This is a genomic window from Desulfobacter vibrioformis DSM 8776, from assembly GCF_000745975.1.
Taxonomy (GTDB): Bacteria; Desulfobacterota; Desulfobacteria; order Desulfobacterales; family Desulfobacteraceae; genus Desulfobacter; species Desulfobacter vibrioformis.
Window position 1 is genome coordinate 80,351 of sequence record NZ_KN050796.1, and the last position, 57,671, is coordinate 138,021.

Genomic DNA, 57,671 nt, shown 5'->3' on the forward strand with positions numbered 1-57,671 from the left:
AACGGCGATGATATTGTATACACCCCTGGCAATGATTTTACCGGCACAGACACCTTTACCTACACGGTGAGCGACGGAAACGGGGGAACAGACACGGCCACGGTGGTAGTCATTGCCAATTCCCCTCCTGTGGCCGAAGATACCAGAGAATCAACCAATGAGCATACCAGCTTAGGGGGACAGATGAATGCAACTGATCCAGATGGGGATACATTAACGTTTACGGTCATCACCGAGCCCTCCGGCGGTACCTTGGAATACAATAATGACGGAACGTTTTATTACAACCCGAATAACGATTTTACCGGAGTTGATTTTTTTGATTTCGAAGTTTCGGATGGGAACGGGGGATACGATACCGGATCGGTGAAGATCCCAATTGAAGATATTGCCGAGAATTTGATCGGACTCAGTTCTGATGATACGATTTACGGGCTGGGCGAAAATGATACCATTTATGGCGGTGACGGAAACGATACCCTGTACGGAGACGCTTTGGATGATTCAAGCCTCAACGGGAACGATGCACTTTACGGCGAAGATGGGGCGGATTATCTGGTCGGCGGCAATGGTTCCGATTCCCTGGATGGCGGAGACGGCGACGACATCCTGGATGCAGGGGACGGAAACGATACCATATACGGAAGTTTCGGCAATGACAGCATTAATGGCGGTACTGGGGATTCGGATCTGCTCACCTACAACTTGCTGGTTGACAACGGACATAATTTCAACGGTATCGTGTATGAGATGGAGAACGGCTACCTGGAGGGGGATGATTTCTACAACAACGTGCTGTTTACCGCCATCGTGACCGGCATCGAACAGGTGGAAGGCACCGTGTACAACGATACCATCTGGGGAGACAGCAATACAAACGTCATTTGGGGAAGCTACGGGGACGATTATCTCAAAGGAGATGATCCGGAAGGAACCCATGGCGGTACAGATCATCTGACCTACGAATACCTTTCAGTGGAGGAGTCTTTTGACGGTGTGACCGTTGACCTCTGGGAAAATCAGGTGACTGGTATTAACGGAGAAGAGCCCGGTACACCGCTTTTTATTGATGCGGTCTACTACTTTGAGATTGTTACCGGATCCCAGTATGCCGACACCTTTTACGGAACCGGCGACGGCACAACTCTCATCGGAGCAGGCGGTGCAGACACCCTTGAAGGTGGATTGTACGGTGAGGATATTTTCGGGTTCACGGACGCTGAATCCACAGATACGATCAACTATTTTGAGGTGGCTAACAATGAGGGAGGATACCTTATTCGAGACGTGCTTCAGTTTTACGAGGATGAGTTGGGATGGTCTTCCAGTGGCAGCAAGGACATGTTGTACCAGTCAGGGGCTGCTGCAGTGAATCCGACAGAATACAATGTCGTGGTGGTGGGAGGCGACCAGGCCTCCTCAGACTGGTCCAATCTCCTTGACGTTCTCAACGGAGACGGCGAATCCCACAATGGCGTCATTGATGCATCTGCCGGAGACGGCACCAATGACGGAACCTATATTATTTTGAACAACGGCTCCGGCACCAATTACGGTGACAGTGACGCGCGGGTCTACTACTATGACGGGGATATCAATGGGGACGGTGCCGTGAATGAACTCGAACTCACCCTTGTTGCCGAACTCACCGATACCTCACTGTCTGAACTCAACGACATGACCTCGGATAACATTGAGTTGGTGTGATTTTTGATCTGCGGCGCTATCCAAAACGCCGGGGTTCTCCAGGCTGCTGGGATACCATTTGTGCCAGGATTCCCATCTGCCGTTGCTATGATTCCAGCTCAAAAGCTATTATATTGCGCTTTTTGCTTGAAAACGTTACGCCTATCAGATGAATAGCCCCCCCTTGGGTGCGATACTTGTCGGCATAACCTTTTTCCTTGATCTGCTGCAACGCGTGGCCATCAGGGATAAGTTCCACCACCTTGAATTCGAAAATGTAAATATTTGTGCCAAGTTTAACTGTCATGTCAATGCGTCCGTGATTGGTCGCATCTTCCACACGTATATCTATTCCCAGTGCGGCAAAATAGCAGTACACGATGGAGGCGTAATAGCCCTCGTAATTGGCCAGCTGATTCTTTCGGTACCAGTCATGGGGAATGGAGGAAAAAAACGCCTGCAGGGTCTGTTTTAACGCATGAAAGTCATTATCAGCCAACGCTTTATACAGTGCGAACTTGTTATCTTCCTGAGCAACGGTAGTATCGGTGAGAAAGGAGAGAATATAGTCGTTCAGGCTCTGCCGGACCTCCTGGTTGGGGTAGCCAAGCTGAAACTGGCGCATGCCGCCCATGTGCTGTGTTGCTTTTATGGTCAAATAACCGGTTTGAAATAAAAGCGTTTCGATTTCCAGCCGATCCACATCAAAGCTGCCCAGGATTTTTTCGCTGGCCTTCAGGTCATGTAATTTAGGTATATAATATTGTTTTTCCTGCATCAGACGGATCAAAAATGTCGGTGTAGCGGTTTCAAACCAGAAATTTCTAAATTCCCTAGTATCCAGATAGAGCAGAATATCAAAGGGATTGTAAACCTCCCGGCCCAGCCAGTTGTAACCGTTGTACCAGGTCTTAACCCTAACCAGATCCACGTTATCGTCCAGCCAGCAGGAAAACACGGCCTCCAATTCTTCCTGGGTATAACCGCAAATATCAGAAAAACGCTTGTCCAGGGAAATATCCTTGAGATTGTTCAGCCCGCTGAACAGGGAAACCTTGCTGAATTTGGATACCCCTGTGATGAGTACGAACTCAATATAGGGGTCTGCATCCTTGATCACGGAATAGAAGTTTTTGAGTTCCTCACGAATGGCAATGGCAAGCGCTGTGTCTTCAATGCTGTCCAGAATCGGTTTGTCATATTCATCCACCAACACCACCACCCGGCGGCCGCTGTTTTCATAAAGCGTCTGGATCAGTTCGGAAAAGCGCCCCTTACGGCTTGTTTTGTGGTATTCAATGCCAAAAGTCCGGCTGTGGTCATACAAAATTTCATCACAGGTTTCGTGAAGTTCTTCCACACTTCTGGCCACACCGGCCCCAAAACTGATGTGCACCACTGGGTTGCTCTGATTCCAGTTCCAATTATCATACAAAAAAAGGCCTTGAAATAACTGCCTTTGACCCTCAAAGGCAGATTTCAGAGTACTCAGAAACAGGCTTTTGCCGAACCGCCGGGGACGAGACAAAAAATAATACTTGCCCTGTCCGGCCAGCAGACTAATAAAAGGCGTTTTATCTACATATAAATAGCCTTCCTCAATGAGATTGGCAAAGGTCTGAATACCAATGGGAAGTTTTTTGCGTTTCTGCAAGGGGCACCTCAATCGCCATTTCAAAGTATGGGAACAAATTGTATGCCACAAGTATATATAGAACAAAATGGATGTCAATTTATTTTAAAGTATCGGAATTTCCATATCCGGAGCGCTATCCAAACCGCCGGGGTTCTCCAGGCTGCTGGGATATCATCTGTGCCAGGATTCCCATCTGCCGTTTCAGCATCCGGTTCAAATCAAACCTGTCCAGAATTGTCTGCCGGGCTTTCTGCCGGATGGGGGCCATAAAAGAGGGATATTCCAGGCAGGCTGCCACTTTTTGGGCAATTTTCCGGGGTGAGAAAAAATCCACCAGAACGCCGTTTGCCCCATCCTGGACAACCTCCCGGACAGGCGGAGTATCAGATGCTGCAACCAGACATCCGCAGGCCATGGCCTCCAGCATGGACCAGGAAAGCACAAAAGGAACCGTTAGATAAACGTGGACCGTGGAAGCCTGCAGCACATTCAAATAGAGACCATAGGGCAAAGGAGCCAGAAAGTGGACCCTTGCGGGATCCAGGTCCACTTTTTGGGTCATGAATTCCTTGTAACCCTGTCCATTGGCCAGTTCCCGGCCGTAGCAGACCCGGTCTTCCCCCACCAGCACCACATGGGCATCCGGCCGTTTCTCAAGCAGAAAAGGGATGGACTGGATAAAGCCGGGAAAGCCCCGGTATGGCTCGAATCCCCTTGCCGTATAGGTAACCAGCTCTTTGGCGCCGGACAGATCCAGTCCGGGTAATGCCAGCTTTTTTCTATGATCCGGCTTGAAAAAAGCGGTATTGATTCCTTCATGGCAGACGCTCAGTTTTGAATGGAAGATTTCAGGAAACTGGGCTTTCTGCCACTGGGTCGGACAAATGCCGTGGTCGCAGGCTGTCAGGTCAGACAGAATCGAAAGACTTCTGTTTCTGAGAACCATGCGCTCTTTGAGCACTGGCGGCTGCTTTTCCGCAAATCCCACATTGGGGCTCCCGCCATGGTAATACCACTCAAAATATCCGAGAAAAGGTGTTTTGGGAAATACATCTTTTACGTAAGCAGTCGCGCCCCATCCCGATGCGCCGACAATGAGATCGGGAACAAACTGCTGCCGGCTGAGTGCAATCAATACCCCGGCCACTGCTTCGGCCTGCTGCTGGTTTGCCGCACACTGTTTTATTACGGGGATGGTAAGGGGATCCTTTAACGCCAGTGTCTGGTACACAATTTTTTTAACGCCGGGAATTTCCCATTCCGGGCGGGAATCAGCCGTAATAAACCGCACATCGTTTTCCGGATTTCTTCCCAGGTATCCCGCCAGATGACGGAACTGAGCCGGAAAGTTGGGATGGATAAAAACAATTCGCATGTTATTGTTCCTGGTAGTTACTTTTCTTGGAGAGAAAAACTGAGGGTGTTGATGTAAGGGTCCAGGAGATATTCCAGCACGGTACGTTTTCCGATGTGGATATACGTCATCAGAATCATGCCCGGGTAAAGTTTGTAAGTTTGATCGTCAGCCTGAAAAAAGTTTTGTTCCGATTCGATAAGAACGTTGTAAAAGGTTCTACCCGTCTGATCCGTGAAAGTATCCGGACTGATGATCATAACCTCCCCTTTCAGCTTCTGGAATTTTCTGGCATCTTTGCTGGGAAGCTGGAGAAGAACCTTCTGGCCCCGCCTGATGTAGCCGATATCGGCAATATCCAGATGGGCTTCGATGATCAGGCGCCCCTCGGACGGGACGATATCGGCCAGGGTGTCGCCCGGCTTTACCACACCGCCCCGGGTCACCTTGTACAATTTTTTCAGTACGCCATTGATGGGGGATCTGATGACAGTTCTTTCCAGGGTGTCCTGAAATTTTTTGACCCGGACCGAAAATTCTTTGAGATCCTGCTGGGCCTGTTTGAGTTCTTCGGTGTTTTCTTCCCGAATCTGGTGGATGGTTTCATTGAGCTTTTCCTGGGTCTCTTTCAGGGCATGCCAGGCTTCTTTCAAGGAAGACCGGTCATTGAGAATGCTGCCTTCGATCTCTTTCTTCCGGCGCATCACTTCGATATGTTTGATCCGGGTGGTGAGATTGTCCTTGAGCAGGTCTTCACTGAGAGCCTCCTCTTCTTCCAGAAGGGGAAGCCGGTCCAGCTTGTTTTTCAACTGGGACTGAATGGTCCTGATGTGCTGTTCCCGCTGACGAATCACCGTTTTCAGCTTGTTGACGGTGCTTTGGATACTGTTTTTGTGGGCGTTGAAAAGGGCGTTGGCCTCGGTTACCAGTTGGGGCAGCTGCTGTCGGATTTCGTCGGGGAACGGAATCTGATCATCATTTTGAATCTGGGCCTTGAGGCGAAAGATGTCCACAGTCAGCGAATCAATACGCATGGCCATCTCTTCAAGGCTGGCATCGCTGCGGATCTGTTCCAATATCATCAACGCCTGTCCCGCCGATACCCCATCGCCTTCCCGGACCTTGATTTCCCGGATAATGCCGCCTTCCAGATGCTGCACCTGCTTGATTTTCCCGCTGGGCACCACTTCTCCGTCAGCCATGGAAACAATGTCAAGTTTGAACCAAAAGGCCCAGTAAAAAAACGATAGGCACATAAGGATCAACAGCAAAAGGAAAAGATGGGTGCTTCGCCTGATGCGCGTCTCCTGATTCATCACACCCCTGGTTTTGCTGCCGGCATGGCACAGCTCAGTTCGGGAACAGGTTTGCGGTTCAAGTTAAGCAGCAGGGAAGCGCCTTTGAGAATATTGGGATCGTTGGAGAATACAATAATGGTTTTTCCCGATTTTGCCAGGGCGTTCATGGCAGCGTACACAGCCTGAATCCCTTTCTGGTCCATGGTATCTGTTGGTTCGTCCAGGATCGCCAGACTGCCTTTGGAAGCCATGGCCCGGGCCAGGGATATCCGTTGCCGGATACCCGGGGGAAAAATTTTTTCATTATCAGTGACAGGGGTTTCCAGTCCTTTGGGGGTCTTGTCCAGGAAGGGCCTGAGATCAGTTCTTTTCAGGATATCGTTGAGCTGGTCATCGGGCAGGTCCGGATTGAGCAGCAAAATGTTTTCCCGTAAGGTTCCCTGGATGAAGACCGGTTCCTGGGGCATGTACATGATTTGTTTTCGCCACCAGGACGGTGCGATCTGAAGGAGATTGACGCCATCGGCAAGAATGCTGCCCCGCCTGGGTTCCAAAAGGCCGGCAAGAAGTTTGGCAAGGGTGGTTTTGCCGCTTGAGTTCTCTCCGTGAACAGCCAGAACTTTTCCCGGTTCCAGATGGAGGTTCAGAGATTCGAATACCGGATTAATGCTCCGGGGATAAGTAAAGCCCAGGTCCTTGAATTGAAGTCGGCCCGTAAATGAATCCAGGGCTGTTCCTCTGGTGGGTTCCAGGGGTATTTGCTTCAATATTTCCAGGGCTTTCAAGGCCTGTCGGGCCTTGCCCAGTGCGTGGTTGATCTGGATAATCCGGGTTGAATTCTGAAATGCCCGTCCGGAAAGGATATTAACACCGATTAACGCGCTGACTGTCAACTCGCCCCGAACCACCAGTACAGCGCCCACGGCATAAACCAGAACACTGGTCAGGGTGTTCCAGATAACGCTCAGGGTCTGTGCCAGTTCCTTGTAATTGGCCAGCCTGTTCCGCAGCCGGCTGATCCGGGGAAGTTGATCGTTCCATTTTTTGTGCAAAAAAGGGGCTGCGGAAAACGCCCGTACAGTTTCCATCCCGTTTACCGCTGACAGGTTCAACTCCCGGTGGTCTACCAGGGCGCCCATGAGCTGATCCGAGGTTTTCAGGGCGTTGATGTTGGTGAGCCAGCCTATAAAAAGTGCCAGGACGATGCCCAGCAGCGAAATGCCGGCCAGCAAAGGACTCATCAAATAAATTACGGACACGAAAATCAGAGAAAAGGGGACATCTAGAACGGCATTGAGGGTCTGGGCGTCATAGGTCTGCTGGATGGTCTGGACCTGGGCCAGTATTTCCTGAATTCTGGGTTTAGCAAGTTGGGACAACGGCTCCGCTTTGGCCCGGCTGATGATAGTCAGTACATCCTGGGACAGGTCATCGTTGGGACCCTGGTTGACGACGGTGGCCATTTGGGTCCGGATTACCCGGAAACAGAACTGAAGCAGTACGGCAATCAGTACGCCCATGGTCAGGGTGATCAGGGTGCCGTGGAAACCGTAAGTAACATAGCGGCTGAGAATCTGGATCACATACAGGGGCATGGCCAGGGTCAACAGGCTTGAAAAGAAGGTGGCAGCCAGGATCTCTGCGGCCAGCACCGGATTTGCAGACAAGCGTCTAAAGATTTCTTTCATGGCCGGAAAAGGGAGCCTGGTGTTTTTTTACCGGGCAAAAATGTCCAGTTCGATTTTTCCCATGGCGAGCATGAGATTGTAAGCTGCTATTTTGGTGTCTTCCCTGGCGGCGACAGCATTACCCTGGGCATTGAGATAGTTGACTTCACCGTTTAGAACATCTAAAAGAGAACGGTTTCCCATCTTCCGTTCCTTTTTTGCCAACTCTAAAAAAGTTTTCAGGATAGCGGCCTGCTGCTCAAGGAGTTCGCTGCGCCGGGTCTGGGTGGTCAGCTGTTCCCAGCTGTTCCGCACTTGTTCTGTGACCAGTTGTCTGGCATGGGCCAGGTGAGTGGATGCGGCGGCGTTGTTCTGAAGGGCCGCCTGGATTGCGGCCTGGTCGCTGCCACCGTTGAACAGGTTGCAGGAAAGTTCAACTCCGGCACCGTAATCCTCACGGTACCCCGAAAGCCCGTCGTCATCTTTGGCGTTTCTGGCTTCTGCAAAGAGATTGATGGTGGGAAAGTTGGCGGATTTTGAAATGAGAATCTTCTTTCGGGAGGAATCTACCTCAAAGGTGGTTATTTTTAATTCAGGGTTGGTTATCAGCGCTTCGGCCACTGCGTTTTCCAGGGCCTTGGGCATGAACGCATCGGGAAAAGGAACGGCTTGAAAGACGACGATGTCATCCAGTGAGGGGTAGTAGGCAAAAACCGAGTGGAACCGGTTCCTGGCGATTTCCAGATCACCTTTTGCCGCCACCTGCCGGGCCATGGCACCGGCAAGCTGGGATTTGGCCTGGAGCACATCGGATGTCAAGCCGGCCCCTTTTTCAACCAGGGCTTTTTCAATGCCGGTCAATTCCTTGATCCTGATTTCGGATTTTTCAGCTATGTACAGCCGGTCCCTGGCCTTGACGATGTTGATATAGGCAATAATACCGTCCCGAAGCGTCTGCTGGCGGATGGCGTCCAATTTCGCCTTTGCCTGGGCCAGAAGAACCCGTTCCCTGGCAATGATGTTGGTGGTTCTGCCGAAATCGGTGACCAGCTGGGTACCCCTGAGCGTGATAGCGTACCGCTCTTCTTCTGTGTCTATGCTGGTCTCTTTTTGGATCTTTTCCAGACCCGCATCCCCGTGAAGATCCAGGCGTGGATAATAAAGACCTTGGCTTTGGCGCACTAAGGCCCGGGCGCTTTTAAGCCGGTGTGAAAAGCTTTCAATCTCCTTGTGGGTATCCAGAAGTGATGTGAGCAGTCCATGGATATCCGTGGTAAAAACCGGGAGTGTCTCACCAGAGTCGGTGGTTTTTCCGGACGTGGTGGTTGAAAAGCAGATCATTAAAAATATCGCCAGAAAGGTATTTATTATTTTTATCGCCATGTTTCCTCTGTATGACATTTTAGGAATCTATGTTAATTTCTCATTGCAATAAATTGTAGAGAACGACTATGATAATCACTAATTGATTTGATTTGTCAAGATAAAATGCCTGTATGATACGAATCATAAAAAAAATTCAACAAGTCCAATGGAAGGTTGCCTTGGCTGGTCTGGTGCTTACTTTGACCTTTTGTTGTTTATACGTAATAAAACCTGCTTATTTCCAGCTTCTTGAGAATAAACTTTATGATGTGTTTATCTCCCAGACCCATAAAAACCTGAGCGACAGCCGTGTGACCATAGTTGACATTGACGAATACAGCATCCAGCGGTTTGGTCAGTGGCCCTGGCCCCGGTACCGGGTGGCACTGCTGCTCAAAAAGATCCAGGCGGCCGGGGCCCTGGTCATTGGATGTGATATCTTGTTCGGCGAACCTGACGCAACATCCCCCAGTGTCCTGCAAAAAAATTTGAAACAGGATCTTCAATTAAATATGGGATTTACCGGTCTGCCCCCGAAATTGATGGATAATGATCAACTGTTTGCCGACGTACTGGGGACAGGGCCTTTTGTCCTGGGATACTTTTTTTATTTCCAGAAAGGAGACATGCGGCAGCGGGATTCTTCAACGCTTCCTGCACTCAAGGTCTCCCTGGTCAGCGGCCCGGGCACCGGAGGACCCTGGGATTATCTGGTTTCAGCTCAAAAGGTGATCCCACCGCTTCCCATTTTACTCGACAAGGCCTTCGGTGCCGGATACATGAATGCCGAAACAGATAGTGACGGCGTTCTGCGAAGCGTTCCGCTGATGATTGATTTTAAAGGGCGTATCTATCCCCACCTGTCCCTGGCCACCCTGCTGGCGGCGCTGAAGGGACAGATCCCGAATCCCATCGTTAAAATGACCTCCAGCGGCATTGAATCCATGAAGATCGGGGACACTATTGTCCCCCTGTCTAGAAACGGTGCCATGCTGATCAATTACAAGGGCCCCGGCTTTACTTACCCCTTTGTTCCGGCCGCCCGGATACTGGAAGACGAGTTTAACCCAGGGACGCTGCAGGGAAAAGTCGTATTTGTCGGCTCTTCCGCCGCAGGCCTCATGGATATACGGGTCTCTCCCCTGGATGATAACTTTCCCGGTGTGGAGGTCAACGCAACGATCGTGGACAATATCCTTAATCAGGATTTTATCCATCGGCCGGACTGGGCTCCCGGGCTGGAATTAATTCTGATCCTTGCCTGGGGACTGATTTCCACCCTCTGTATTGGCTGGGCAGATGCCCGGCTCACCCTGCCGGTGGCGCTGGTCCTTGGTGGCGTGGTTTGGTACGGCGGCATCTGGTCTCTCAAAGAACAGCAGACCTGGGTGTCTCCTTTTTTTCCCATGCTCGTGCTGATGGCCAACTTCAGTGTACTCAACTTTTTTAAATTCTGGTTTTCGGAAAAGAAAAAGAAATTCTACCGTACGGCATTCAGCAAATATGTATCTAAAGCTGTGGTGGATCAAATCATTGAGTCTCCGGAGAAGATGAGCCTGGAAGGAGAGGAAAAAGAGATGAGTATCATGTTTGCCGATATCAGAAATTTCAGCACCATGTCCGAAAGCCTGACGTCTACCCAGGTCACCATGCTCCTTAACGACTATTTTACACCGATGACAAAAAGCATCATAAAACACCAGGGGACCCTGGATAAGTTCATCGGTGATGCAGTCATGTGTTTCTGGAATGCACCCCTGGACGTGAAAAACCACCAGGAAAAGGCAGTAAGGGCCGGGTTTGAAATGCTGAATTCTCTGGAAGCGCTGAACAAAAAATTCAAAGAAAAATTCGGGATACAGATTGATATCGGTATTGGCATTCATTCGGGCCGCTGCCGGGTGGGAAACATGGGAACGGCTGACTTGTTTGACTACACCCTTATCGGCGACAACGTCAACCTCGCCTCCCGGTTAGAGGGACTAACCAAGTATTACGGCGTCCGCCTCATCGTCAGCCAGTCCATGACCGGTCATCTGCCTGCCACCTGGCTGTTCCAGGAACTGGATCAGGTCCGGGTCAAGGGAAAAATCAAACCCGTCGGCATCTGCACGGTGTTTCTTCCGGGAAAAAAGAACGAGGCGCATCTCAAAACTGAGATTGATGCATACGAAAAAGCCCTTTCCCTTTACAAAAACCAGCGGTTTTTAGATGCAGAAGAGCTATTTAACGCCTTGGTCTTACAGTATCCCCATCGCAAGATCCACGCCATCTACCGGGACCGGTGCACGATCTTCCTGAAAAATCCCCCGGAAGACGGATGGGACGGCGTTTTTACTCACACGACTAAATAATTGACGGAGAAGCGGCCTTATGAATAACCCGTTGTTTACATTGTCTAACTGATAGGCGGATTCACATTGAATTCGCTCATTTTATATAACAGGGTTTTATAGGATACTTTTAAAATTTTTGCGGCTTTGGATCGGTTCCACCCCACTTTTTCAAGCACAAAAGTGATCACTTCCTTTTCCACTTTATCCGAGGCCAGTTTCTTTATTTTTTTCAAAGAAATATCCTCAAACAGTTTCTCAGAACTTGTGGACAGGTCTATAAATTCTGAAATGATTCTCATCCGCTGGTTTCCAGGTTCATTATCAAAGGGAAAAGCAGGCGAATGCATGGCAGAACCGGCTAATTGCGCCTGGAATAGATCTTCTGAAGATGATGTTTCAGAGGGGGATGCGTTGTCAGGCAACTCTTCAAAAATTTTATCCCAGGAATTGAGCACCATCTGTTTTTTTATGCAGTTTTGCAACTGGCGCACATTCCCGGGCCAGTGATAACTGCAAAGGCGGGCCATGGTCTGGCTGTCAGGCCTTTGTGCCTGGGTTTGAGGGTATTTTGACAAGTATTTTTTAAAGTAATATTCAACCAGGGCCGGGATATCCTCGGGACGTTTGCGAAGGGGCGGAATATCTATTTTAATAATATTAAGCCGGTAAAAAAGATCTTCTCTAAAGGTTTTGTTTTTTATGTTTTTTTCAAGGCACTGGTTGGTTGCCGCAATTATCCATACATCTGTTTTAAAATCCTGGTCAGATCCCAGGGGAGAGAACTCCCCGCTTTGGAGCACATGGAGCATTTTGGACTGAAGGGCAAGGGGCATATCCCCGATTTCGTCAAGGAAAAGAACGCCCTTGTCTGCAGTTAAAAATTTTCCGTAGCGTTTTTTGTGCGCCCCGGTAAAAGCGCCTTTTTCATAGCCGTAAAGTTCTGATTCCAGAAGGGTTTCAGGCAGGGCAGCACAATTTATTTTTACAAAATTATTTTCAGACCGATCCGATTCAGCATACAGACTATGGGCAACCACTTCTTTTCCAACACCGGTTTCTCCTGTAATCAGGATGTTAAGACAGGTTTTGGCCACATGGTTGATCAGTTCCTTGATCTTCAGCATAGGGATGGAGACGCCTATCAGCGGGGTGGGTGAAATCATATCTTATAACGCTCTCTTTTTTCTAATCTTCTGTACGGCCAATAAGTTCGGCAACTTTGCGTTCAATTTTAAACAGGTCAACAGGTTTAAAAATAACGATATCAGCCCGGGCTTCAGAAGCAAGTGCCCCGGGGTGATCCCCATACCCGGTCATGGCAATGGTTTTAATATCAGGGAATTCATTTTTCACAATGGAAATCAGGCCCACACCAGTGATGTTAGGCATAACAAGGTCTGTGATCAGGCAAAGGAAATAATTGGGTTTATCCCTCAGAATTTTTAAAGCAGCAAATCCGTCCACCGCTGTCTTAACCTCATACCCAAAGGAGTTGAAAAATTCATAAAAAGTAGACAGAATATCTTCGTTATCGTCCACGATCAGAAGTCGAGCTGGATTTGCCATATCAGCCTCTTTGTCAATGAAAATAAATAATGCTTTACGTCCATATCTCAATTTTCCTGGTATATGCAAGGGAAAAAAATATGGGTGTGAAAAATAATATCCAGTTCATTAAACAAAACAGGAAACAGAAAAATGGACGGTTTTAACTGTCTTGCCTAAAAACAAAATTCATATTATAAATTTGTGTCTGCATGTTTGCCTGATAAAATGTCAGGTATCAGATTTCAGGTATCAGGCAGAACATTTCTGCTGTTTTGCATGCAATTGTTAGACTGAATTTATATAGCAACAAGGAAATTCAATGAAAAAATCAATTATCAGGGGATCCGGCTTCTTTGTTCCCCCCCATATTGTCACCAATCAGGACCTGACCGAATTTATGGACACTTCCGATGAATGGATCCGCCAGCGCACCGGCATCCACCAGCGTCACTGGGTCACCGAAGACGATGTCTGCGGTGCATCGGATCTGGGCACCCAGGCAGCCCGAATGGCACTGGACAAAGCGGGTTGGCACCCCAATGATCTGGATTTTATCATTTTTGCCACCCTAAGTCCGGATATCATGTTCCCGGGAGGCGGGTGTCTTCTGGCGCGAAATCTTGAGCTTGATGCCACACCAGCCCTGGACATTCGCCAGCAATGCACTGGATTTTTGTACGGATTTGCCACAGCAGATTCCTATATCAAATCCGGACTTGCTTCAAAGGTTCTTCTGGTGGGTGCGGAAGTGCATTCCACAGGCCTTGACAAAACCACACGGGGCAGGGATGTGACGGTTATTTTCGGTGATGGGGCAGCCGCCCTGTGCATTGAAGCCGTTGACACGGATGAAAATGTGGGTCTGATTGCCTCGGCATTGCATGCAGACGGACATTTTGCAGAGGCCTTAAAAACAGAACTGCCTGCTTCCAACCTTTTCAAACGCCTGCCCGATGGTGTTCCCATTGATGACCCCCGATATTTTCCGGTCATGGACGGTCCTGCCATATTTAAAAAAGCAGTACGCATGCTGCCCAAGGTGACCATGGAAGTGCTGGAAAAAGCAGGAATGGAATTGTCTGATATTGATCTTGTGGTGCCCCACCAGGCCAATAAACGTATTAACCAGGCCTTTGGCCAGTTTCTCAAGCTGCCCGAAGATAAAATTTTCCATAATATTGAAAAATACGGCAATACCACTGCTGCCAGCATTCCTTTGGCACTTCATGAAGCCATTGAAACAGGCCGCATTGGCAAATCCGAAGATGTTGTGCTCTTTGTCGGCCTTGGTGCCGGTCTGACCTGGGGTGCCTCCCTTTATAAATTCCCCTGATTTTTTATTCTGTTCCGGGGATGTTTTGTTTCCCTGGAACAGGATGTATTTTCAGGCCTTTTAAAATAAAATATCAGCTTTTTTGAAACAATAGATCCAGGTAAAAATTATCCGTTTTTGATGCACATGCAAACGTATATGACGGATCAAGATTTCTTGCGGCCATTTCCTTTCGGATATCCCCGGCCATGAGCTTGCCTAACTCCACACCAAACTGGTCAAAGGGGTTTACGCCGAGAATGAATCCTTCCAGAACAGTTCTGGCCTCGTAAAAAGAGAGCAGCATACCCACACTTTCGGGTTCCAAATTATCAATGGTAATTATTGTTGAGGGCCGGTTGCCGTCAAAATTTCTGGCCGGGTCATCGCAGCTGCGGCCAAGGGCAAGTGCGCCGGCCTGGGCCAAAAGATTGGCCCACAGTTCCTGGTGGTTGGTCACCCCTTTGGACATTGCCTGAAGCCCGGTATATCCCGGCGTTTTTACGCCGATGAAATCAATGGGAAAGGCCTTTCCCTGGTGGGCCAGCTGAAAAAATGAGTGCTGGGCATTGGTGCCGGGTTCCCCGAAGATAATGGTGCCGGCCGGCTGGGTCAACGGCTGCCCTTTGGGGGAAACCGATTTGCCAAGGCTTTCCATATAAAGCTGCTGGACATGGGGGCTCAGGCGTGCCAACCTTGATGCATAGGGAATAATGGCCTGGGCCGGATATCCCATATACAGGGAGTTCCAGATGGAAATAAGGGCCGCGGTTAAGGCGATGTTTTTTTCTGCAGGGGTTTCCAGAACATGGTCATCCATTATCCTGCAGCCGTCCAGAAAGCGTTTGAAAACATCATACCCCAGAGCTATACTTAATGGCAGCCCCCCCACAGCCGAGGATACCGAATACCTGCCACCGATGAAATCAAACATGTGAAAGGAAGCGAGCACTGGTGTATCGGAATCGTCTCCGGGACTTCCCTTTGCCGTGATGGTGACCATGTGATCTTCAGGGGCAATCCCCTGGTCTTTTAGCCATGTGCTGACCTGGTTGAGATTGGCCATGGTTTCGGTGGTGGTATAGGATTTTGAAATCACGATCCAGAGGGTGGTCTCTTTATCAATGGATTCAATGATCCGGGCAAAATTGTCAATATCCACGTTGGGCAGAAATAAAAGATCCATTTTTTTGTCAGCCCCGGCCAGGGCCTGGTAGACAAATTCACACCCAAGATATGATCCGCCAATACCAATAACAACAGCCTGGGTAAAGGGTTTTCCGCACGCCGAGCAGATTTTGCCTTCATGGACTGATGCGCTAAATTGTTCTATTTTCTCATTGACTTGTTGCATCTGCGCTTTAACGTCCATCTCCTTGAATAACAGAGGTGACGGGCCTGTGCCCCGGGCCGCAGTATGCAGTGCTGCACGGTTTTCGGTGGGGTTTACGATTTTGCCTTGGGTCATTTTACTAAATTTTTTAAGTGCATTGGACAACGTTTGAGATTCACGCAGCAAAGATAAAGCCTTTTCATCAAGCCGCTGACGTGAAAAATCCATAAAAAAGCCGTCAATGCCAAGACTGAAATCGGAAAACCGTCCGGGCCGGCCTAAAAGCTGCCGCAGATGGTGATCTGGCGCGCCAAGATGTTGGGCCGTTTTTGTTAGTTTTTTATGAAGTTTTTTTATGGAAGGGTCATCCGGATAAAGTAAACCAGCCGAGCTCATATTTATTTCTCCTTGCAATTGAGGTGTCCATGATTTTGGGGACGATGTGATGGATTTACTTGCTTGGTTTGTATTTATAGAATAAAATTTGAACCATGAATATAAAAAAAATTGAGATCCTGTTAAAAAAAGGGGTAAACATCCCAAATCCATCCACCGTGTTTATCGGTGATGACGTTGATATTGAGCGCATATCCCCGGATGGGGTAACGCTTTTTTCCGGCACCAAACTGTTGGGAGCACAAACCCTGATCATGCCGAACACCGTTCTTGGTTACGAAACGCCGGTGACAATTGAAAACTGTCTTATGGGTCCAGGTACAAAGCTGAACGGCGGATATTTTCAGGATACCGTGTTCATGGGGGGCAATGTTTTTGGTTCGGGCGGGCATGTGCGAAAGGGCTGCATTCTTGAAGAACAGGCCAATGCCGCCCACACCGTGGGACTTAAGCAGACCATTCTTTTTCCCTTTGTCACCCTTGGCAGTCTGATCAATTTCTGCGATTGTTTTATGGCTGGCGGCACCAGCCGCAAGGATCATTCCGAGGTGGGATCGTCCTTTATTCATTTTAATTACACGCCGAACCAGGACAAGGCAACGGCCTCCATGATGGGTAATGTCCACCAGGGTGTGATGCTCAACCAGCGGCCTGTGTTCCTTGGGGGCCAGGGTGGACTTGTGGGGCCGGTCAGGATCGCCTTTGGATGTGTCAGTGCCGCAGGATCCATTATCCGGAACAGCGAACTGCGGTGCAACCGTTTGGTCATGGGTGGGACAATGAGAAGCGCTTCCATTCAATGGCGTCCCGGGATCTACACCCGGCCTGACAGGATTTTAAGTGAAAATGTTTTTTATATTTCAGGGCTGTACGCCTTAAAAGCCTGGTATCGTTTCATTCGTACGCTTTTTACCTGGGACTGGATGTCCCGGGCACTGGTTTCAGGGTTGCAGGAAAATATTGAGATCTGTATTCAGGAGCGGATAAAACGGCTGAACGCATTTGGAAATAAACTTGAAGCGTCAAAGATGATGTTGCTCCAGAGGGGAAAAGGGCAGGGCAGTCAGGCTGTTGACGTCCATGATACGGTTCTGGAAAAACTGTCCCAGGCATCACAGATATTTGATCAGGCGGATAATGATCTCAAAACCCCTGGGCCGGACGGGGAAAAATTTATACAACATATTGACATTCAAAGTATTCACAACAAAAAAGAGTACGTGGGTATTATTCAGGGCCTTGACGAGTCGATTTCGATCATGGGGTCAACATGGCTTAAAGATATTGAAGACCGGATTGTTGGTGCGTTTGGGTTGGACGTATGATTTAAAAAGAGTATTCTTTTAATAAAGAATCAAAAAAGCAGGATAATCATTTTCAATGGGACAGTTATTTGGAACAGACGGTATACGGGGCAGGGCAAACACCTATCCCATGACATGTGACCTGGCCATGAAAACAGGCCAGGCCCTGGGCATTTTAACCCAAAAGTCTTCAAACCAATGCGTGGTCATAGGCAGGGATACCAGGATTTCAGGCCAGATGCTTGAATCGGCGCTTGCTGCGGGGATTGCCTGTGCCGGTGTTGATGTATTGACAGCCGGTGTTATTCCCACCCCCGGGGTGGCGTATCTGAGCCGCGCCATTGAATCCTGCGGGGCCGGCATTATGATTTCCGCCTCCCATAATCCCTATTATGATAATGGCATAAAAATCTTTCAAAAAGGCGGCATGAAACTGTCCGATGACCAGGAAGCTGATCTTGAGAAAATTATCCTTGGGCCACCCATTGACCTGCCTGAAAAAATTGGAACCATTGCATCTGCAAATGACGCCCAGACCAGATACGCACAGTTTCTGCTTAAGAAATTTAATTTTCAAAAAAAGGGAAGAAAACTTAAACTGGTGATTGATACGGCCAATGGCGCGGCCAGTTTTTGTGCGCCCGCAATATTCACGCCTGACATGTTTGATGTCAGTTTTATCCATAACCAGCCAAGCGGAACAAATATAAACAAAGATTGCGGTTCCCAGCATACAAAAGATTTAAGCGATCATGTCAAACAAGTTGACGCAGACGCAGGCCTTGCCTTTGACGGTGATGCCGACCGTTTGATTGCCGTGGATGAAACCGGTCAGCAGATAACAGGAGATACCTTGCTGGCTATTTTGTCCAAATTTGCCAAACAGACTGGAAAGCTTGGCAATAACATTGTTGTCAGTACGGTCATGAGCAATGTGGGATTTGGCAATGCCATGGCGCAATTGGGGATTAAGCACGAAATAACCGGGGTAGGGGACAGAAAAGTTCTGGCGCGTATGAAAGAAACCGGTGCAGTTATCGGCGGAGAAGATTCAGGCCATATGATTTTTCTGGATGAACATACCACAGGCGACGGTGTATTATCGGCACTAAAGCTTATAGAGGTATTGCTGGAAACCCATATGCCCTTATCCCAACTTGCCAAAGTCATGACCGTTTATCCCCAGGTCCTGATCAATGTTGACGTGGACGCATCCAGGCCTGATTTTACAAAAATGCCCATGGTTGCAAATGCAATTAAAGAAGTTGAATCGCAGCTTGGCCGTCAGGGCAGGGTGCTTGTGCGGTATTCCGGTACCCAACCGCTGCTCAGGGTGATGGTTGAAGGGTCCGAAGAGAGTCTGACCCGGCAATGCTGTGAGAAGATCTGCCAGGCCATAAGAAAAAGCTTATAAAAAATTAAACCCCCCCGGAACAAAACCGGAACAAAATTTTGTTCCGGGGGGTTTTTGTTAAAAAAAAACGCCCGATTAATCCCTTGCTACGCCAAGCAGGCTGAGCAGATGAACAAACAAACCCATAAAATCAAGGTAAAGGCTTAAGGCACCAAGAATCGCGCCTTTGCGGACCATGGCACCCGTTGCATTCGCGGGCAGGGTAACTGCCATGGATTTCAGTTTCTGGGTATCATAGGCGGTAAGACCTGTGAACAGGATAACCGCAACCATGGAAATAATGGTCTGCATGGCTGAGCTGTGCAGGAATACATTGACAATCATGGCAATAATTATACCGATCAGGCCCATCATCAGAAACTGGCCCATACCGGTAAGGTCTTTTTTCGTTATCATGCCGTAAACGCTTGCGGCACCGAATGTCGCAGCGCAAATAAAAAAGGTGGAGGCAATGGATGCCCGGGTATAAACCATAAATATTGGGGCAATGCATATGCCGTAAAGGACAGTCAGGCCCACATAAAGCCCTGTGGCCGTGCTGGCCTGCATCCTTTGAATCCGTGCACTGATAAATCCGCACATGACAATAAGACCGATGAACAATACCCATGGCATGATGGGGTTGCCGTATACGGCCTGCATCACGGCAGGGCTTTCAGATACAGCATATGAGGTCAAACCGGTGGCGGCAAGACCGATGGCCATCCAGTTGTATGTGCTTCTGATAAATGTATTGACCCGGGTCATGACCCCGGATTGTTGATAGGAAAGATTTGTATTCATTGCGTCTCCTTTTTTTTCAGGTTAGTCCGGTTGCGTGATCTGATATTTTACAATAATATAACACGGGCAGGGCATATTTCAATACAGTCACCCTGGAATTTTGTACCGGCCCTGCATGTGCTGGTCCGTGAATGGACCCTGTTTTTAGTAGACGGTCAGGTGATTTAAATGCCTTCCCGGTGGGGGCAATCGTCCATGGTTTGAATGAAGGCCTGGAATTTTTTAAAGGTGGATGTGTCCATGGCATGTTCCATGCGGCATGCTGTTTCGTCAGCCTTTTGTTCTTCCACGCCGATAAAGCGGATCAGAAAATCCCTTAACATAATATGGCGTTTTTCTATCTCTTTGGCTATTTTTTCACCTTTGGGGGTTAAGGTTACATAGCCGTAGGGCTCATAATTGATCAGTTCCTGGGCAGCCAGTTTTTTGAGCATCCCGGTGACGGAACCGCGCTTGATGTCGAGCCGTTCGGCGATATCCTTTGACCTGGCAACCGTATTGGTGGTCTGAAGTTCAAGTATGGTTTCAAGATAGTCTTCCAGGCTTTCGGACAGGTCAATTAATTTTGTCATTCATTTTCCTCCGGTTGAAATTTAGCATATCTTATAATGGAGCGTCTTGATAAGTTTATCAATATATTTTTTGAAAGTTTTAAAAAATATTAGGCATTGTATTACATTTTGCAAGTTAAGTCTAAAGTGTTGTCAGACCGTAAAATCTGGTTATAGTATTAGAACATGTTGTTGCAACCTTTACCAGTAAACAATAACTTTTAATGATAGAGGTAACCCTATGAGCGATGATCCCAGACCCATTACGCCTGAGATTGTAACAGAAGAGGAAGAAGAAAATAAAAACAAAGGCGGGCTGGTTGCTCAGACCACCCGGCCTAAAATTTTGTATCTTGTTCCCATTACCGGACGTCCCCACCTGCCGGCACAGGTTCAGCCTTTGTTTGTCAGCAAAAAGCGCTGGGAAGAGACACTGGCCAAATCAGCCAAGGAAAACCAGGGTCTTTTAGGCCTTTCTTATTTCAGTGAAGTCAAGGGGAAATACGTATATAAAGAAGATTTTCCCAAGATCGGATGTGTTGTGCGCATGCTCAATATCCAGGAAGTGCAGGATAATCTGCAGTTCATTGCCCAGGGCCTGGAACGGTTTAAAATTAAAAAGTTTTTGTCTGACAAGCCGCCCTTTGTGGCGGAAGTGGAATATTTTCCCGAATCCAAGGACGATGAGGATAAGGTCAAGGCCTATGCCATTTCCATTATTTCAAGCATCAAGCAGCTTTTGTCCCTGAATCCTTTGTATTCCGAAGAACTCAAACAGTACCTGAACCGTTTTTCACCGGACCAGCCTTCGCCCCTGACTGATTTTGCGGCAGGCATTACCACGGCTTCCGGGGATGATCTGCAGGATATCCTTGAAACCGAATCCATTCTGGACCGGATGAAAAAGGTGATGATGCTTCTGCAAAAGGAGATTGAGATCGCCAAGCTGCAGACAAAAATCCAGAAGGACATCAACATCCAGGTGGATGACAATAAACGTAAGTTTTTTCTCAAAGAGCAGCTTAAAGCCATCCAGAAAGAGCTTGGCATTCAAAAGGACGACAAAACGTCTGATGTGGATAAGTTCAAGGAACGGTTTGCAGACCTTCACCCGCCCGAGCATGTGGTCAAACGCTTTGACGAGGAAATTGAAAAGCTGTCCGTACTTGAAACCGGGTCTTCGGAATACGGGGTGACCCGTAACTATCTGGACTGGGTCACCTCTTTTCCCTGGGGTGTGTATTCCAAAGACAAGATTGATATAGCGCGGGCCGAAAAGGTCCTTGACCGGGATCATGCCGGGCTCTCCGATGTCAAGGAGCGGATCATCGAATTCTTTGCCGCAGGCGTGTATAAAAAGGATATTTCAGGGTCCATCATTTTGTTTGTGGGACCGCCCGGTGTGGGAAAAACCTCCATTGGCAAGTCCATTGCCGAAGCTTTGGGCCGAAAGTTTTATCGGTTTTCCCTAGGGGGAATGCGTGACGAGGCCGAGATCAAGGGGCACCGGCGCACCTATGTGGGGGCTTTGCCCGGCAAACTGGTCCAGGCGTTGAAAGACACGGCCGTGGCCAACCCTGTGATCATGCTTGATGAGGTTGACAAGATAGGCGCATCCTACCAGGGGGATCCTGCTTCGGCATTGCTGGAAGTGCTGGATCCCGAGCAGAATTCAGAGTTTTTGGATCATTACCTGGATCTTCGCATTGATCTGTCCAAGGTGCTGTTCATCTGCACGGCCAATACCCTGGACACCATCCCGGGTCCTTTGCTGGACCGTATGGACCGTATTAATTTAAGCGGGTATATCACCTCCGAAAAGATGGAGATCGCAAGAAAGCATCTGTGGCCCAGGCTTTTGAAACGAAATAAGCTCAATGCCGCCACCATTACCATCACCGATCCCACCATCCGGCATCTCATTGAAGGCTATGCCCGGGAAGCCGGGGTCCGTAACCTTGAAAAGCTTTTGAACAAGATCATCCGCAAAAGCATTGTCAGGATTTTAAAGGAGAAAAAAGAGAAGATACAGATCAACATCAAGTCCCTGGAAGAACTGCTGGGGCCGCCTATGTTCACCCCTGAAAAGCAGATGACAGGGACGGGCATTGTGACAGGCCTGGCCTGGACCGCCATGGGCGGTGCCACGTTGTCCATTGAGGCGGTGAAGGTGCATGAAAAAAATTCCGGGTTCCAGCTGACCGGAAAGCTTGGGGATGTGATGCAGGAATCCGCATCCATTGCGCTTTCCCATGTGCGATCCTCATCAAAGAGCTACGGTATCAGTGATGGCTATTTTGACGAGGCTTTTATTCATATCCATGTGCCCGAAGGGGCCACGCCCAAGGACGGACCCAGTGCAGGTATCACCATTGCCACGGCCATTGTGTCCCTGGCGTCTGGCCGGCAGATCAAAAGACTTTTAGCCATGACCGGCGAGATTACACTGACCGGTGATGTTCTGCCCGTGGGCGGTATTAAGGAGAAAATTATTGCGGCCCGGCGGGTGGGCATCAAAGAGATCATCCTGCCCCAGGGGTGTACCAGTGATTTTAAAAATCTGCCCGAATATATCAAGGAGGGCATTGAGTTTCATTTTGTGAAAAAATACAAAGAGGTATATAAGATCGTTTTTGAGTAAACCGTGTTTCCATGGCCCTGACTGAAAAAGAGCGCCGTCCCGGAATACTTCAGCAGATTCGGGGCGGCACTCTTATTTTTTTCTGCGGCCCTTATACCGTTGCCCTGATTTTTTCCCACACAGGGCCCGGGATATGGGCGCCCATGATCTGGCACACCTCGTATCCGCACATGGATCCTAACTGGCCGCTTTTTTCAATGGAAAGGCCGTTGGCAATGCCGTATAAAAAGCCGGCTGCCCACAGATCTCCTGCACCGGTGGTGTCCACCGGCGCATTTCCTTTTACCGGCGCAATGCGGGTGACGGCATTATCATGCCGGATATAGCTGCCCCGGCTTCCCACTTTTAAAATCGCATATTCAACATTGACAGACAGCTTTTCAAGGGCGGCAATTTCATCTGATGATTCCCCGGTATAGGCCCTTGCCTCGTCCTCGTTGGCAATGAGGATATCCACATATTCCTTGACCAGGTCTGCCAGGATATCTTTGGATGCATTGACCACTTCAAAGCTTGCCAGATCCAGGGCCACCAAAGCCCCGGCCGCTTTAGCCGCTTTGACCGCGGCCATCATCAGGTCCCGGTTAAACAGCAAATAGCCTTCCACAAGGGCTATGGCCGTGTCTGAAAACATCTGAGGGGTAACGATGGCAGGATCCAGCAGGCTTGACGCACCAAGATCCGTGAACATGGAACGCTGGGCGTCCGGTGTGACAATGGACAACACCTTGCCTGTGGGGGTGTCAAAGTAGCTGAGCACAGGTTCCACCCGGCAGGCCCGGACTTTGTCTTCAAAAATATCCCCGTATTCGTCTTTTCCCCGGGCCCCGATGAACCTGGCTGCACCGCCAAGGTTGCCCACACCCAGGATGGTGTTGCAGGCGGCCCCACCGGGTACAATCACCGGTGTCCGGGACGAGGCTGATATGATGGCCTGCTGTTCATCTGCCGTCACATAGGTCATTCCGCCTTTTTCTTTGTTCAGGTTTTGTAAGAATTCATCGGTCTCGTTGATAAGAACGTCCACCAAAGCAGAGCCGACTCCGGTGATGGTATTGGAAGGCATAATATATCTCCAGTTTTAAGTGTCCGGACGAAAAGTCACCCATCTGCTGCGCCCTGCATCTGGGGCAAATTTTCGTCCAAACACGGGTTTCCGTTCAGGCACTATGAATAAGTGTTGTTTTAAAAATGGTGATTATCATCAAAAAGTCCGGCTCCATTGTCAAGGTATTTTATAATATTTATGCAAATATAAAGATATCTTGATATATTTTTATAGATCATTGACAATGATGGCGATAAGTGCCATTAATATAAAAGTTTTTAATTTTTTCGCATTGGTTTGATGAATCTGAAATTTTATATAACCCCCATGTCCTAGCGGACACAACGAAGCATGAAACTAAAGACACCAACAATGCGGGCTAAAATGGGCGCCCCAGGCGCTTCGCCCTCTTGTTTCCTGTATCTTGTCTCTAGTTTCTTATAAAAAAAGGAGATATCATGTCAGAAAATAAATCTTTTCTGTTTACATCCGAGTCAGTGACCGAAGGCCATCCTGACAAGGTGGCAGATGCCATCTCAGACAGCATTCTCGATGCCATCATGGCCGAAGACAAAAAATGCCGGGTCGCCTGCGAGACACTGGTGACAACAGGTCTTGCCATGGTGGCCGGCGAAATTACAACCGACTGCTATGTGGATATTCCCGCAGTGGTCAGGGAAACCATTAAGGATATTGGTTACAACTCTTCAAATATGGGCTTTGACTGGCAGACATGTTCTGTAATCACCAGTATTGACCAGCAGAGCGCCGACATTGCCCAGGGCGTGAATGAGGGCGACGGGCTTTACAAGGAACAGGGTGCCGGCGACCAGGGCCTGATGTTCGGTTTTGCCACCAATGAGACCGAAGAGCTGATGCCCATGCCCATCATTTATGCCCATAGACTGACCAAACGGTTGGCCCAGGTCCGGAAGAACGGGGCCCTTGACTTTCTGCGCCCTGACGGAAAATCACAAGTCAGCATCGAATATGTGGACGGCGTACCCAAACGGGTTGACACGGTGGTTGTCTCTACCCAGCACTCACCGGATGTCTCCTATGATGATCTGAAGTCGGCCATAATCAAGGACGTGATTAAAAAAGTGATCCCCGGGGAGATGATGGATGGTGACACCCGGTTTTTCATCAACCCCACCGGCCGTTTTGTTGTGGGCGGACCCATGGGCGACTGTGGTGTGACAGGACGTAAAATCATCGTGGACACGTATGGCGGCCAGGGCAGCCACGGCGGCGGTTGTTTTTCCGGAAAAGATCCTTCCAAGGTTGACCGGTCCGCCTCTTATATGGGCCGTTATGTGGCCAAGAACCTGGTGGCTGCAGGACTTGCCGACAAATGCGAAGTACAGATCGCCTATGCCATCGGCGTGGCCGAACCGGTATCCATGATGGTGGATTTCATGGGAACAGGCAAAATTGCCGAATCAAAAGCCAGTGAAATTATCAAAGAGGTGTTTGACCTGCGGCCGGCAGGCATCATCAAAGAGCTGGACCTGCTGCGTCCCATTTACAGAAAAACATCTGCCTACGGGCATTTTGGACGCAAAGACCCTGATTTTTACTGGGAAAGAACCACTAAAGCCGACCAGATCAGATCCCTTGCAGGGTTATAATTTAAAGTAAAAGGAGTTTTTATGAGTCAGAAGGAAGATAACGAATGTATACATTTGGACCTGTCTTTACCCTATAAGGTCAAGGACATAGGTCTGGCCGAAGACGGGCACAAGGACATGCAGCTGTCTGAAAAAGAGATGCCCGGGCTTATGGCCATCCGGGAAAAATACGGTTCCCAGAAACCGCTCAAGGGCCTGAAAATTACCGGCAGCCTGCATATGACCATTCAAACGGCCATGCTTATTGATACATTGTATGAACTGGGTGCGGACCTGCGCTGGGCCTCATGCAATATTTTTTCCACCCAGGACCATGCTGCCGCTGCGATCGCCGACAAGGGCACGGCTGCTGTATTTGCATGGAAGGGCGAAACCCTTGAAGAATTCTGGTGGTGTACGGAACAGGCCCTTACCTGGCCGGACGGATCCGGTCCGGACCTGATCGTGGACGACGGCGGCGATGCCACTCTGTTTGTTCACCAAGGGGTTAAAGCTGAGGCTGATCCATCTATTTTTGACAATAAAGTCAACAGCCTGGATGAGCGCTGTCTCATGGACCGGCTGCAGGTCAGTTATCATCAGGATAACCAGCGCTGGACAAATATTGCCAAAAAGATTCGCGGCGTCTCCGAGGAGACCACAACCGGTGTTCACCGGTTGTACCACCTTGCCTCTGCCGGTGAGCTGCTGTTCCCGGCCATCAATGTCAATGATTCAGTGACCAAATCCAAATTTGACAACCTTTACGGCTGCCGGGAATCACTGGCCGATGGTATCAAACGGGCCACAGACGTGATGCTTGCAGGCAAAACAGTAGTTGTGGCCGGATACGGGGATGTGGGCAAAGGGTGTGCTGCTTCCATGAAAGGGTACGGCGCCATAGTACTGGTTACCGAGATTGATCCCATCTGCGCACTCCAAGCCGCCATGGAGGGCTACGAGGTGGTCACCATGGACCAGGCCGTAACCCGGGGCGATATTTTTGTTACGGCCACGGGCAACTATCATGTCATTACCGGTGCCCACATTGCACAGATGAAAGATGAATCCATCATCTGCAACATCGGGCACTTTGACAGTGAGATTGAGATGAGTTTTCTGGATAACCATCCCGACGCCCAGAAGATAACGATCAAGCCCCAGGTGGACAAGTGGATACTGCCTTCGGGCCGTTCGGTCATTGTCCTGGCCGAAGGGCGTCTGGTCAACCTTGGCTGTGCCACAGGGCATCCCAGTTTCGTCATGAGCAACAGCTTTTCCAACCAGACCCTGGCCCAGATCAAACTGGCCCAGGAGGACCTGGAGAAAAAAGTATATACCCTGCCCAAGGAACTGGATGAAGAAGTGGCAAGACTGCACCTGAAAAATCTGTCCGTTTCTCTGACAGAACTGACCCAGGAACAGGCTGATTATATTGGTGTGTCTGTCAAAGGTCCGTTCAAACCGGATTATTACCGGTATTAATCCCTGCCCGCAAATCATGTAAAAAAGGCGGCCTTTGCGAAGGGGCCGCCTTTTTGCATTCTAAATTCTGAATACGGACTGTTGAACCTGATGTTCAGAAAAGTGAATTCTTATATTTTATAAAATTATCAATAAGTTATATTTAGAATGTCAATGTAATGACATGTGAATGTCAAAAAATTTGAACTTTTTGCCCGGCATGGGGGCATAAAAAAAGGTAGAAGCTGACGTGTAGAAATGAGAAATAATGAATTTATCAAAAAAATCAATATATTAGGTTTTTAAAAATATTTTAACAAAAGACCTGTTGTGTTTGGCACATCATTTGCTACTTATTATCTTCAAGTAACAAATATAGAACCAATTCATCTTTTTTTCCTTTTCCGAAGAAGGCTGCCGAAACCCGGCAGCCTTCTTTGGTTTTAGAGGACTACGAACGATCACGCCGGCACTCTGAATTTTAAGCCTGGAAGTACTAGGTAAAACGATTTAGGGATTCGGAAAAAATAAATGCCACAGATATAGAATGCCCGGGCTTAGTTAAAAATTTAAAAAGCCCGGGCATTGGATTTTGTTAAATCGTGTTTTACCGAAAAATCATCCGTCTGCGCTTTGCAATATCGGCAACTTTTCGTCCAAACACGTGTTTTGGTGTTTTGCGTTCAATTATTAAATAAAAGGTGATCAGGCATCTAACATGACGCTGGTTGCTTTAATTACAACGGTCACTTCTTTTCCTGCTGCAATGCCCAATTTTTCTACGGAGCTGGTTGTAATGGCAGACGTAATCTCTACACCCGGTGCAATTTCAATGGTGGCCTCAGCCATTACCTGGCCTTTTTTAACTTCCTTGACAGTGCCCTTGATAAGATTTCGTGCGCTTAGTGTCATAATGAATTCCTTCCTCTTTATTAAATGCTTGAGCAATAAATTAATTTTTTGAAAAAGTCAATTGGAAATAATCTGACCTGTGATGATGCAGGTTATCCGTCATCTGCCGCAAGGCAGCCTGCTGGTTTCCACATGCATTCAGCGCCTGATTTTTAATTAGCCTTGGGCCGCACAAAATTGTGCCGCCTTTCTGATGCGCCGGACGGTTTTCTCTTTTCCCAACGCAATGAACATTTCAAAAATGCCGGGACTCACTGTTGTGCCGGTGACCGCCACCCGCAGGGGCTGGGCAATCTTTCCGAACCCAAGCCCTGTCTTTTCCATGAGCTGTTTAAACACCGTTTCCTGGGCACTCTGGCTGAAATCATCAAGACCTTCCAGGGCATCGGCACATGTGTTTAAAAGATTCAGGGTTTCAGGTTTAAGAAATTTTTTGGCAGCCTTTTCCTCAAACTCAATTTCATCCATGTAATAGAACGCGGCCCCCTGGGCCATCTCCACAAGGGTTTTGCTTCTGGGCTGAAGTGTTTCAATTACCCCCTGGGTAAAGGCATCGTTTTGGGCGTTAATGCCAAGGTCAGCCAGTTGGGGCACAAGGTCGTCCCCCAACTCTATGGGATTCTTTTTCTGGATGTGTTTGGCGTTCAGGGCATACAACTTATCCATGTCAAACATGCCCGGGGAACGGCCAAGATGTTCGAGGTCGAATTTTTCGATAAGCTCCCGGCGTTCAAAAAACTCCTGGTCGCCATGGGACCACCCCAGCCTGACCAGATAGTTGATCAGGGCATCGGCCAGAAATCCCATCTTTTTATACTCCCCCACGGACATGGCCCCATGACGTTTGCTCAGCCTGGCCTTATCCGGTCCCAGCACCATGGGGACATGGCCGAACACCGGCAACTGGGCGCCCAAGGCCTGGTAAATCAGAATTTGTTTGGGGGTATTCACCAGGTGGTCATCCCCCCGGATAATGGTGTTGATGCCCATGGTGATGTCATCCACCACCACCGCAAGGTTGTACATGGCCATACCTGAACTTCTCTGGATGATGAAGTCATCAATTTCCGTGTTCTGGAAAGCGGTACTGCCCTTGACAATATCATCCACAATGGTGACGCCGGTGTCCGGGGTTTTCAACCGCACCACGGTGTTATCCCCTTTTTTAAGGCCCCGGTTCCGGCACTTCCCGTTGTACATGGGCTTCAACCCTTTGGCCTTGGCCTCTTCGCGCATGGCATTAACCGCTTCGGGGGTGCAGTCGCAATAGTAGGCATGGCCCTGTTCAACCAGGCGGTCAATGTGTTCATTATAAATATCATGACGCTGGGTCTGGAAATAGGGGCCGTCATCCCAATCAATTCCCAGCCATTCCATAGATTCCAGAATGGCATCCACGGATGCTTTTGTGGACCGGGCTTCATCGGTATCTTCTATACGCAGCACAAATCTGCCCCCGTTTTTTTTTGCCCACAGCCAGTTGAAAAGTGCGGTCCTGACGCCGCCGATATGCAGGTAGCCGGTGGGGGAGGGCGGAAAGCGTGTAATTATTGTATTCATTATGATCTCCAAAGGTTAAACTTTACGAACAACAGGCGGTACAGGGTATTTGGGTCTGTACCGCCTGAATTCGTACAAAAAGGTGTAAAATCGACGCTTTATCTATCATAATTTCGGGGTCCAAAGCAATATGGCAGAAGGACAAAATCTGATTAGGTTGATTAAGCGCATTCTTTCCGGGATTCTTTGGTTGACTTTAAATGGAAAATAGGGTAGTTAAATATGTTCTAAATTTTGGCATGTAATAAACAAAAATCAAATAAAATAATGTAGTTAGGAGATAACCATGGCTGTACCCAAACAGAAAAGTTCCAAAGCAAGAGGAAGAAAAAGACGTACCCATTATAAAACCGGTGCCCCCACTTTAAGCGTATGTTCCGAGTGCCAGGAGCCTAAGCTTCCCCATACGGCCTGTCCTGAATGCGGTACCTACAAAGGCAGGGATGTAAAACCGGGCATGGATGCAGACGATTAGTTTTGCCGGAAAAACGTCAAGGAGTCAGAACATGACCATTGAAACCAAAGTAAGAAAAATTATTGCTGAAAAGATTCCCGGCATTGATATTGAAGATGTGGTTCCCCAGGCGTCTTTGATCGAAGATCTTGGCGCTGATTCTCTGACTGTTGTTGAGCTTATCATGTCCATGGAAGAGGTCTTTGAAATTGAAATTGACGATGACCAGGCCGAGAAGCTGTCAACAGTCCAGGATATTTATGATTTCATATCATCGAAATCATAAATAGATATAAAGGTCCGGGTAGATATGGATAAGAATAAACAGATCATCATCGGCAGCGACCATGCCGCGTTTGAATTAAAGGAAAAGATTAAGGACCTGCTCACCCGCCTTGGCTATGAGGTTGAGGATGCAGGCACCCACAGCACTGCTTCGGTAAATTATGCCGATTTCGGCAAAAAGGTAGCCAAGTCAGTTTCCGACGGTAGATTCAGCCGGGGTATTCTTCTGTGCGGCACCGGCCTTGGCATGTCCATTCAGGCCAACCGGTTTAAAGGCGTACGGGCAGCCCTGTGCTCGGATATCTTTTCCGCCAGGATGAGCCGGCAGCACAATGATGCCAATATCCTGGTCATGGGCGGTCGTGTGATCGGTGATATTCTCGCCTTTGAACTGGTCAGGGAATGGCTTGCCACCCCCTTTGAAGGCGGCCGCCATTTGGACCGTATCCGTTCTATAGATTAAGAAAGGCGCGATTGAATTATGGAAAATATGCAATTTATCAAATCTTGCGATCCTGAGATTGCCTCAGTGATTGACAGTGAATACAGCCGGCAGGAATACGGGCTGAATCTCATTGCTTCGGAAAATACGGTGAGCCGGGCAGTCATGGAAGCCCAGGGCTCCATCATGACCAATAAATATGCTGAAGGATATCCGGCAAAACGGTATTATGGCGGGTGCCAGTACATGGACCAGGCGGAAAATCTGGCCATTGAACGGGCCAAAGAGCTGTTTGGCGTGGAGTTTGCCAATGTTCAGCCCCATTCCGGATCCCAGGCGAATATGGCGGCTTACTTTTCCGTGCTCTCCCCCGGGGATGGGATTTTGGCCATGGATCTTTCCCATGGCGGACATTTAACCCACGGTTCAGGGGTGAGCTTTTCCGGTCGTTTGTTTAATTTTTCCCATTATGGTTTAAATCCTGAAACCGAGACCATTGACTTAAACCAGGTGGAAGACTTGGCCCGGGCCAATAAGCCTAAAATGATTGTGGCAGGGGCTTCGGCCTATCCCAGGATCATTGATTTCAAAGGCTTTTCCGAAATTGCCAAGGCCTGCGGCGCGCTTTTTTTGGTGGATATGGCCCACATTGCAGGGCTTGTGGCGGCAGGTGTACACCCCTCACCCGTGGGATACGCAGACATTATCACCTCCACCACCCATAAGACCCTGCGCGGTCCCCGGGGCGGACTGATTCTTTCCGGCGCTGATTTGGGCAAAAAAATAAATTCCCAGATTTTCCCCGGTATCCAGGGCGGTCCCTTAATGCATGTTGTTACGGCCAAGGCCGTGGCGTTTAAAGAGGCATTGTTGCCCGGATTCACCGAATACCAGAAACAGGTGGTTAAAAATGCCGCTGTACTGGCAGCGGTGCTCATGGACAGGGGCTATAAACTGGTGTCCAATGGCACGGATAACCACATGGTCCTGGTGGATTTTTCCGGACGGGATATCACCGGAAAAGATGCGGAAGAGCGCCTGGGCAGGGCGAATATCACGGTGAATAAAAATACCGTACCCAATGAAAAACGAAGCCCATTTGTTACGTCCGGGGTACGTATCGGCGTGCCGTTGATCACCTCCCGGGGCATGAACGAAGATGCTGTGGGCGCTGTGGCCGGGTTTATCTGCGATGTTCTGGATGACGAGGCCAATGTGCCAACCGTTGCTGTCAAGGTCAAAGAACTGTGCACCCGGTATCCTTTATATGGGGATACGGCCTGCTGATGCCCCCTGTTTTCCCTGATGCAGCAAACGCCCATGACGACGGTCGTCCGTCCTGGGACGCTTATTTTATGGCCATCACAGACCTTGTGGCCTCCAGGGGTACCTGCCTTCGGCGAAAAGTGGGCGCAGTGCTGGTCAAGGATAAACGCATTTTATGCTCGGGCTATAACGGCGCGCCTTCCCAAATTCCCCATTGCATACAAACCGGCTGCCTCCGGGAACAGCTCAAGGTGCCTTCCGGAGAAAAACATGAGCTTTGCCGGGGCGTTCATGCTGAACAGAACGTGATCATCCAGGCCGCCTACCACGGGATCTCTGTGGCCGGTGCCTGGCTGTACTGCACCACCCAGCCCTGTTCCATCTGCGCCAAGATAATCATCAATGCCGGGATTAGAAAAGTGTATTTCAAGGAGGGATACGACGATCCCCTTTCCCTGGAAATGTTTGCCCAAGCCGGGGTGGAACTGATCCGGCTTGACTGACAAAAACATGGAACGGTCTGCCACCGTTCTTCATCCAAGAGACTGATATGAAGTGCCCCTATTGTGGAAATCCGAACACCAGAGTGGTGGATTCACGGCCGGGAAAAATTGAATTCGAGGTTCGGCGCAGGCGGGAGTGCCAGGAGTGCAACCGGCGCTTTACCACCTATGAACGGGTGGAACAGGTTCCTGTCATGATCGTTAAAAAGGACAGCCGCCGGGAGGAGTTTGACAGGGAAAAAGTGCTGAGGGGAATTCAGAAAGCCTGTGAAAAACGGGCCATCAGCGTCAAGCAGATCGAAGATATTGTGGATGACATTGAACGGGACCTGCGGGAAGGCCGGGACCAGGAAGTGCCTGCCAAGGCGGTGGGTGAGAAAATAATCAATGCCCTCAAGGATCTTGATGATGTGGCCTATGTCCGGTTCGCTTCCGTGTACCGGGAGTTCAAGGATGTAACGGATTTTATCCAGGAACTTGAATGCCTGATTCATAAGGAGAACCGGTCCACAGATGCCAAGCCGGGTATAGAAGGCCCTGTCAAGATTGATGACTGATCCGGACTATATGGCAAGGGCACTGGAACTTGCAGCCCGGGGCAAAGGGTATACCTCCCCCAATCCCTGCGTGGGTGCTGTGGTGGTAAAAGACGGCCAGATCATTGGCCAGGGCTTTCATCCTAAAGCCGGCGGTCCCCATGCCGAGGTGGTGGCCATTGATGATGCTGCGGCCCGGTTCCCTGAAAAACTGGCCAATGCCACCATTTACGTCACCCTTGAGCCCTGCAACCATTTCGGTAAAACCCCGCCCTGCACCCATAAAATTCTTAACGCAGGTATTTCCCGGGTTGTTGTGGCGTGTAAAGACCCCAACCCCAATGTTGCGGGGGGCGGGATTGAATTTTTAAGAAAAAAGGGTCTGGAGGTGGTATCAGGGCTTATGGCCCAGGAGGCCTTGACCCTGATCGAGGACTTTGTCTGGAATGTCCAGCACACACACACACCTTTCGTTACTTTAAAATGTGCGGCCACCCTTGACGGGTATATTGCGACCAGAACCGGGGATTCCCAGTGGATTACATCCGGTGCATCCCGGAACTTCGGCCATGAACTTCGCCACCAGAATGATGCCATTCTTATCGGATCCGGTACCCTGCATGCGGATGATCCGTCCTTGACCGCCAGAATTGAGGGGAAACCGTCCCGGGACCCGGCCCGGATAATTCTGGATACCCGTTTGACAATTAAAGAGGACGCCAAAATCGTGATCCAGCAATCAAGCGCCCCCACGATTATTGTCACAGGTCCGGATTGTGATTGCGCCAAAATCCGGCGGCTCAAAGACAGGGGCGCACAGGTTCTTGAATGCCGGGTCTTGGAAAATATGCTTGATTTAAATGACCTGATGATTAAATTAAGAAACCTGTCCATCACAAGCCTTCTGATTGAAGGCGGGGGGCGGATAGCTGCATCGGCCCTGGCCGCAGGGATTGTAAACAAGGTCTGCTATTTCCTTGCCCCCAAGATCATGGGCTCAAATGACGGCATCCCGGTGTTCAACGGCCCGGGGCCTGAAAAGATAAAAGACGTGTTTGAACTGGCCCGGGTGACTACCCGGCACTTCGGTTCCGATATCCTGGTCACAGGCTATATTGAACCCCGGAATATGCCGGTTGGCAATGGGCAATAATAGGGGGAACTAATTTTTGTTTACTGGAATCATAGAAAGTCTGGGCACCATTCGGCGCATTGAAACCCAGGGCGAGGGCAAAATTCTGGTGATTGCCTGCGACCTGGATCTTTCCGGTACAGGCATCGGGGATTCCATTGCCGTGAACGGGGCCTGCCTGACTGCTGTCAGCCTTGGCAAAGGGCAGTTCAAGGCGGATATGGCACCGGAAACCGTATCCCGCACCACCTTCGGGTCACTTGGACCCGGATCACGGGTCAATATTGAGCGGGCCTTGAAATTGTCGGACCGCATAGACGGGCACCTGGTATCCGGACATATAGACGGTACTGGTGTGGTTTTAAAAATTGAGACCCGGAGCAATGCCATCATATATGACATCCAGGTGCCGGAAAATCTTGCCTGTGAGATGATAGAAAAGGGTTCTGTGGCCATTGACGGGATCAGTCTCACCATCAACCAATGCTGGAAAAACGGTTTTTCAGTGAGCATTATTCCCCATACTGCAAAGATTACAACCATCGGATTTAAAAACGTGGGGGATCGCGTCAATATTGAGACGGATATGCTGGGAAAATATGTAAAAAAATTTTTATCAGGGCAAAGGAAAAGCGCGAATAGTGCCAATGACGCCGGTGCTGATGCCGGCGTGGACATCAGTATGTCATTTCTTGCCCGGAACGGATTCTTGTAAAGGATAGACAAAATGCCGCATTTAACCATTGAACAGGCGATTGCAGATATAAAAAACGGAAAAATGGTCATCCTGGTGGATGACGAGGACAGGGAAAACGAAGGGGATCTGACCATGGCGGCCCAGGCCGTAACCCCAGAAACCATCAACTTCATGGCCACCTACGGCCGGGGGCTTATCTGTCTGTCCCTGGATTCAAGCATTGCCGACAAGCTTGACCTGCCCATGATGGTTGAGCATAACACTTCCCAGTATGGTACGGGGTTTACGGTCTCCATAGAGGCCAAACACGGTGTGACCACCGGCATATCCGCCGCAGACCGGGCCACCACTATTTTGACGGCAGTGGCTGATGAAACAGGTCCCCAGGACATTGCAAGACCTGGCCACATTTTTCCTTTACGGGCCCGGGACGGCGGGGTCATGGTGCGCATCGGCCAGACCGAAGGGTCTGTGGATCTTGCACGCCTGGCAGGGCTCAAGCCCGCCGGTGTCATCTGTGAAATCATGGATGATGACGGCACCATGGCGAGGATGCCTTCCCTTGAACAATTTTCCGAAAAGCACGGCATCGGCATCTGCACGGTGGCGGATCTTGTTCAATACCGGTTAAAAACAGAAAGCTTTGTAAAACGGGCTGCGCAAACCGTTATTCCCACCCGGGTGGGCGGTGAATTCAAAATCATTGCCTATGAGAATGATATTGACAATCTTACCCACATTGCTCTGGTTAAGGGGGAAATTGACCCGGAAAAGGCGATTCTGGTGCGGGTGCATTCCGAATGCATGACCGGGGATATCTTCTCTTCTCTGCGCTGTGACTGCCAGGACCAGCTTCACCGGGCCATGAAAATGATGGATGAAGAAGGCTGCGGCGTTCTTCTGTATTTGCGCCAGGAGGGCAGGGGGATCGGTCTGGTGAATAAATTAAAAGCCTATGAATACCAGCGCCAGGGCCTGGATACGGTCCAGGCCAATGAAAAGCTTGGATTTTCCGCTGACATGCGTGATTACGGTGTCGGTGCCCAGATGCTGGTGGATCTGGGTGTACGCAAAATGCGTCTGCTCACCAATAACCCTAAAAAGATGGTGGGTCTTCAAGGCTACGGTCTGAGCGTTGTGGAACAGGTGCCCATTGAAGTGGCGCCCAATACCTATAACCAGGGGTATTTGAAGTGCAAGCAGGCTAAGATGGGTCATCTACTACACATTAAATAATGCTTGGACAAATACTCACCCATCTGCGGCGTTGCTGCAAACATTTGCAATCCTCACATACTTTAAGTATGCTCCGGTTCCAAATGTTCTTGCGCCTTGCATCTGGGCAAGTCTTTGTCCAAACATAGTGTTACTAAATATAAGGAAAATAAATATGCCTCAGATAATTGAAGCCAATCTAAATGCCAAGGGCAAAAAATTTGGTCTTGTTGCCGCCAGGTTCAATGATTTTATTGTGGACAAACTTGTATCAGGTGCCGTGGATGCCTTGATTCGAAGCGGTGCACAGGATAAGGATATTGCCATTGTCAAAGTGCCCGGTGCCTTTGAAATCCCTTTGGCAGCCGCCAAAATGGCTGCTTTGAAAAAATATGACGCCATTATCTGTCTAGGTGCCGTAATCCGCGGGGCCACCACCCATTATGATTATGTATGTGCCGAAGTGTCCAAGGGTATTGCTGCCGTCGGCCTTGAGGCCAAAGTTCCGGTGATGTTTGGCATTCTCACCACTGAAACCATTGAGCAGGCCATTGAACGGGCCGGTACAAAAGCGGGTAACAAAGGCTTTGATGTGGCCTTGGGCGCCATTGAAATGGCAAACCTGTGCGCGGCTATGGAATAGCACATGGGTGACAGGCGCAAATCCCGGGAACTGGCCCTTCAGGCCCTGTTTGCCCTGGATCTCAATAAATCGGATCTGAATAAATCGGATCCGGATAAAACCGGTTCCCCCCAGCAAATGGATGAATTCCTTGAACAGCACGGGGAAGATTTAAGTGAGTCCACCCGTGTTTTTTTTCTGACCCTTGTGGACGGGGTGCAGGAGAACCGTGAAAAGATAGACACGCTTCTGGATCAATGGGCCAAAAACTGGAAGATTTCCCGAATGCCGGCAGTGGACAGGAATATCATGCGCATTGCCGTGTTTGAGATGCTTAATTTGTCGGATATTCCGTCCTCGGTATCCATTAATGAGGCGGTTGAAATCGGCAAAAAATTCGGCACCCGGGATTCCGGGCCGTTCATCAACGGGGTGCTGGACCGGATCAGGGCACTGCATGGGCTATAGACCAGGACGTAAAGAACAAGGAGGATGTTTTGATTATACAAAAACTTGAAGTCGGCCCCATTATGGCCAACTGCTTTATTCTGGGGTGTGAAGATACAAAACAGGCCGCTGTCATTGACCCGGGCGATGATGCAGACCGGATACTCATGGCCCTTGCCAAGGCTGAACTAAAGGTAAAATATCTGATCAACACCCATGGCCATTTTGACCATGTGGGGGCAAACAAGCGGATGAAGGAAGCCACCGGCGCCCAGATCGCCATTCATCCGGATGATGAACCCATGCTTTTAGACCTGTCCCGCCATGCGGCCATGTTCGGTCTTGGCGCAGAAAATTCCCCGCCTGCCGATATTCATCTCAAAGACGGCGACACCATCTCCTTTGGCAATATTACCTTTGAAGTGATTCACACCCCGGGACACTCACCCGGGGGGATTTGCCTTTACACCCCCGGCCACCTGTTTGCCGGAGACACCATTTTTATGGGCTCAATCGGCCGCACCGACCTGCCTGGCGGCGATTATGACACCTTAATTTCTTCCATCAAGACCAAGCTGCTGAATTTGGACGAAAACACCATTGTTTATCCAGGGCATGGGCCTAAGACGTCCATTGCCAATGAAAAGCGGATGAACCCTTTTCTCAGATAATGTCTGAAAATTTTTTTTTACCCCGGATCACAGATATTGTGATCCGGGGTTTAAATTTTGATCTTCCCTTTGAACTGGCTGCTGCCCGGTTTTCCCGGCAAGAGGGCACAGTGGTGCTTTTGTCCGGATCTGATCTGGACTGTGCCCGGTATCATATCCTTGGTGCAGACCCCTGGCTGACGCTGAAAGGAACAGGGGAGACGATCTGTCTTAACGTCAAAGATTCAGCCGGGTGCTTTGTCTGCCATGAAACAGACCAGGATCCGTTTGACCTGGTTGATACCCTGGTAAAAAAGCTTTCTTTTTTGGATAAGGCATTCAAACTGCCTGTGACCGCCGGCCTGTTCGGTTATTTTGCCTATGATTTAAAAGACAGAATCGAAAACCTGCCCCGGACCTGTGTGGGCAATGGTTTGCCCGATATCTGCCTGTATGCCCCGTCCGTTGTTTTGATCCAGGATCGAAAAACCTGTGAAAACTGGCTTTGTCTGCCTGTATTTGACCGGGATAAGGGACAAGAAGATGTTCTGGCCCGGGAAGAATACTTTTTAAAGCGGCTTGAACAATCCTGGCACCCCGGTGCTTTCTGCGCGGATGGCACAGGATTTGTCTCTTCATTTGCCAAACCGGAATATCTGTCAGCCGTATCACAGATTATTGCGCATTTAAGACAGGGTGATATCTACCAGGCCAATCTGTCCCAGCGTTTTGAAACCGGTTTCAACGGCGATGCCTATGCCCTGTTTTTAAAGTTGTTTGAAAAGAATCCCGCGCCATTTTTTGCCTTTATCCAGGCCGGGGACCACCAGGTGGTTTCCACATCTCCCGAACGCTTTCTCAAAGTTGAGGGCAGCACCGTTGAATCCCGGCCCATCAAAGGCACCATTTCCCGGGGAAACACGCCTGAACAGGACAGGGAAAACGCGGGAACCTTATCCCGGAGCACCAAGGATGATGCTGAACTGACCATGATTGTGGATTTGATGCGCAATGATCTGTCCCGGATCACAGAACACGATTCTGTGGACGTCACAGCCCATAAACGCCTGGAACCCTATGACAATGTGTTTCATCTGGTGTCTGTGGTTAGAGGCCGCCTGAAAGCGGATGTTTCCTGCGCTGGAGTGGTCCGGGCCGCTTTTCCCGGGGGATCCATCACCGGCTGTCCCAAGATCCGCGCCATGGAAATCATTGATGCGCTGGAACCTGTAAAGCGTCATGTGTATACCGGTGCCATCGGATATTTAAGTTTCCACGGCACCATGGATCTCTCCATTGCCATTCGCACGGCCGTGGTCCATGACGGGCGGCTGTTTTTTTCCGTGGGCGGCGGCGTGGTCTATGATTCGGACCCTGAGAAAGAGTTTGAAGAGACCCTGGCCAAGGGAAAGACCCTGATGGACACCCTGGCACAAGGGGCGGGCCAACATATTGAAAAATCAATCATTGCCTGGGTAAACGGCTGCTTTGTCCCCCAGGACCTTGCCCGGGTGCCTGCCGGTATCCCAGGTTTTTTATACGGAGCCGGCCTGTTTGAAACCATCCGGGTGGACGCGGGAATTCCCCTTCGACTGCCTGAACATACCAGGCGTCTTGAACAATCCTGGGGCGCTGTGTTTGGTCAATCTTTGCCGGATATCTGCTGGGAATCGGTTGTCGAACAGCTTATTTCCCAAAACGGGTTTGAACAAAAAATCTGCGCGGTCAAGCTTGTGGCGGCAAAGGATGAGCGGCCGGGGCGGCATGTGTTTGTCGCCGCTTTTATCCGCACCTATATGCATCGTCTTGAACTGCTTGGCAAAAAAAGCCTTGATCTGGTTGTCTTTCCCCATGCCAGACACTCATTTCTGGCAGACCATAAATCCATGAATTACCTGTTCTACGACCTGGCCCGGGCCTTTGCCCTTGATCATGGCGCGGATGAATCCCTGATTTTAAATTCAGACAGCACTGTGTCTGAAACAAATACCTGCAATATTATGGCCCTGGATGGTAAAAATATGGTCATACCTGCTTCCAGTCATGTGCTTGACGGGATAACGCTTGGGTGTGTCATACAGATCATGGCAAAAAAAGGCTTCACCATAAACCGGGTTGCTTTGGATGTTGAACGGTTTTGCACTCTGCCGTATGTGTTTGTAACCAATGCGCTCATGGGAATGGTACCGGTCCGGCGCATTGACAACACGATGCTGAATATAGACCCTCTGCTTTGCCGCCAGGTCAATGAAATCCTCTTATCTGCTTGATGAACAGACCGAATGCCTTGTCTGTCTAAAATTTTTGAACCCGACCCGTTGAGCCTGATCCGTTGAACCTGATCCGTTGGTCATCCTGTTTTTTATCTGCAATGAACGGACAGCCTTGAATTTAAGGGTTGAATAGGCTATTTTCCTATTCGTTGGTAAAAAAGAATGGATACAAAAAATGAAATACATCAATTTTAAAATCAATCTTATCATCATTTTTGCATTTCTGTTTTCCTTTGCAGGACCGTCGCATGTCTGGGCAGGTCCCAGGGCTGTGCCGGTGGCACCCTCTTTTGATTTTAAATCTGTTCTTGAAGGAGAGAATTTCACCCATGATTTTATCATAAAAAACCAGGGTGATACGCCCCTGAACATTACCGGGGTCCAGCCCCCCTGAGGCTGTGACAAGAAAGCCTATGACAGGCAGATTCCCCCGGGCGGGGAAGGAAAAATAACCATTGGTGTTAAGACCGCAGGGTATGGCGGGCGTGAGCTGATTAAGAAAATTCTGGTTAAAACCGATGATCCCGAAAATAAAAAATTTTATTTGAGAATTGCCGGCAAAGTTAAAGAGATTGTCAAGATCAGTCCCAGCACCGTAAACCTGAGCGGGGAACCCGGTCAGACCTTAAGTGACGTGGTCACCATTGAACCGGTGCAGGGGGATGAATTAAAGATCCTTGACATGACGCTTAAGTATAATAAGCAGATAAAGGCTGAACTGATCAAGCCCGGTCAGGGGGAAAAAATTTGGCAGGTCAGGATTTCCTGCGATTCCGACAGTCCTGCGGATATTTATGATTTTATTACATTGACAACAGACAACCCCCATAAACCGCATTTGAGAATCAGGGTTTATGCCATTTTTGAAAAGGCAGCGTATCGGGAAAAGAGTGATTCAAATATACATGGAAACAAATGAGCAGCCCAAGGAATCTAACCGAATGGATACAGCACTAATTAAGGCCGTTGTGTTTGACTGCGACGGTGTCATGTTTGATACGGCCCGGGCCAACCGCATATTTTATAATGATGTTTTGGTTGGTTTTAACAAACCACCCCTTGATGATGAGCAGTTTATAAACGTTCATATGATGACGGTAAAAGCTGCTGTTGAATATCTTTTTCCGGAAATGGATGACCACCGGCCTGTATATGAGATGATCAAACGCATCGGCTATGAAAGTGTCGTCCCCTTTATGCTGATGGAACCGGGCCTGATTGAGCTGCTGGATGCCATAAAGCAGGCTGGTATGGTGCGCGGTGTGGCCACAAACCGGACCAATACCATGGAAAATGTGCTTATTGAACATAAGCTGAAAACCGCTTTTGATATTGTTGTCACGGCATCTGATGTGGCCCATCCCAAACCCTTCCCTGATCAGCTTGAAAAAATAATGGGGGCTTATGCGCTGCTGCCCCGGCAAATTGTGTTCATCGGGGATTCCATATACGATAAGAAAGCGGCTGAATCTGCTGGCACCTGGTTCATTGCATTTAAGCATCCCGGGCTGCAAGCCCATGCCCATGCAGTATCTATGGATGAGGTGGGAGAACTGTTAAAGTTAAACAAATATAATTCTTGACAAATCAGCCAATCATCATTAAATCTTACAAGATTTTTAAATAGAATTGAAGTTAGGTGCAGGGTCAAGGCACCTGACAATTATACTGGTAGTTAACTATAGATAAGGAGAATGACGTATATGTCTAAATTAGTTGCACCCCACGGCGGGAAAGGTCTTGTATGTTGCAAGCTTGAAGGCGCAGAACTGGCAGCAGAACTGAAAAAAGCCGAAGGTCTGAAAAAAATCGAAATCTCTTCCCAGGTTAAAGGCGACCTGATCATGCTCGGTATCGGCGGTTTCTCTCCGCTGAACGGCTTCATGACCAAAGCCGACTGGAAAGGCGTTTGCGAAGACTTTCTGCTGGCTGACGGTACTTTCTGGCCGGTTCCCGTTATGCTCGACGCTGCGGCTGCTGATGCTGCAGAGATCAATGTTGGCGATGAAATCACCCTGGAAAGAAACGGTGAAATCTATGCCACCATGAAGATCGAAGAAAAGTTCGAGATGACCGAAGACGAGAAAAAATGGGAATGTGAGAAAGTTTATAAAGGTCATGGCGAAGAGTCTGCTGATGACGTATTCTGGAAAATCGCCATGGAAGATCATCCCGGCGTTCAGATGGTTATGGCCAGAAAAGAGTTCTGCCTGGCTGGCCCTGTAAAAGTTCTTTCCGAAGGCGAATTCCCCGAAAAATTCAAAGGCGTTTACCTGACCCCGAAAGAAACCCGCGCTATCATGGATGAAAAAGGCTGGGCCAACGTTGCTTCCATGCAGCTGAGAAACCCCATGCACAGGTCCCATGAGCATCTGTGCAAGATCGCCCTTGACGTATGTGACGGCGTTCTGATTCACTCCCTGATCGGTAACCTCAAACCCGGCGACATCCCCGCAGAAGTTCGTATCAAATGTATCGATCGTCTGATCCAGGATTACTTCGTACCCGAGCACGTTATTAACGGCGGATATCCCCTGGACATGAGATATGCCGGTCCCCGTGAAGGCCTGCTGCATGCTACCTTCCGTCAGAACTACGGTGTTAACAGAATGATCATCGGCCGTGACCATGCCGGCGTTGGTGACTTCTACACCCTGTTTGAAGCACAGGAAATCTTTGACAGCATCCCCATGCCCGAAGACGCTGGCAAACGCCTGCTGTGCGAACCGCTGAAAATTGACTGGACCTTCTACTGCAAGAAATGCGACGGCATGGCTTCCATGAGAACCTGCCCCCATGGCAAAGACGACCGTGTTATCCTCTCCGGTACTAAACTGCGTCACGCCCTGTCCAACAACCAGCCCGTTGTTGATCACTTTGGCCGTGAAGAAGTTCTGGTTATCCTCAGAGAATACTATGCCAGCCTGACCGAGAAGGTTGAAGTAAAACTGCAGAGCCATGCAGAAGGTACAAAGATGTAAGTTAAGGACTTTCCTTTTCTGACATCCGTTTTGTGATGTAAATTAAAGCGGCTTTTTCCTGATTACAGGAAAAGCCGCTTTTATTTTATTTAGGTAAGGGAAATACGGCAGTTTGGGCCTGTCACCAGAAGATTGTTGGTAACAGTGGACTGGATATGCTCCATTTTACTTCCCAAAAGAATTTCCTTAATTAAACCGTGTCCATAGGCCCCAAGAACGATCAAAGAGTCGTGGGGCACCTCATACAGCATCCGGTCAAATTCGGAAGATTCATAGAAACACCATTCATTGACATACTGATCCACAAGTTCCTCAAGTTCCGAACCCCGGACCATATCCCGGTAAACATCCTCGTTGTTATTTTCAAGTACGGTATAAATTTTCAACGGAAATCCCGAGGCCATGGCGATTTTCAGCCCCAGGACAAGGGCGTTCATGGCATTGGATGACCCGCCGAAAAAAACGGATATACTTTTCCATGCCTTGAACACGGGGCTTGCAATGAGAATGGGAAAGGTGGCCTGTTTAATCATCCGCCGGACCTTGGGCCCCAGATGTCCCAACCCTATTTGGGATGAGCGGTCACTGACCGAACGCTGGGAGCACATATAATCAAATTGGCTGGATATATCCGGCAGGGTGGAGGCGGTAAAGTTTTTGGGTTCATAGAACCTTGGCGGAATCCCGGCCTCATCAAAAAGCGCAATGACATGTTCATGGGCAGTCTCCGGAAAGGCTAAAAATGAGCTGTCCAGGTTCACCTGTACCACATCATTGGAAAAATACATTAAGAACTTATCTGTTTTAGGGATATACACAACAGGATAGGCATTGATGGTTTTACAAAAATGCAGGGACTGCAAAAAGGTTTCCCTGCCAAAGGGGGTATTCCTGAAAATATGAAGCAGTTTATAATTCATTTCAAGTCTCCTTGGGCCCATGAACAGGGGGGCGGGATCATTGTATATTGGTCTGCATGATCAGTTCCCTGCGGTACAGATCAAGTATCCGTGCCTTGGAAATCATCCCGGAAAATCTGTGGTGATCCACCACCGGGATATGATCAATGTTAAAGGTCTCCATGAATTCCAGTACATCATGGAGATCATCGTCAAAGGATGCTGTCACCATATCCGTATCCATGATCTGGTTAAGAAAGATCATGTCATAAAAGGCTGGGTCCAAGGCATATTTCCTGATATTTGAAACACGAACCATCCCCAGGTAGTCGCCGGTCTTATCTGCTATAACCGGGTAATGGTCGCGGTCTGAATTGCGGATTTTATTAATAAAATCCCTGAAAATCATATTTTCCGATACAGTGGTGTAATTGGTGTTTATGATTTCGTTTAAGCTTAAATCCGACAAAATTCTTGCATCTGTTCCGGGCCGCATGAATTCGCCGCGTTCAATAAGGTCTTTGAAATAAAAGGAAGAGGGCTCAATAATATGGCTTAACGTTGACGAAATGGAAGAAACCAGCAGCAAAAGCAAAATAGCCTCGTAGCCGCCGGTAATCTCTGCAATCAGAAAAATACTGCTCAATGGGGCCTGCATAACCCCGGACATGATACCGGCCATGCCTAAAAGGGCATAGGTACCTTCCGAGGCCACTGCGGCATTGGGGAAAACAAACATCATGGCCTTGTAAAATACCACCCCGGTAAGGCTGCCGATGAGCAGGCAGGGCGCAAATATGCCACCGGAGCCGCCCCAGCCAAGGGTTATGGCCGTGGCAAATATTTTTAGAAAAATACCGATGAATATGAGCCAGAAAGCCATGTGAAACGTGCCGTCCACCATCTCAATGATCGGATGATACCCCTCGCCCAGCACCATGGGCATGAAGATTCCCATGGTTCCCACTGTGCAGCCGCCGATCATTGCCCGAAGCCAGGGAGATACCGGCGTCCGTTTGGCTAAGGCGCCAACTGTTCTGAGCATCCGTGTAAAAATCACGGATATCAAAGCGGTGAACAGGGCAAGCCCGATGCTGCCCAGAATATCACCTGTAAAAATACTGAAGGTGTGATGCTGGAAAAGCTCTTTTTTAGGGATAATGGCTTCACTGATCTGGGCCCCGGCCACAGCAGCAATGGTAATGGGAATAATATTGACAAATTTCCATTCCCCAAGAATGATCTCAACGGAAAAAATAAGACCAGCCACAGGGGCGTGGAAAATGGAAGCAATGGCACCTGCTGTACCGCAGCCCACCAATGTCATGCGCTGCCTGTCATTCAGGCCTAAAAATTTAGCGATATTGGAGCCTATGGCAGATCCGCTCATGACAACCGGGGCCTCAGGACCTGCGGAGCCGCCGCTGGCAATGGTGAAAAAACTGGATATAAGCCTGGAAAAGGTGGAGCGAAGCCGTAATAGCCCCCCCCGTCTGGATACGGCATATATAACTTCCGGCACACCATGGCCTGCACCTTCCCGCATAACCTTGTCAAGAAATAAAAATGAGATCAGGGCCCCTATTCCGGGCAGAATAAAGGCCCAGGCATACTGGCGGTACGGTTGAAAAAATTCAAGAACCGCGGCCAGGGAAAGCCTTAATGTCACGGCTGCAAGGCCTGCAAAAACACCGACAACTGCGCCGGCAGTCATCAGCACAAGCCGGTCATCAAAAAGAAAAAATTTTGCGTAAAAAATGTTATAGATTTGCTTAAGTTTGCGCATGAGATGGGTCCGGATAACCACTTACATCTTTTGGGCTAGGTGCAGGGCATCAATTTTTTCGATCAACTCGGATTGTTCCGGGCAGGTTTTTAAAAATTCACTGAACTGCCTGTTCCGTAAACAAAAAGATAGAGAGGAGAGCAGATAAAGATGGAACTTTAATTCCGGGAACAGGATGAAAAACAGGGTAGATACAGGCTGGTTGTCCAATGCATGATAATTCACGGGATTTTTAAGGAAGCAGGCTGCAATCATGGGCTGGTCAAGATATTCAAGGGGGGTTCTTGGGTGGGGAATGGCAATACCGCCGCCAATCCCTGTGGACAAAGCCTCTTCCCTTTTAACAAGCTGCCGGACAAGATCGGTTCTGCAATCATCCGGTACGGCCTTAATTCTTTCAACGCATGCGCTAATTACGGACGGCACATCCGGTCCTGTGTCAATCTGGTGATACACACCGCCGGTTTCAAGGGCAGTGGACAAAGAGATCTCCTCTTCGGTCTCAGGTCCCTGGACCGGGCGGGGTTCCAGGTTAAGGGAAATATGGTTTTTCGCAGCCCAGTTTTTCAAATCCCTGGCATGAAAGCCGTAGGTGCTTCCCTTTTTGGACACAGGCAGCTTTCCCTGGCGGATCCAGCGCTCTATGGTTGTACGGGATACCCCTAAAGACTTGCATAACTCAGATATTAGAATTTCCATTTTTTTTATTGCCGCCGCCTGCTGTATGATAAATTTCATTTTAAATTTTGGTAATTATATAAACTAAACCCGCCGGAATAACAACCCCGCTCAGGGTAATCACCAGGACCCGCGCGCGTAGACATTGATATCCAAGCGCTTATCATCTGGATGGCTTTTTTATCTTTTGAAGGGCAAGTTATCAAGCGTGTCGTGGTGCATAAAAATAGTTGCACCAAAGCGATCTGCGGTCTTACCCGCAGGCACATGAAAAACCTTATCAGTACAAAATCGGCAACACTACATTTGTAAAATATATTTAAAATTCAATATATTAAATAATTAAGAAAAATTTTTCGGGACAATAACGGCCCCTGGCATGGTTATAGCTATACAGCGATCTGTTAAGTTTCGAACGTGAGGAATTAAAAAACGATATAGCCCGGGCCATGGTTCCGGAAAAATAACAGTTCGTCAGGGAGAGCAAATATGACCCAAAAATCGGTATTCAGTGTCTGTGGCATGTGTACGGTACGCTGCCCCATCCAGGTAGAAGTTCAAAATGGCCAGGTCGAATTTATTTCAGGCAACCCCCATGTACCGGCCATGAAGGGGGCTGTGTGTCCCAGAGGTGCGGCAGGTACGGCGCTTCTCCTTGACAACGAACGTCCCCGGACGCCGTTGATCAGAACCGGAGAACGCGGGGAAGGTAAATGGCGCAAAGCCGGATGGGACGAGGCCCTGGACTATGTGGCGGAAAAACTTAACCAGGTAAAGGCTGGGTATGGGGCCCGGTCCATTGCATTTTCCGACAGAGGGGGGCCTTTCAGGGACATGCACCGTGCATTTCTCAAAGGCCTTGGCACCCCTAACTACAACAACCACGACTCGTCCTGTGCCAAAAATGTCCAGCATGCGGCGCTCTCCTTGACCGGCATGGGCAGAAAAGCCGTGTTCTACGACTTTAAAAATGCAAAACACGTCGTACTTCAGTTCAGAAATATCTTTGAAGCCATCAATGTCCAGGAGGTCAATGACCTTATGGATGCCCTGGAAAACGGATGCAAACTCACGGTGATTGATATCCGGGCCAATATCTCTGCGGCCAAGGCTACCGGGTTCATGATGATCCGGCCGGGCACCGACTATGCCTTCAACCTGGCGGTGATCCACGAAATCATCAACAAGCGCCTCTATGACGAACGCTTTGTTTCCCGCTATATGGAAGGGTTCAAAGCGCTTGAAACGTTTGTCACTCCCTATACCCCTGAATGGGCGCAGACAGAAACAGGCATTGCCGCAGCAACGCTTCGCAGTTTTGCCCAGGAGCTTGCCAAGGCAGCCCCTTCGGTGATCTGGCACCCTGGATGGATGACAGCCAGATACAAGGACTCTTTTTATATCTGCCGATCCATTTACATTATTAATGCCCTGCTCGGGGCGTACGGTACCAGGGGCGGTCTTCCCTTTGTATTAAAACCCGGGGATGTGGGCGCAAAAAGTTTAAAATCCTTTATGGATCTTTATCCCGAACCGGATGAAAAACGCGCCGATGGCGCGGGATGGAAATACACCCATTTTGAGGATGGTCCAGGCCTTGCCCATTTAATGTTCAAGGCCATTGAAGAACAGGAACCCTATCCCGTAAAGGCATACATCGCCTACCGCCATGACCCGCTCATGGGATATCCGGACCCGGACCGGCTGCGCCGGATATGGGACAAGCTGGATCTTCTGGTTTCAGTGACCTTTTCCTGGTCAGACACAGCCTGGCATTCAGACGTGGTCCTGCCGCTTTCCACCTATCTTGAACGTGAAAGCATCATTGCCACAAAAAATGCGTTGAAACCGCAGTTTTTTGTCCGCAAACGGGCCGTGGCGCCAAGATATGACTCCCTGGCGGACTGGGAGATTATCTCAGAGCTTGCCCGCCGCATGGATCTGCCTGACCTGGTCTTTGACCGGGTGGAGGATGTATGGAATTTCCAGCTTAGGGAAACCGGCCTCACCATTGAGAACTTTGATGCCAAAGGGCTGGTGGACCTGGCTGATGAGGCGGTTTATAAAAATTTCGATGAATTCACCTTTGAAACCGCTTCCAAAAAGATTGAAATCATATCTGAAAACCTGGAGGAAAACGGTCACCTTTCACTTAAGCCATATGAACCGCCGGCATTTCCAAAGGAAGGTCAATTCCGTATGACCTTTGGCCGCTGCGCCATTCACACCCAGGGCCACACCGTGAACAATCCGCTTTTAAACGAACAAATGCCGGAAAACACTTTGTGGATCAACACGGCCGAGGCCCGAAAGCTTAATATATCAGACCAGGACATTGTCACCGTGAGCCAGAACGGCTACTCGGAAACCATCCGGGCCTATGTTACCGACCATATCCACCCGGACGCCGTCTTTGTGATCCACGGATTCGGCCACCGCATTAAGGCCGAAAGCCGGGCGTTCGGCAAAGGTCTTGCGGATAACAAATTCATGGCAGGCGGCCTGGACATCTGGGATAAAGCCGGCGGTGCCATTGCGTACCAGGAGCATTTTGTCACGGTATCCAAGGGATAAGGGACCCGGGCTGCCCGCCTTGCATTGGAGACGTGCAATAAAAAACTTGCGATGCCAGATCTTTATTGCACACCAGCGGCGCTTTGCCTGAAAACGGATCCTGCCCAAAGCCCGGAGCATATAAAATTACATTATTAATTCAGCGTATTAAACAAAATATACAGACAACCCCCGCCATGGCATGATTATGGCTAATATGGCTAAGTTGTGAACCCATAAGTAGGATGAACTATACACGTGTCAGTCTGGACACCGGAGAACCCATGAGTCACTATTACCTGTTTCAGGATACCAGAAAATGCATCGGCTGCCACACCTGCGAGGTGACGTGCAAGGTCAATAAAAAATTGCCCCCGGGGCCCAAACCCTGCCAGATTATCCAGGTGGGTCCCAAGACCGTTGGAGAGGTGCCAAGGACATCATTTGTTTTCATGTCCTGCTTTCATTGCGAAAACCCCTGGTGCGTTCCGGCCTGCCCCACCGACGCCATGCAGCAGCGAAGCAAAGACGGAATCGTTTTTGTGGACAAGGATCTGTGCGTGGGATGCAAAACCTGCATATCCGCCTGCCCCTGGGGTGCCCCCCAGTGGAACCAGGAGATCGGCAAGGTTGAAAAATGCGACTTTTGCATGGATCGGATCGACCAGGGACTTGCCCCGGCCTGCGTAACCAACTGCACCACAGGCTGCCTGAAATTTGGCAAGGCCGAACAGATGACTCAGATCCGGAGACAGCGCCATGCAGCGTCTGTAACCTCCTTTGAGAACACAAGCTTTTAAGGAACCGATATGGATAAAAAAATCTGCCCGGTGCGACAAACCATCCTTTTTTTAACCACTCTGATCGGTCCCAAAGGACTGCCCGACCCCAAAGGCCAGCGGATATCCGAACAAATTCTTGTTCTGGTCGAAGAGATTGCCGAAGGCACGGCAGGAGAGGCGCACCTGCCCGCCATTGAAGACCTGGTTAAAGAGTATAATGATGCCCGGAACCCGGAACAGACCCGGATGGCCGGCATGACCATTCAAGGGCTTCTGGACGATCACCTGGAGATATTTATCAACCATATCCAGACCCGGAACTGCCCCACCCATGACTGCGGGAAACTTGCCCCGTCCCCTTGCCAGATGGCATGTCCTGCCGGAATTGACATCCCCACATATCTTGCGCTCATTGCCCAGGGAAAGGATGCCGAAGCCATTGAAGTGATCAGACGGGACAATCCCTTGCCCTGGGTGTGCGGCCTGATCTGTACCCGGCCCTGTGAAATGATGTGTGTCAGGGCCAGGATCGATAAGGCCATCTCCATTAAATTTCTCAAAGCGTTTGCTGCCGAACGCGCCATGTCCGGGCGGGCCTACACCAATCCAACCCCCAGGCCTGCCAACGGCAAAAAGGTCTGTGTGGTCGGCGCAGGCCCGGGCGGTCTTTCCTGTGCGTATTATCTGGCACTCATGGGATATGGCGTCAGGATCATCGAGGCCCTGCCCGTGCCCGGCGGCATGCTCATGGTGGGCATTCCCCGGTATCGTCTGCCAGGGGAAGTCATTAACCGGGAAGTGGCCATGATTGAAGCCCTGGGCGTAAAAATCCAGTACAACACCCGGTTGGGCAGGGATGTCACCAAGGAGGAACTGGACCGGGAAGGATTTGAAGCCTATTGCATTGCCATTGGCGCCCATAAGGCATGGACCTTGGGTATTGAGGGAGAAAAAGATTTTTCCAACGTCTTTGAAGCGGTCCGTTTCCTAAGAGACGTCGCCCTGGGCGACCACCGCTGTCCGGGAAAAAATGTGGTGGTGGTGGGCGGTGGCAACGTGGCCATTGATGCGGCCCGCACCAGCCTGCGCCTGGGTGCCGAGCGCGTCATCATTGCCTATAGACGGACCCGGGATCAGATGCCTGCGGATGTGGAGGAGGTGGAACAGGCCGAAGAGGAGGGCATTGAATTCTCTTTTCTGACCATTCCCGCTGCAGTCAAGGGTGAAGGACAGAATATTCATGCCCTTTCATGTATCAAGGCAGAACTGAAAGCCAAACAAGGCTCCGACCGCCTGGCACCGGTTCCCATTGAAGGCGGGGAGTTTGAGATCCGGGCAGATGCCGTGATCTCGGCCATTGGCCAGTACGTGGACAACGAAGGTATGGACGCGTTTACCGGCATCAACTGGAGCCGCCGGGGCACCATTGATGTCAATCACGCCCATATGGAAACGGCCCAGCCAGGTGTATTTGCCGCCGGAGACGCGGTTTCCGGCCCTGCCACAGTGATCGAAGCCATTGGCGGCGGCAAACGGGCTGCTGACGCCATTGACCGCTATCTTCGCAAAATTCCCCAGCCCCGCGCCCCCAGAACGCCGGTACGTCATAAGACCGAACCCGTTCTTGAGATGACGGCCCACCGGAAAATGACCCTTGAACCGCCGAAAATGCCCATGCTTAACCTTTACCGGCGCAGAACGACCTTCCAGCAGGTGGAACTGGGGTATGAAGAAGCCGATGTCCGCCAGGAAGCGGCCCGGTGCCTGCGCTGCGATATCTGCCGGCGTTGCGGCAAATGCGTGGATATCTGCCGGGATAAAATGGGTATCAATGCCCTGAAGCTGGGATACCTTGATTTTGATGAAAGCGGCCCCACCGATTTCAGGGTCACGGCGGAAAACTGTATCACCTGCGGGGCATGTGCGGCCAATTGTGAAAACAATGCATTGAAAATTGATGAAAAAGATGGCCGGCGAAGGCTCCTGCTGTGCGGCACCATCCTGAACAGCCAGGCTATTCGGTATTGTGAATCCTGCGGTGCAAAACTTGGCTCCGAGGAATATACCCGGTTTATTGCCGGAAAAACCAGAAACATGACACCGGCCACAAAAACGCGGCTGCTTTGTAATAACTGCCTGCGCCGGAACGCTGCGGTTTCCAACGCCGCAAACAGCGGTGCGTTACCCATGGTTTAAAACAGGAGGCACAGATGACATTTCAACGGGGAGATAAAATAGAGATATTCCAGGCATCCACGGACGATGCCTGGGAGGATTACATGAATGACTTTATAGGGTGCCATGGATTTATTGTGGACCCGGACACATCGGTGAACGATCCGGACGCCCTGGTGGAGGTCAGCCTTGAAGGCAAAGGCACCCACCGGCTTCCCCAGGATTGTATGAGACGGCTGGGGGAGCAGGTATAAAGATCAAGGAAAAGATCAAAAGGAAAAGATCAAGAAGTTGATTAAAAACGTTTTTTTAGGAGACAAGGGATGAAAATGAAGTTCAAATGGGTTGTATTATTTTTGACGGCAGCAGCACTGATGCTGCCACTGATGACTGCAATGCCTGTGATGGCCGACCCGCTTGCCGATGCCATTGCAGCCGCGCCCCGGGGCACGGGACCGGGCCAGATTGATCCGTCGGCTCCGGCAGGGATTTTCGGCATTCCCGGCGCACCGGCCCCGGGTTTATTGATCTGTTTTTGCTGGGCCATCTGGGTGGGCTGGATTTTTTCAACCATAGGCGCCTTTGGCGGGGTTATGGCTGGCGTGGGGCATATTTCCATTTACGGCATGGGGCCCTATGCCAAAACATTTAAGGATACCTCGCCCACCATCAACAAGATACTCACCGACAGCATCCGCGTTTCCAACCAGTGGCTGGGTGGGTTTTCCGCCCTTGTCTCCAGCATCACCTACGGCAGGCAGAAACGTATCGTGACATCCCTTGGGGCATTCATGGGTGCTGGTGCGCTTTTTGCCACGTTACTGGTGGTATTCACCACCGCCGGAAAGGTCAGATTTTCACAGTACCAGGGCTGGTTCGGCCTATGTGTATTCCTGATTTTTGCCTTCATGGTCTATGAAATGTCCCCCAGGGGCCAGGCCTCAAAAAAAACAGCCAAGGCCGCGGCCAAGGCATTTGAAGATGCGGTCAAAAATAAGGGCTCCATTGAAAGCCAGGGGGTAAAAACCCTGAATTGGAGCCTTGCCAGAACAGACATTTCTTTTTTCGGCCAGAAATTTTCATTCAGTCCCATCTGGGCCTTTATCGGCGGCTTTTGCATCTCTGCGCTGGCCTCCTTCATCGGTGTCGGCGGCGGTTTTCTTTACGTGCCTTTTTTGACCAGTGTTGTGGGGCTTCCCATGTTCGTGGTTGCCGGCACCTCATCTCTTGCGGTTCTCATCGGGATGTTTTTTTCCGTCTTCAATTTCATGGTGCTCAAAGGGGTCATGGTTTACTGGCCCATGATCGGCCTTGAACTTGCGGGCGTATTTGTCGGATCCATGATCGGACCCAGAACCGGAAAATACATTCCTGAAAAGGTATTGAAATGGATCTTCCTGGTATTGGCGTTCTACATCGGCATCCGGTATACGCTGAGAGGTTTTTTCGGCATTGCAATGCTTTAAAATACGTATTGCCACTGTCCCGCAGACCGCCCCGGCGGCGGCACCTGCGGGAAGAACCTAAAATCAAAAGGAGTAAAAATGGTCAAAGGATTCGATCAGTTCTACCACGCCATTGACAGCTATATTATTTTTTTCTACCGGGTGACGGGCATTGGTATGGTTGATTATATGGCCGGGACGTTTTGCCTTTCCCTGATTGCCGTCCTTTTGGGGGAATTGACCATTTCACTTGCCCTAAGGGTCAACGCCCCTTATCTTTCCGGCCTGTCCCAGCGTAAGAAAGAAAAGGAAACCCTTTCCATTAAAGCCTATGAAACAGGAGACATGGCCGGGTACAAGGCACTGAATAAAGAGGCCACAGATGCCTGGGGCCGCCAGTTTTTTGCCATGATGGCCCATTCGGCCGCCATTCTGTGGCCCGTGCCCTTTGCCCTGGGCTGGATGCAGACACGGTTTGCCGGTATTGATTTTCCCATTGCCTTTCCGTTCTCCCTGGTTACGGATTCAGTGGGCTATACATTTTCGTTCTTCCCCATCTATGTTCTGGCACGAATCGTTTTCGGAAAACTCAGGCCTCATCTGCCCTATTTTGCTTCGGTTCACAGACACTTGACCCAAGTGTCGGCCTGAATTCCAAAAGTTGCTACCCTGGCAGGCATTGATGCTGAATTCCGCAACGAGTTTCCCATTGAAACCCCGATGATTGGTTTCTATAATAGGTTTTGTATACCAAAACCCATTGAGGATATCAGATTGAGGAGATCAGATTGAGGAGATCAGATTGAGGAGATCAGATTGAGGAGATCAGACGGTGAAACATTTTAACTGTAAAGTGCTGACGGCCCTGGCATACCTTATCCTGGCACTGCCCGGGAACTTGTATGCCCTGCAGTTTCATTCAAATTCCGAAGGGATCATTACCCACCAGATCGGACACCTGTTCTTTCTTTTCTCAATGGTTGTGCTTATGTTCATTATCAGTGGCAAGGGCCTGGCTATACATAAAGGGTGGCGCCTGATCCAGGTTTCAGCATTTTTTTTCATTCTCTGGAACGCCTGCGCCATTACGGTCCATTTCCTGGACAACCAGATCTATGCGGTCAGTGTAGAACGGCTCGCCAACGGGTATGCCAGGATCCGGACCCAGAACAATTCAAGTCTGCTGGGCTGGGTATATTACGGCCTTAAACTGGATCATTTGCTTTGTGTGCCGGCCATGTTTCTAATGTACAAGGGACTTTGCTGTCTGGTGGACGAACAAAAAGCTGAAAAAGGGCAAACCCTGTGATTGCTCCCTATCTGCCCATGGTGGTGATAGATGTTCTCGGCTCGTTTACCATGGTGGTACTTTCCCTCCTATGCTGCTACAAGGCCGGAATTTTAAGGGAAACCGACCGGGACAATGCGCTGTTTCTCTATCTTGTCTGGATCTCCACCGGATTTATGATCTTTGCTGTATCACGCGCCTTTGGCCATATCCTGATGCAGTTTCTGATTTTAACTTCCCATACCGACACCTGGCAGATGATCGCGGCTTTTTCCGGCAGCGTCAACACGGTCTCGTTCATGCTGGTCAGCCTGATCACCCTGTTCTTCAACCAGAGCTGGAAGATGAACGAAAAGATTCTGAGGTCCCGGAAAAAACTGGAAGCGGCCCATGCCCAGCTTTTAAGTTTAAACCAGAACCTGGAGCAAAAGGTGGTGGAACGTACGGAGATGCTCACAAGTTCCGAGCACAAGGCCCGGCGTATCTTTGAATACTCCCTGGATACCATCCTGGTTACCGACGCCCATTTCAAAATCCAGGAGATCAATAACGCCGGCATCGTGCTCACAGGATACAAAAAAAAACAGATGCTGGAACAGAACATGGGACTGATGGATTTCATCGCCCACGCCCCGGACTGGAATTGTCTTTTGCAACAACTGAACACAAACGAATATGTCCTCAACGAAGAGTGCGATATTTTAAACGCCGATAACATCAATATCCGGGTACTGATCAGCGGCGGCGTTGATTACGGGGCGTTTGGCTGCGCCAAAACCTTTCATTTCATCATCAAGGATATTAATGAAAAAAAACAGATGGAGCAGCAGATCGCCCAGGCCGACAAACTAGCGGCCCTGGGCGAGCTGTCCGCAGGTGTGGCCCATGAGATCAATAACCCGTTGGGTATCATCCTTGGCTACACCCAGCTGATGCTTAAACAGGCGTCTGAATTTGAAGAAGATCTTAAAACCATTGAAAAACACGTAAAAAACTGCAAGGAAGTCGTCAGCAACCTGCTCTCCTTTTCACGGAAGGGCTCCAGGAAAATGGAAAACGTGGATATCCATAACATGCTCAACGGTGTCATCAATTTTCTAAGAAACCATTCTGATTTCAGAAAAGTTCAAATCCAGCTTAACCTGTGGGAAAATGAATGCCTCTGGGTGAAGGGCAATGCCCAGGAACTGGCCCAGGTGGTTTTAAACCTGATGATTAACGCCTGCCACGCCATTCAGGATAACCCCGCCGGGTTCATAGAACTTGCCACCCAAAAAGAGAATGCCCATATACTCATTCATGTCAGGGATAACGGCACCGGCATCTCCAAACAGCATCTGCCCCGGATTTTTGATCCTTTTTTTACCACCAAGCCCGTGGGGCAGGGCACAGGGTTAGGCCTTTCTGTGGGATACGGCATTATCCGCAACCACCAGGGAGATATCCTGGCCGCAAACCGGAACAGCCCGGGTGCGCAGTTCACCATCCGGCTGCCCCTTGTGAACACCAACAGCAATGAGGAGTAAACGATGAGGCCCAATATTCTTGTGGTGGATGATGAAAAGGACATGACCCGCCTTCTCCAGCGCACCCTTGAACCGGAACTGAACTGCCGGGTGACAATGGCTTTTTCCGGTGAAATGGCCCTGAATATTCTTGAATTGGCTGATACAGCCTTTGATATTGTCATCAGTGACATCCGCATGCCCGGAATGGATGGGTTTGATCTTCTGGAACAATTGAAACAAAGATATCCGGATCTCACTGTGGTCATGCTCACCGCTTACGGCAATATTGAATCTGCTGTGGCAGCGATTAAAAAAGGCGCGTATGATTTCATTGCCAAGCCCTTTGAGCAGGATGAAATCATCTTTAAAATTCAAAAAGCTTTGGAGCGCAGCCGGCTTATATCCGAAAACCGCCGCCTCCAGAAAGCCTGCCAGGCCGACTCCCTGCCCTTGATCGGGCAAAGCCCTGCCATGCAGAAGGTGTTTGAGAAAATCGCGCTGGTCGCAGATTCGGATGTCACGGTCCTGATCACCGGCGAATCCGGAACGGGCAAGGACCTGACCGCAAGATCCATTCATGCCCTGAGCCCCAGAAAAAACAAACCGTATATCCCGGTCAACTGTCCCACCATCCCCGAGCACATCCTTGAAAGTGAATTGTTCGGGTATAAAAAAGGGGCGTTCACCAATGCCTACCGGGACAGAACAGGGCTTTTCCAGGAGGCTGATCACGGCACCATTTTCCTGGATGAAATCGGCGATGTCGGTTCCACCATCCAGACCAAGCTTTTAAGGGTGATCCAGGAAAAGGAGGTCAAGCCTTTGGGCGACACCCGGGTGGACCATGTGGATGTCAGGATCATCGCCTCCACCAATCAGGATCTGCAGCAGAAAATCAGGGACAAAGAGTTCAGGGAAGACTTTTTCTACCGGCTTTCGGTGATCACCATTGAATTGCCGCCGTTAAGGGACCGGGTTACGGATATCCCGCTGTTGTGTGATCACCTTCTGGCCAAAAACTGTGAAAAATTGAACAAGCCGGCCAGACATTTGTCTGAAAATGTTGTGGATCTCTTCATGAAGCACCCTTGGCCGGGCAATGTCAGAGAGCTTGAAAATGTACTTGTCCAGGGTATTCTCTATGCAACCTCAGATACCATTTGCCTTGCTGATATTCCCATTGATAAAAAAAAGGCCAGTGACTGCGTGTGCATGAACTTTGATACGGATATGCGGCAACTGACCTATAAAGAGGCCAAGGAAAACACCCTGACACAGTTTAACCATAACTACATCGGCGCCCTGCTCTCCATGACCGAAGGCAATATTACCCAGGCAGCCAGACGCTGCGCCATGGACCGCCAGGCCCTTCAGCAGATTATGAAACGGTATGGCATTGATCCTGAAAAGTTCCGGGTCAAGGCGTCCTGAACTTTCACTGTGCATTTTAATCTTAATTGTGAGCCGGTATTTACCCATGAAAAAACAGCTCCCCCCCCCAGGCTTTAAAACCGTTCCCGTCCGGGACGCCTGCGGCATGACCCTTGCCCATGACATGACCGAAATCATTCCCACCACGGCCAAGGGACCGGCCTTCAAACGGGGACACCGGGTCCAGGCCGAAGATATCTGCCGGCTCATGCGCATGGGGAAAAATAATCTCTATGTGCTGAATCTCGATGAGACCCAGGTACATGAGGATGAGGCAGTGTTTGAACTTGCAGCGGCCCTGGCCGGACCGGGGGTTGAGTTTTCCGCCACACCCAGCGAAGGCAAGCTGGAGCTGTATGCGGCATATCCCGGGCTGTTCCGGGTGAATGTGGACGCATTGACACA

General features: G+C 49.6%; 50 protein-coding genes (1 of these 50 cut by a window edge). 34 read left to right on the top strand and 16 right to left on the bottom strand.

Going from position 1 to position 57,671, the window contains the following annotated elements; all coding sequences use genetic code 11:
- Window positions 1-1,707 (top strand): Ig-like domain-containing protein (locus tag Q366_RS22250; protein WP_035242566.1); only part of this gene is annotated, 1,707 nt, incomplete at its 5' end.
- A gap of 85 nt (window positions 1,708-1,792) precedes the next feature.
- On the opposite strand, the gene Q366_RS19550 is transcribed toward Q366_RS22250, so the two are convergent.
- The 5 genes from Q366_RS19550 to Q366_RS19570 all read right to left on the bottom strand — a co-directional run bounded on the left by Q366_RS19550 (window position 1,793) and on the right by Q366_RS19570 (window position 9,024).
- Window positions 1,793-3,340, bottom strand: a complete 1,548-nt coding sequence (locus Q366_RS19550) for an ATP-binding protein (protein WP_035242568.1) — start codon at window positions 3,338-3,340, stop codon at window positions 1,793-1,795.
- Between the two features lie 115 nt (window positions 3,341-3,455).
- On the bottom strand, window positions 3,456-4,697 hold the full coding sequence (locus Q366_RS19555) for a glycosyltransferase (protein WP_035242570.1): 1,242 nt from the start codon (window positions 4,695-4,697) through the stop codon (window positions 3,456-3,458).
- A gap of 17 nt (window positions 4,698-4,714) precedes the next feature.
- Entirely contained in the window at window positions 4,715-5,992 is a 1,278-nt protein-coding gene (locus Q366_RS19560) for an HlyD family type I secretion periplasmic adaptor subunit (protein ID WP_035242572.1), read from the bottom strand.
- On the bottom strand, window positions 5,992-7,662 hold the full coding sequence (locus tag Q366_RS19565) for a peptidase domain-containing ABC transporter (protein ID WP_051958182.1): 1,671 nt from the start codon (window positions 7,660-7,662) through the stop codon (window positions 5,992-5,994). Before Q366_RS19565 ends, Q366_RS19560 begins: the two co-directional genes overlap by 1 nt.
- Before the next feature lie 27 nt (window positions 7,663-7,689).
- Window positions 7,690-9,024 carry a TolC family protein gene (locus tag Q366_RS19570; protein WP_035242574.1) on the bottom strand — a complete coding sequence of 445 codons (1,335 nt, stop codon included), beginning with the start codon at window positions 9,022-9,024 and terminating at the stop codon, window positions 7,690-7,692.
- 161 nt (window positions 9,025-9,185) lie between these two features.
- On the opposite strand from Q366_RS19570, the gene Q366_RS19575 reads away from it, so the two are divergent.
- Window positions 9,186-11,360 carry a CHASE2 domain-containing protein gene (locus Q366_RS19575; protein ID WP_051958183.1) on the top strand — a complete coding sequence of 725 codons (2,175 nt, stop codon included), beginning with the start codon at window positions 9,186-9,188 and terminating at the stop codon, window positions 11,358-11,360.
- Window positions 11,361-11,404: 44 nt separating this feature from the next.
- Here Q366_RS19575 and Q366_RS19580 read toward each other — a convergent pair whose 3' ends face one another.
- Together Q366_RS19580 and Q366_RS19585 are read right to left on the bottom strand one after the other, a co-directional pair.
- Window positions 11,405-12,505, bottom strand: coding sequence for a sigma-54 interaction domain-containing protein (locus Q366_RS19580; RefSeq protein WP_035242578.1), 1,101 nt, complete (start codon window positions 12,503-12,505; stop codon window positions 11,405-11,407).
- Window positions 12,506-12,527: 22 nt separating this feature from the next.
- Window positions 12,528-12,908 carry a response regulator gene (locus tag Q366_RS19585; RefSeq protein ID WP_035242580.1) on the bottom strand — a complete coding sequence of 127 codons (381 nt, stop codon included), beginning with the start codon at window positions 12,906-12,908 and terminating at the stop codon, window positions 12,528-12,530.
- A 301-nt stretch (window positions 12,909-13,209) separates the two neighbouring features.
- Here Q366_RS19585 and Q366_RS19590 point away from each other — a divergent pair, with 301 nt between their 5' ends.
- Window positions 13,210-14,223 (top strand): 3-oxoacyl-ACP synthase III family protein, encoded by a 1,014-nt coding sequence (locus Q366_RS19590; protein WP_035242582.1) that lies wholly within the window; start codon window positions 13,210-13,212, stop codon window positions 14,221-14,223.
- Window positions 14,224-14,296: 73 nt separating this feature from the next.
- On the opposite strand, the gene Q366_RS19595 is transcribed toward Q366_RS19590, so the two are convergent.
- The gene (locus tag Q366_RS19595; protein WP_035242584.1) at window positions 14,297-15,931 is read right to left on the bottom strand and encodes a hypothetical protein; all 1,635 of its coding nucleotides are present in this window, start codon (window positions 15,929-15,931) and stop codon (window positions 14,297-14,299) included.
- Between the two features lie 95 nt (window positions 15,932-16,026).
- Between Q366_RS19595 and Q366_RS19600 the strand changes: the two genes are divergently transcribed.
- Window positions 16,027-17,256: a protein GlmU gene (locus tag Q366_RS19600; protein ID WP_035242585.1), complete on the top strand. Its 1,230-nt coding sequence runs from the start codon at window positions 16,027-16,029 to the stop codon at window positions 17,254-17,256.
- Window positions 17,257-17,311: 55 nt separating this feature from the next.
- The gene (gene glmM, locus Q366_RS19605) at window positions 17,312-18,649 is read left to right on the top strand and encodes a phosphoglucosamine mutase (RefSeq protein ID WP_035242587.1); all 1,338 of its coding nucleotides are present in this window, start codon (window positions 17,312-17,314) and stop codon (window positions 18,647-18,649) included.
- Between the two features lie 75 nt (window positions 18,650-18,724).
- Here glmM and Q366_RS19610 read toward each other — a convergent pair whose 3' ends face one another.
- A complete protein-coding gene (locus Q366_RS19610) occupies window positions 18,725-19,432 on the bottom strand; it encodes a Bax inhibitor-1/YccA family protein (protein WP_035242588.1) in 708 nt (235 codons plus the stop codon).
- Between the two features lie 164 nt (window positions 19,433-19,596).
- Window positions 19,597-20,004, bottom strand: coding sequence for a metal-dependent transcriptional regulator (locus tag Q366_RS19615; RefSeq protein ID WP_035242590.1), 408 nt, complete (start codon window positions 20,002-20,004; stop codon window positions 19,597-19,599).
- 220 nt (window positions 20,005-20,224) lie between these two features.
- Here Q366_RS19615 and lon point away from each other — a divergent pair, with 220 nt between their 5' ends.
- Window positions 20,225-22,624 (top strand): endopeptidase La, encoded by a 2,400-nt coding sequence (gene lon / locus Q366_RS19620; RefSeq protein WP_035242592.1) that lies wholly within the window; start codon window positions 20,225-20,227, stop codon window positions 22,622-22,624.
- A gap of 91 nt (window positions 22,625-22,715) precedes the next feature.
- Here lon and Q366_RS19625 read toward each other — a convergent pair whose 3' ends face one another.
- Window positions 22,716-23,690 carry an adenosine kinase gene (locus Q366_RS19625; RefSeq protein WP_035242594.1) on the bottom strand — a complete coding sequence of 325 codons (975 nt, stop codon included), beginning with the start codon at window positions 23,688-23,690 and terminating at the stop codon, window positions 22,716-22,718.
- Window positions 23,691-24,130: 440 nt separating this feature from the next.
- On the opposite strand from Q366_RS19625, the gene metK reads away from it, so the two are divergent.
- Together metK and ahcY are read left to right on the top strand one after the other, a co-directional pair.
- Window positions 24,131-25,303 carry a methionine adenosyltransferase gene (gene metK, locus Q366_RS19630; RefSeq protein ID WP_035242595.1) on the top strand — a complete coding sequence of 391 codons (1,173 nt, stop codon included), beginning with the start codon at window positions 24,131-24,133 and terminating at the stop codon, window positions 25,301-25,303.
- A gap of 21 nt (window positions 25,304-25,324) precedes the next feature.
- On the top strand, window positions 25,325-26,767 hold the full coding sequence (gene ahcY, locus Q366_RS19635; protein WP_035242597.1) for an adenosylhomocysteinase: 1,443 nt from the start codon (window positions 25,325-25,327) through the stop codon (window positions 26,765-26,767).
- 684 nt (window positions 26,768-27,451) lie between these two features.
- Here the strand turns inward: ahcY and Q366_RS19640 are convergent.
- Both Q366_RS19640 and gltX read right to left on the bottom strand, forming a co-directional pair.
- Window positions 27,452-27,658, bottom strand: a complete 207-nt coding sequence (locus Q366_RS19640; protein WP_035242599.1) for a TOBE domain-containing protein — start codon at window positions 27,656-27,658, stop codon at window positions 27,452-27,454.
- A 156-nt stretch (window positions 27,659-27,814) separates the two neighbouring features.
- On the bottom strand, window positions 27,815-29,218 hold the full coding sequence (gene gltX / locus Q366_RS19645; RefSeq protein WP_035242601.1) for a glutamate--tRNA ligase: 1,404 nt from the start codon (window positions 29,216-29,218) through the stop codon (window positions 27,815-27,817).
- A 286-nt stretch (window positions 29,219-29,504) separates the two neighbouring features.
- Here gltX and rpmF point away from each other — a divergent pair, with 286 nt between their 5' ends.
- From rpmF to sat, 16 genes are all read left to right on the top strand, one after another.
- The gene (rpmF, locus tag Q366_RS19650; RefSeq protein ID WP_035242603.1) at window positions 29,505-29,693 is read left to right on the top strand and encodes a 50S ribosomal protein L32; all 189 of its coding nucleotides are present in this window, start codon (window positions 29,505-29,507) and stop codon (window positions 29,691-29,693) included.
- Between the two features lie 31 nt (window positions 29,694-29,724).
- Complete coding sequence (acpP, locus tag Q366_RS19655; RefSeq protein WP_035242605.1) at window positions 29,725-29,958, top strand: acyl carrier protein; 234 nt, start codon at window positions 29,725-29,727, stop codon at window positions 29,956-29,958.
- A 24-nt stretch (window positions 29,959-29,982) separates the two neighbouring features.
- On the top strand, window positions 29,983-30,420 hold the full coding sequence (gene rpiB, locus Q366_RS19660; RefSeq protein ID WP_035242607.1) for a ribose 5-phosphate isomerase B: 438 nt from the start codon (window positions 29,983-29,985) through the stop codon (window positions 30,418-30,420).
- A gap of 18 nt (window positions 30,421-30,438) precedes the next feature.
- On the top strand, window positions 30,439-31,686 hold the full coding sequence (glyA, locus tag Q366_RS19665; RefSeq protein WP_035242609.1) for a serine hydroxymethyltransferase: 1,248 nt from the start codon (window positions 30,439-30,441) through the stop codon (window positions 31,684-31,686).
- Window positions 31,686-32,168, top strand: a complete 483-nt coding sequence (locus Q366_RS19670; protein WP_035242610.1) for a deoxycytidylate deaminase — start codon at window positions 31,686-31,688, stop codon at window positions 32,166-32,168. The genes glyA and Q366_RS19670 overlap by 1 nt, the downstream gene beginning before the upstream one ends.
- A gap of 47 nt (window positions 32,169-32,215) precedes the next feature.
- On the top strand, window positions 32,216-32,725 hold the full coding sequence (gene nrdR / locus Q366_RS19675) for a transcriptional regulator NrdR (protein ID WP_035242612.1): 510 nt from the start codon (window positions 32,216-32,218) through the stop codon (window positions 32,723-32,725).
- On the top strand, window positions 32,718-33,857 hold the full coding sequence (ribD, locus tag Q366_RS19680; protein WP_035242614.1) for a bifunctional diaminohydroxyphosphoribosylaminopyrimidine deaminase/5-amino-6-(5-phosphoribosylamino)uracil reductase RibD: 1,140 nt from the start codon (window positions 32,718-32,720) through the stop codon (window positions 33,855-33,857). Before nrdR ends, ribD begins: the two co-directional genes overlap by 8 nt.
- A 16-nt stretch (window positions 33,858-33,873) precedes the next feature.
- Window positions 33,874-34,551, top strand: a complete 678-nt coding sequence (locus Q366_RS19685; RefSeq protein ID WP_035242616.1) for a riboflavin synthase — start codon at window positions 33,874-33,876, stop codon at window positions 34,549-34,551.
- Window positions 34,552-34,563: 12 nt separating this feature from the next.
- Window positions 34,564-35,769 carry a bifunctional 3,4-dihydroxy-2-butanone-4-phosphate synthase/GTP cyclohydrolase II gene (locus Q366_RS19690; protein WP_035242618.1) on the top strand — a complete coding sequence of 402 codons (1,206 nt, stop codon included), beginning with the start codon at window positions 34,564-34,566 and terminating at the stop codon, window positions 35,767-35,769.
- A 154-nt stretch (window positions 35,770-35,923) separates the two neighbouring features.
- Window positions 35,924-36,391: a 6,7-dimethyl-8-ribityllumazine synthase gene (gene ribH, locus Q366_RS19695; RefSeq protein WP_035242619.1), complete on the top strand. Its 468-nt coding sequence runs from the start codon at window positions 35,924-35,926 to the stop codon at window positions 36,389-36,391.
- 3 nt (window positions 36,392-36,394) lie between these two features.
- A complete protein-coding gene (gene nusB, locus Q366_RS19700; RefSeq protein WP_035242621.1) occupies window positions 36,395-36,838 on the top strand; it encodes a transcription antitermination factor NusB in 444 nt (147 codons plus the stop codon).
- Between the two features lie 29 nt (window positions 36,839-36,867).
- On the top strand, window positions 36,868-37,488 hold the full coding sequence (locus Q366_RS19705; RefSeq protein WP_035242623.1) for an MBL fold metallo-hydrolase: 621 nt from the start codon (window positions 36,868-36,870) through the stop codon (window positions 37,486-37,488).
- Entirely contained in the window at window positions 37,488-39,737 is a 2,250-nt protein-coding gene (gene pabB / locus Q366_RS19710; RefSeq protein WP_035242625.1) for an aminodeoxychorismate synthase component I, read from the top strand. The genes Q366_RS19705 and pabB overlap by 1 nt, the downstream gene beginning before the upstream one ends.
- A gap of 178 nt (window positions 39,738-39,915) precedes the next feature.
- Complete coding sequence (locus tag Q366_RS22255; RefSeq protein ID WP_281175515.1) at window positions 39,916-40,659, top strand: DUF1573 domain-containing protein; 744 nt, start codon at window positions 39,916-39,918, stop codon at window positions 40,657-40,659.
- Window positions 40,660-40,681: 22 nt separating this feature from the next.
- The gene (locus Q366_RS19725; protein ID WP_035242631.1) at window positions 40,682-41,323 is read left to right on the top strand and encodes an HAD family hydrolase; all 642 of its coding nucleotides are present in this window, start codon (window positions 40,682-40,684) and stop codon (window positions 41,321-41,323) included.
- 120 nt (window positions 41,324-41,443) lie between these two features.
- Window positions 41,444-42,721 (top strand): sulfate adenylyltransferase, encoded by a 1,278-nt coding sequence (gene sat / locus Q366_RS19730; RefSeq protein ID WP_035242633.1) that lies wholly within the window; start codon window positions 41,444-41,446, stop codon window positions 42,719-42,721.
- An 89-nt stretch (window positions 42,722-42,810) separates the two neighbouring features.
- On the opposite strand, the gene Q366_RS19735 is transcribed toward sat, so the two are convergent.
- From Q366_RS19735 to Q366_RS19745, 3 genes are read right to left on the bottom strand one after another with little or no spacing between them, the layout of a single operon-like run.
- Window positions 42,811-43,641: an adenine nucleotide alpha hydrolase family protein gene (locus Q366_RS19735; protein ID WP_035242635.1), complete on the bottom strand. Its 831-nt coding sequence runs from the start codon at window positions 43,639-43,641 to the stop codon at window positions 42,811-42,813.
- Window positions 43,642-43,678: 37 nt separating this feature from the next.
- Window positions 43,679-45,406 carry a chloride channel protein gene (locus Q366_RS19740; protein WP_035242713.1) on the bottom strand — a complete coding sequence of 576 codons (1,728 nt, stop codon included), beginning with the start codon at window positions 45,404-45,406 and terminating at the stop codon, window positions 43,679-43,681.
- A gap of 21 nt (window positions 45,407-45,427) precedes the next feature.
- Window positions 45,428-46,105, bottom strand: a complete 678-nt coding sequence (locus tag Q366_RS19745; RefSeq protein ID WP_035242715.1) for a PTS sugar transporter subunit IIA — start codon at window positions 46,103-46,105, stop codon at window positions 45,428-45,430.
- A 468-nt stretch (window positions 46,106-46,573) separates the two neighbouring features.
- Here Q366_RS19745 and Q366_RS19750 point away from each other — a divergent pair, with 468 nt between their 5' ends.
- The 10 genes from Q366_RS19750 to Q366_RS19795 all read left to right on the top strand — a co-directional run.
- Window positions 46,574-48,658, top strand: coding sequence for a molybdopterin-dependent oxidoreductase (locus Q366_RS19750; protein WP_035242637.1), 2,085 nt, complete (start codon window positions 46,574-46,576; stop codon window positions 48,656-48,658).
- A 263-nt stretch (window positions 48,659-48,921) separates the two neighbouring features.
- Complete coding sequence (locus tag Q366_RS19755) at window positions 48,922-49,437, top strand: 4Fe-4S dicluster domain-containing protein (protein ID WP_035242639.1); 516 nt, start codon at window positions 48,922-48,924, stop codon at window positions 49,435-49,437.
- Window positions 49,438-49,446: 9 nt separating this feature from the next.
- Window positions 49,447-51,615 carry an FAD-dependent oxidoreductase gene (locus tag Q366_RS19760; RefSeq protein WP_035242641.1) on the top strand — a complete coding sequence of 723 codons (2,169 nt, stop codon included), beginning with the start codon at window positions 49,447-49,449 and terminating at the stop codon, window positions 51,613-51,615.
- 14 nt (window positions 51,616-51,629) lie between these two features.
- The gene (locus Q366_RS19765) at window positions 51,630-51,848 is read left to right on the top strand and encodes a hypothetical protein (protein WP_035242643.1); all 219 of its coding nucleotides are present in this window, start codon (window positions 51,630-51,632) and stop codon (window positions 51,846-51,848) included.
- Window positions 51,849-51,917: 69 nt separating this feature from the next.
- Window positions 51,918-53,060 carry a sulfite exporter TauE/SafE family protein gene (locus Q366_RS19770; protein WP_084691923.1) on the top strand — a complete coding sequence of 381 codons (1,143 nt, stop codon included), beginning with the start codon at window positions 51,918-51,920 and terminating at the stop codon, window positions 53,058-53,060.
- 78 nt (window positions 53,061-53,138) lie between these two features.
- Window positions 53,139-53,690 (top strand): hypothetical protein, encoded by a 552-nt coding sequence (locus Q366_RS19775; protein ID WP_035242645.1) that lies wholly within the window; start codon window positions 53,139-53,141, stop codon window positions 53,688-53,690.
- Between the two features lie 181 nt (window positions 53,691-53,871).
- Entirely contained in the window at window positions 53,872-54,348 is a 477-nt protein-coding gene (locus Q366_RS19780; protein ID WP_035242647.1) for a hypothetical protein, read from the top strand.
- Window positions 54,345-55,853: a PAS domain-containing sensor histidine kinase gene (locus tag Q366_RS19785; RefSeq protein ID WP_035242649.1), complete on the top strand. Its 1,509-nt coding sequence runs from the start codon at window positions 54,345-54,347 to the stop codon at window positions 55,851-55,853. The genes Q366_RS19780 and Q366_RS19785 overlap by 4 nt, the downstream gene beginning before the upstream one ends.
- A 3-nt stretch (window positions 55,854-55,856) precedes the next feature.
- A complete protein-coding gene (locus tag Q366_RS19790) occupies window positions 55,857-57,266 on the top strand; it encodes a sigma-54-dependent transcriptional regulator (protein ID WP_035242650.1) in 1,410 nt (469 codons plus the stop codon).
- A gap of 46 nt (window positions 57,267-57,312) precedes the next feature.
- Window positions 57,313-57,671: the beginning of a molybdopterin-binding protein gene (locus tag Q366_RS19795; RefSeq protein ID WP_035242719.1), read on the top strand. It continues 697 nt past the right edge of the window; 359 of the gene's 1,056 nt are visible here — the first part of the coding sequence; it begins with the start codon at window positions 57,313-57,315; the stop codon falls past the right edge of the window.

Excerpts from the sequence above, each read along its gene's own strand:
- Q366_RS19555 (WP_035242570.1), bottom strand. The coding sequence starts at position 4,697 with ATGCGAATTGTTTTTATCCATCCCAACTTTCCGGCTCAGTTCCGTCAT.
- Q366_RS19560 (WP_035242572.1), bottom strand. The coding sequence starts at position 5,992 with ATGAATCAGGAGACGCGCATCAGGCGAAGCACCCATCTTTTCCTTTTG.
- Q366_RS19565 (WP_051958182.1), bottom strand. The coding sequence starts at position 7,662 with ATGAAAGAAATCTTTAGACGCTTGTCTGCAAATCCGGTGCTGGCCGCA.
- Q366_RS19570 (WP_035242574.1), bottom strand. The coding sequence starts at position 9,024 with ATGGCGATAAAAATAATAAATACCTTTCTGGCGATATTTTTAATGATC.
- Q366_RS19580 (WP_035242578.1), bottom strand. The coding sequence starts at position 12,505 with ATGATTTCACCCACCCCGCTGATAGGCGTCTCCATCCCTATGCTGAAG.
- Q366_RS19585 (WP_035242580.1), bottom strand. The coding sequence starts at position 12,908 with ATGGCAAATCCAGCTCGACTTCTGATCGTGGACGATAACGAAGATATT.
- Q366_RS19590 (WP_035242582.1), top strand. The coding sequence starts at position 13,210 with ATGAAAAAATCAATTATCAGGGGATCCGGCTTCTTTGTTCCCCCCCAT.
- Q366_RS19595 (WP_035242584.1), bottom strand. The coding sequence starts at position 15,931 with ATGAGCTCGGCTGGTTTACTTTATCCGGATGACCCTTCCATAAAAAAA.
- Q366_RS19600 (WP_035242585.1), top strand. The coding sequence starts at position 16,027 with ATGAATATAAAAAAAATTGAGATCCTGTTAAAAAAAGGGGTAAACATC.
- glmM (WP_035242587.1), top strand. The coding sequence starts at position 17,312 with ATGGGACAGTTATTTGGAACAGACGGTATACGGGGCAGGGCAAACACC.
- Q366_RS19610 (WP_035242588.1), bottom strand. The coding sequence starts at position 19,432 with ATGAATACAAATCTTTCCTATCAACAATCCGGGGTCATGACCCGGGTC.
- Q366_RS19615 (WP_035242590.1), bottom strand. The coding sequence starts at position 20,004 with ATGACAAAATTAATTGACCTGTCCGAAAGCCTGGAAGACTATCTTGAA.
- lon (WP_035242592.1), top strand. The coding sequence starts at position 20,225 with ATGAGCGATGATCCCAGACCCATTACGCCTGAGATTGTAACAGAAGAG.
- Q366_RS19625 (WP_035242594.1), bottom strand. The coding sequence starts at position 23,690 with ATGCCTTCCAATACCATCACCGGAGTCGGCTCTGCTTTGGTGGACGTT.
- metK (WP_035242595.1), top strand. The coding sequence starts at position 24,131 with ATGTCAGAAAATAAATCTTTTCTGTTTACATCCGAGTCAGTGACCGAA.
- ahcY (WP_035242597.1), top strand. The coding sequence starts at position 25,325 with ATGAGTCAGAAGGAAGATAACGAATGTATACATTTGGACCTGTCTTTA.
- Q366_RS19640 (WP_035242599.1), bottom strand. The coding sequence starts at position 27,658 with ATGACACTAAGCGCACGAAATCTTATCAAGGGCACTGTCAAGGAAGTT.
- gltX (WP_035242601.1), bottom strand. The coding sequence starts at position 29,218 with ATGAATACAATAATTACACGCTTTCCGCCCTCCCCCACCGGCTACCTG.
- rpmF (WP_035242603.1), top strand. The coding sequence starts at position 29,505 with ATGGCTGTACCCAAACAGAAAAGTTCCAAAGCAAGAGGAAGAAAAAGA.
- acpP (WP_035242605.1), top strand. The coding sequence starts at position 29,725 with ATGACCATTGAAACCAAAGTAAGAAAAATTATTGCTGAAAAGATTCCC.
- rpiB (WP_035242607.1), top strand. The coding sequence starts at position 29,983 with ATGGATAAGAATAAACAGATCATCATCGGCAGCGACCATGCCGCGTTT.
- glyA (WP_035242609.1), top strand. The coding sequence starts at position 30,439 with ATGGAAAATATGCAATTTATCAAATCTTGCGATCCTGAGATTGCCTCA.
- Q366_RS19670 (WP_035242610.1), top strand. The coding sequence starts at position 31,686 with ATGCCCCCTGTTTTCCCTGATGCAGCAAACGCCCATGACGACGGTCGT.
- nrdR (WP_035242612.1), top strand. The coding sequence starts at position 32,216 with ATGAAGTGCCCCTATTGTGGAAATCCGAACACCAGAGTGGTGGATTCA.
- ribD (WP_035242614.1), top strand. The coding sequence starts at position 32,718 with ATGACTGATCCGGACTATATGGCAAGGGCACTGGAACTTGCAGCCCGG.
- Q366_RS19690 (WP_035242618.1), top strand. The coding sequence starts at position 34,564 with ATGCCGCATTTAACCATTGAACAGGCGATTGCAGATATAAAAAACGGA.
- ribH (WP_035242619.1), top strand. The coding sequence starts at position 35,924 with ATGCCTCAGATAATTGAAGCCAATCTAAATGCCAAGGGCAAAAAATTT.
- nusB (WP_035242621.1), top strand. The coding sequence starts at position 36,395 with ATGGGTGACAGGCGCAAATCCCGGGAACTGGCCCTTCAGGCCCTGTTT.
- pabB (WP_035242625.1), top strand. The coding sequence starts at position 37,488 with ATGTCTGAAAATTTTTTTTTACCCCGGATCACAGATATTGTGATCCGG.
- Q366_RS19725 (WP_035242631.1), top strand. The coding sequence starts at position 40,682 with ATGGATACAGCACTAATTAAGGCCGTTGTGTTTGACTGCGACGGTGTC.
- sat (WP_035242633.1), top strand. The coding sequence starts at position 41,444 with ATGTCTAAATTAGTTGCACCCCACGGCGGGAAAGGTCTTGTATGTTGC.
- Q366_RS19735 (WP_035242635.1), bottom strand. The coding sequence starts at position 43,641 with ATGAATTATAAACTGCTTCATATTTTCAGGAATACCCCCTTTGGCAGG.
- Q366_RS19740 (WP_035242713.1), bottom strand. The coding sequence starts at position 45,406 with ATGCGCAAACTTAAGCAAATCTATAACATTTTTTACGCAAAATTTTTT.
- Q366_RS19745 (WP_035242715.1), bottom strand. The coding sequence starts at position 46,105 with ATGGAAATTCTAATATCTGAGTTATGCAAGTCTTTAGGGGTATCCCGT.
- Q366_RS19750 (WP_035242637.1), top strand. The coding sequence starts at position 46,574 with ATGACCCAAAAATCGGTATTCAGTGTCTGTGGCATGTGTACGGTACGC.
- Q366_RS19755 (WP_035242639.1), top strand. The coding sequence starts at position 48,922 with ATGAGTCACTATTACCTGTTTCAGGATACCAGAAAATGCATCGGCTGC.
- Q366_RS19760 (WP_035242641.1), top strand. The coding sequence starts at position 49,447 with ATGGATAAAAAAATCTGCCCGGTGCGACAAACCATCCTTTTTTTAACC.
- Q366_RS19765 (WP_035242643.1), top strand. The coding sequence starts at position 51,630 with ATGACATTTCAACGGGGAGATAAAATAGAGATATTCCAGGCATCCACG.
- Q366_RS19770 (WP_084691923.1), top strand. The coding sequence starts at position 51,918 with ATGAAAATGAAGTTCAAATGGGTTGTATTATTTTTGACGGCAGCAGCA.
- Q366_RS19775 (WP_035242645.1), top strand. The coding sequence starts at position 53,139 with ATGGTCAAAGGATTCGATCAGTTCTACCACGCCATTGACAGCTATATT.
- Q366_RS19790 (WP_035242650.1), top strand. The coding sequence starts at position 55,857 with ATGAGGCCCAATATTCTTGTGGTGGATGATGAAAAGGACATGACCCGC.